Source organism: Paenibacillus sp. CAU 1782, assembly GCF_054551715.1.
Genome location: NZ_JBTOLL010000006.1, coordinates 163,029 through 220,699, shown reverse-complemented (window position 1 = coordinate 220,699; position 57,671 = coordinate 163,029). Strand labels below are relative to the sequence as shown.

Here is a 57,671-nt window from a genome sequence, read left to right as displayed (position 1 = left end):
CAGTCATGATATGGCTGTTCTTGTTGATGAAGCTCATGGCGCGCATATGTCATTCCATGATGATCTGCCGAAAACAGCGATGGAGGCTGGCGCAGATATGAGTGCGGCTAGCATGCACAAAACGGGAGGCTCGTTGACACAAAGCTCTGTGTTGCTGCTGAATGGCGATATGATTTCACCGGAGCGAGTAAAGCAGGTGTTAAGTCTTACCTATACAACAAGCGCATCCTATCTTCTACTCTGTTCACTGGATATTGCAAGAAAGCAATTAGCCATTAACGGTAACGTCCTATTCGAAGAAGCGTTAACTATAGCTCGATGGGCAAGGGATGAAATAAACGCTATAGACGGTTTATACGCTTTTGGTAATGATTTGATTGGCATGCCGGGATGCTACGCTTTTGATGAAACAAAATTAAGCATAAATGTGGCGGGAATTGGATGTACAGGATACCAAATAGAATCCATTTTGCGAAAGCAGTACAATATTCAGGTTGAATTGGCGGATATGCATAATGTTATGGCTCTTGTTAGTTTAGGGGATAGAAAGCAAGACCTTGAAACACTCGTTTATGCCCTCCGAGATATTGCTGGCAAAACAGAGAAGGTTATTCTGCATAAACCAATTGTTATTCCAGCAAGTGCCGAAATGATTGTTTCTCCTAGAAGCGCATTTTATAGCTCGAAAAAAGCGGTGCTGTTGGAAGATTCCGTCGGAGAGATAGCCGGTGAAATGGTCATGGCTTATCCGCCGGGCATTCCGGTCATTTGTATGGGTGAACGCATTTCAAAGGAAATTGTGGCATATATCCAGGCACTGAAAGAGCAAAACTGCGAACTTCAAGGAACAGCAGACCCTTACGTTCATTACCTCAGAGTTTTAGGGTCGGAGTAATAAGAAGGAGATGCCCAGAAAGTCAGTGTAGAATGACTGTTGGATGTCCCCGTTTGTGATGAGTGTTAGAAATAGGAACAAAAAATCGTCTTTTCCTGAAGAATGAATAAGTAGTCTAATATGAACGTAGTTTCGGGAAGTCTCCGTAAGGAGGCTCTCTTGCTGTTTCCATCGAATCCAAATTCTCTCTCTCCAGCGATTTTTCTCTTTTGAGAGAGAATGATTGCAACAATTTATATCTGAATTTACCTATGGTAAGATTAGAAGATTATGGAGGAGTGAAGCTTAAGGCACCTCACTGCTTAACGAAACATACATCAGGAGGAAATAAACATGAAACAATGGATGCATATGAGCCGCTCAAAGGGAAAGCTGTCAATTCCATTACTACAAACCATTGTGGCGATCGTACTTCTCGTTACCTCGTTTTTTACAGTGCCCCAATTAACCTTAGCAGCCGCACAAAGTAAAGATATCGCAATGGGGAGTACGCCTTATTATGTTGCAATAAATCCGATTGCAAACAAAATTTATGTGGTCAATTATGAATTTGTTGATGGCTTGAATATAAGCAGCGTGACCATCATTGATGGCGCCAGCAACAAAACAAAGAAGGTGGAAGTGGGAGAAAGTCCTGGTTATATTGCGGTCAATCCGGTCACGAATAAAATCTACGTACTCGACAGTTCAAATAATAGTGTGACGGTTATTGACGGCGTCAGCAATGAAACAACGAAAGTACCGGTTGGAGAGCATCCGATTACCATTGCAATAAATCCGGTTTCGAACAAAATCTATGTTGTTAATTCAGGCGTCCACAATTCAGAGCTTAACAAGTATGTGGAGGGCACGGGCAGTATCACCGTTATAGACGGAGCTAGCAACAAAACAACGACGATCGCGGCAGCGACCGGAGTAGGAGCTCCTAGTCACATTGCAGTGAATCCGGTCACGAACAAGATTTATGTCACCAATGGGGGGAGAGTCAACGTCGACGGCAGCTTTGACGATGAAGGCAGCGTGAGTGTCATTGATGGGGCAAGCAATAAGACAAAGGCGACGGTGAAAGTTGGAGCTGGTCCGAGGGCTCTTGCCGTTAATCAAGCAACGAACAAGATTTATGTCGCCAATATGCTCAGTGATAATGTAAGTGTTATGGATGGTGCGACCAATAAGGTCATAGCGACAGTGAAGGCGGGGTCTTCTCCAGAAGACGTTGCGGTGAACCCGGTTACGAACAAAATTTATGTGATCAACAATTATGGAAACAATGTGACCGTTATTGATGGGGTTAACCATAAAACGACGACGGTAAAGGCGGGACATAGACCTGTCGACGTTGCGGTGAATCCCGTCACGAACAAGATTTTTGTCGTTAGTCGCGGAGATTATAAAGACAATCTGGGTAAGGTCAACATAACAGTCATTGATGGCTCGACAAATAAAACATCAACGGTAGCGACGGGCAAATACCCGGATGAAGTTGCAATTAACCCGATTACAAACAAAATCTATGTAATCAATTCGCAAAGCAAGAACGTGACAGCTATTAACGATGCAGGGCGAACCGCAAACCCATTAAAGCTCGCGATAACTTCAAAAGCCGGAAAAGAGGGGGCGGATACGACGTTTTCGTTCCGTATAACCAATACGTATTCGCAAAACGCTCCTCTCGTTCAAGGCGTATACTACCAGATCGATCGCACGGACGGTCCATGGAAAAGCGCCAAGAAATCCGGTAAGGATTGGACTGCGACGGTGGGTTCATTAAAAGGCGGCAAGCATACGATCTATGTCTGGGCACTGGATGCGCAAGAAAACGGTATTCCTTCGGGTGAGATTGCCGGCTATTCATTCAGCACTCCTGCTACCAAATAAAGCCCGATAGTTAGCGAAGGGAATAACAGCGACAGTCTACGTTTGATTCTTAGGCTGTCGCTGTGTTTCGTCTATCCAGTGGAAGGGCTGTTTGGTACATGGCCTTTTTGATTGATGTTTTCATTTGTAGATGCGGCTACATTGTTTTCGGCTTCTCTGGATTGTTTGGCAAAGGACTGATTTTTGGCTTGCATCGATTTATTCTTATTGTGAGCCATTCTATCCCCTCCTTCAAGTTGAATTGCCTTAATGAATGAGGCATTATAGGTTGCCCAAATAGGACTAAAATTAATGGAAAAGGCAAGTTCCAACTAGTTGTGAAAGAATCAAGAAATGTTCAATCGCTGACGAACCTTGCTTGGATTTACTCTCACGAGGAGTTCCCCTTGATTTAAGCTAGGATATTGAAGGCGCCATTGCTTCTATACCCGATTGCGCTCCATCCATTTCGTGGCCCAATCCACCAATGGTCGTTGTTCCAGAAAACGGACATCGGCGTTTCCGATTTTATGAATTTTTACGTTTTTTTCGTTATCATAGTCTTGCCCTAATTGGGTAAAATCTTCATCGTTTACAGCTTGGGTCGTGTAAGTCACCCATTCGCGCTTGCCATCTATCAGCATAGCGCTGCTTTCCTTGGCCATCTCCTTGCCGGGGAAGTTCGCCTTCGTTTCCGCCAAGTGCAGCGACGTGTTTTTATCGTACCCGACGCCAACCAGCAGCACGTAACCGTTGAGCCGGTACAGCTTATCCAACGGAGAGCCTTCTCCAAAAATGTTGCTTAAATCATGATGCTCCGTTAGATATGACGCATGCTTTCCTACCGCCGCGATTGAACGCGCAGGATGGTTGGACCTTTTGGCACCAGGCCACTTGCGAAACATTTCCGCTACGATGCCCATGCCGATTGCCGGAGTGACATCCTTATCATATGCGGGCCAGTGCGCTCTAAGGATGGGCCACCACTCAACGGGCTCTTCCCAGTGTACGCCTGTAGAGGGGTCGAGATTTTTCCACGTTTGGGAAGGCATGATCAAAGTGCCTTCGGCTCCGACGATTTCAAGCAGAGAGCGAATAAACGTCTCGGCTCCGCCGACGACAAAACCAAGTTTGCTTAACGAAGTATGAACCATGATGGTTTGCCCTTCCATAAGTCCGCATCCCCTGAACTGAGCCACGAGCTCTTCTTTGGTGAGGATGGCTCGCGTTTCCTTCGAAATCATCATCGGAATCTCCACCTTGTCTTTTTAATAAAAACAAAAAAACAACCCGGCTACAAGTAGCGGGGTTGTCTCTAGCTTGGCTAGCGAAGCAGTGCCCTGAAATTTCATTGCTGACAATAGTCTACCAGTCTTCCTTTTATGGGGCAATAGCTTGTAACAGGATCTTTATACCCTTCTTGGGCCGGACATAACGTGTGAGAAGGGGTTTGGCAAGCATTAAGATATGCGAGCCAATAAAAAACCAAATGAGTCCCGTGCAGACTTGGGCAGAAAGGAACCGTACTTGTATGAATATGGATAAAACCTATAATCAATCGGAGCTTTACTGGAGGCAATACCAGAGGTTTTTTCCTGAAGAAATGCAGCTCGATGAAAACCATTTACCGCTAGAGGAATGGATGACTTGGAACAATATACATATTCACCTGGATCGCATGCTTGTTCCTCATGCAAAGTTAAAAGTTATTTTTATTCATGGTGCGGGCGGCAACGGCAGATTGTTGGCTCCTTACGCACGAATGCTGCAACAATACGGGTATGAAGTCGTGTCGCCGGATTTGCCGCCGTATGGTTTAAGCTATTCAGATTCGGTGAAGCTATTCGATTATCAGCTGTGGATTGATATCCTGCATGAATTGATCGGCCGTGAGTTGAAGAAGGACGGCAAACCAATTATCTTATTGGGCAGCAGTATAGGCGGTATGTTGGCTTATCATGCTGCGGTACAAAGCAAGGTAGTTAAAGGGTTAATTGCAACAACATTTGTGGATACGAGTGATTACAAGGTTCGTGATCAGCTGGCGCCAAACAAACTGATTAGCCGCTTAGGGAAGTTTTTTATGGATAAATTCCCGTATGCATTAGATCCTTTGCACATCTCAGTTAAGCATGTTTCCCGGATGAATTTAATAACGAACAACGTCGATTTGACCAAGCTCATTATGAACGATCCTCGTGCCGCAGGCACAAAAGTTCCCCTACGCTTATTAAGAACATTCTTAAATTCGAAACCGGTACAAAAACCAGAGGACTTTAATCGTTGTCCGATATTGCTCGTCCATCCTGGAGTCGATCCGATGACGCCGGTCATTTTCCAATAGAGCAACCGGGTCTGCCGCAGATGAATGCCGCCGTGCTTTCTTTTTTGAGAGCTATAGAGAAAGAGAGTGAATGATACTGCCAAGACATGAGGTAATAACGTAAAGGCCCATCATTATTGGGGCCTTATTTTTTCATATAGCCCAATACTCAACCCGCCAGAGAGCAGTCGCAGCGGCTTTACAATCGCTTTTTGCTATGAGTTGGGCCGTAAAATTTAACCAGCATGTTTGCCTTTTTGCGCAAGGCTGGGGTACTATGCATCTATATAACGATCGAACATGCAGAGGGAGCGCGCGGGAATGAAAGCTATCCGGTTTGTTATGAATTACCTCCAGCAAGCTACGTTTAAGAAAAGAATCATGTTTATTTTTTCGGCGGGTACGCTGATTCCGTTTATATGCGTTTTTGTGCTTTCGTATCATACGATGTCCTCGATTCTGGCCAACAATTTGGAGAGCAGCGTCAAAAGCAATCTGAAGCTGGTGGAAGCGTCGCTCGAAGGGACGATCAGCAGCCTGAATCACGTTTCGCAGCAGCTTGCTTTTCAAGGCAGCATCGGTAAAAAGGTGGATTTGCTGCTTTCCTCGGACGTGCAGTTTGAACGGGCGATACTGACGGAGGAAATTAATACGGAGCTTAATCTGATCTCTTATACAAACCCCACAATCGGACTGGTTATGTACGTTTCCAAAAGCGAAGGCTCCTACATGTTTAATAATACGATTGTCAAAGAGGATTATGATATTACCGGGCTGCCTCTGCTTGCCGAATATTTCCGCATCTCCTATTTTGGCCCCCATATCAGCAATGAACGCTACAACGATGAATTTGTTATATCCGCGCTTCGGAAGATGGATTTGCCGGGCAATGAGGACGATATTTACGTCTATGTGGAATCCGTGCTCAAAACGACGCAAACGCTGCTGGATAACGAAATTAATGAATACGCTTCCCATTTGATCCTGGACAATGACGGCAGAATCGCATATAGCGAGGTGTCCCAGGAATTTCCCGTTAACTCGTATTTTAACACCGGAGCCTCGGAAGAGTCGGGCATGACGAACGGCTACTATTGGTTCAAAAGCACGAGCAATCAGGGCTGGAGCATCGTGTCTCTCATTCCGGGCAACGAATACAACAACGAAAAAAACCTGTGGGTCATTCAAATGACCTACCTCGCCGTTTTGTTTATTGCGGTCAGCTTGATTATCGCCTGGCTGTTATGGAAAATGGTTTATATTCCGCTGCAGCAATTTAATCTGGAAATCAAATCGATGACCCAGAAAAATACGGTGCCGCCGGAAAATCCGCCAACCAAAATACCGGAATTCGACTTCCTGCTCAAGCAGCTGCACAATATGAAAAACCAAATTTCCGAGCTGATCCAGGAGGTAGAGATCAAGGAGAAGCGGAAAGCCGACCTGGAGGTCGAAAAGCTGCTGTACCAGATCAATCCCCATTTTCTGATGAACACGCTGGATACGGCCCATTGGCTTGCCGCCATGAACGGCCAGAAGGAACTGGACAAGCTGATCTTGTCGCTGAACAAGCTTTTGTATTACAATCTGGGCAAAAGAGGGCAGGATTCCAGTATCCGCGAGGAAATCGACTCCATCAAGCAATATTTGACTCTGCAGCAAATTCGGTACGATTTTGCATTTGATGTCCGCATTCATGTAGACGACAAGGTGCTGGACAATCCGATTCCGCGGTTCGTGCTGCAGCCGCTGCTTGAAAACGCGCTGTATCATGGACTGGACGACGAAGGACATATTCAGGTTCAAGTTGAGCACGACGAGGGCTGGATTATTATTTCCGTTCACGATAACGGCGCCGGCATTTCCGATGAAGAAATGGATTATTTGCTCAATCAGAAGCAGGTGGAGCAGCAGCGGGCCGGTATGGGCATTGGACTGAACTACGTAAAACGCATGATCGAAAATCAATATGGCAATCAAGCAAGCCTTGAGATCACGAGCCAATTGGGCCAAGGGACAAGCATCTATTTGAAAATTCCGAGCAGGGTGGTGCCGCAGCATGATTAAAGTGTTGATCGTTGATGATGACAACCTTGTAAGGAGAGGCCTCATTTCGATTTTGCCTTGGGAGAACTACAGCATGGAGGTTGTGGGAGAGGCCAAAAACGGCGAAAAGGCGCTTGAGTTTCTGGCCAAACATGAAGTGGATTTGCTGCTTACCGATTTGGCGATGCCGATTATGTCGGGAATGGAATTGATGCGTATCGTGCGGAAGGAATATCCCCACATCTTTGTTGTTGTGCTTACGCTGCATCAGGATTTTGAATATATTCAGGAATGCTTGCGACTGGGAGCTATTGATTACATTGCAAAAGTCGAGATGGAGCAGGAGAATTTCGGCGAGGTCATCGGGCGCGTAAAGGCGAGAATTCTGGAGGAGCAGTTTAAACATGGGTCCCGTCATGCTTTTGATGAGGTCAAGGCGGCAAGCCATTCCCGCGGTTATGCGATGTGCCGGGTTCATCGAACAGACGGCGGCGGGACGGTGGCGGTCAAGGAGTGGCTGCCCCATCTCCCCCATGTAGAGCTGGATTCCGATCTGGCTTTATGGCTGCCCAAGCACGCAGAGGAGGAACAAACGGTCGAAAGCGGGCTGCTTCGCATAGCTAACGAACAACGACATTGGGTCCTGCTTAGAATCGACGGATTGGATGGCAGCAATCTTCGCGAAATTCGCCATTCGCTTCAAACGTACCGGGAAACAAGCCTGTTTTATCAGCTGCGCCCTGACCGGGCGGTGTACGACGTTTCCATCGGCCAGTCCATGGAAGTCCCTTCCCCAAGCGAAACCGAGCTTTCCGAATTGAAAAAAAGCGGAACGGACCTGGGCTTCATTCATGCGGCAACGGAGTTTGAAGCGTTTCTGGAGCAGGTGAAGGAGCTGCAATTGCCAAAAGCAAAGCTGATGTCCTTCCTGAACGCCATCTTAATGGATTGGAACCGCGTGTATTATTCGCTGGCAGAGAAGCAGATCGACATGCCGGAATCGTTCCATGCGTGGTTTGAAGTAAAAGAATGGCTTTCAGGCGTGCGAGAAATACTAAACGGAGTCTTTGGAAAGCCGCTTTATTCGGACGAGGTGCGGGATTGCATTGCCAAAGCGGTTCGGGTTATGCACGACGAACTGGCGAGTCCGGTCCACGCATCGGAGATGGCCAAGCGCGTAAATATGAGCCGCAGCTACTTCAGCCAATGCTTTAAAGACATGGTTGGCGTGACGTTTAACGATTATTTGCGGGGCATTCGGATCGACAAAGCCAAGGAGTATCTGAGGTTTACGCAAAAAACGATTCAGTGGATTACCGAAAATACGGGGTATGCCGACCAGAAGTATTTTAGCCGCGTGTTTTATGAAAAAACGGGCATGCTGCCAAGCGAATACCGCCAGTCCGTGCAGGCCGGAAAACAAATGTCCGATGATTAGGGGGATATTTGTCCGATCAACCGGAACGATTCCCCCCATATCTCTACCCCAATTGACAACCGCTTTCAAACTCGAAGGCGGTTGTCATCATGCTATACTCCAAGTACTAATTCTAAATTAGTGAAAGAAGGCAGGTCACATGGACACAAAACGATGGATGTTGCTGTTGATGATCGCCATGCTGCTGTTTGTAAGTGCTTGCAGCGCCTCGAATAAACGAAATCAGGAGACGGTAGACCGGATCTCCGAGGAGCCTGGCCCGCTTGGCAAATATGATGCTCCCGTAGTTGTGAGAATCGGAACCATTGTAGAATCGTCGAAGTCGTTATTGCCAGGAGAAACGCTGCTCGACAATCAATATACCCGGGATATCAAGGAAAAGCTGAATATTGTTGTAGATTACGCCTTCAAAGCTTCCACCCCCAATTATCAGCAAAAGGTGAATCTGGCTATCGCAAGCAATGATTTGCCGGATGCCATGGTGGTTGGTCTGGTGGAGCTGAATGAAATGCATGAAGCGGGTCAATTGGCGGATATGACGGATGCGTTTCACGATTATGCCTCCCCCGTAATCAAGCGGATTATCGAAGGAACAAACGGGGAAGCGTTGAATAGCGTCACGTTTGACGGCAAAATCATGGCGATTCCGAATGTCCAGCTCAGAGCCGACGGCATCCACTTGTTGTGGATTCGCAAGGACTGGCTGGAGAAGCTGAATCTGGAGCCTCCCCAAACGGTCGAAGAGCTGGAAGCTGTCGCCCGCGCTTTTGTGGAGAAGGACCCCGGCGGCAACGGTAAAGGAAAAACGATTGGTCTTGCCGGACCGGGAGCGGGAGGAAAGCTGTATGCCAACTTCCTGAAATCCACCAACGTGTTATACGGCTTCGACGGCATATTCTCCGCCTATAACTCATATCCGGGCTATTGGCTGGAGGTTGACGGGGAGGTTCGATATGGGTCGACTTTGCCGGAAACCAAGGAAGCGCTCGGCAAGCTGCGAGAGCTTTATACGGAAGGATTGATCGATCAGGACATGAGTATTCGCAAGGACCCGGACGATCCTCTTATTGGAGGACAAACCGGCATGTTGTTTGCCCCATGGTGGGCGCCATACGGACCGATCGATGCGGCAATCAAGGAAAATCCGGAGGCCAACTGGCAAGCTTACGCTCTGCCGCTTGACCGGAACGGCGAATACAGCCCCCATATGAGTACGTCGTCCAATCAATTCGTCGTCGTGCGCAAGGGGTACGAGTATCCTGAAGCGATTATCAAAATGATAAACAATCTGGCGCAGGGAGAAAGCGACGGCAGATTTACGACGGAGAGAGGGCCAACGGAATATCCGCTGAGGTTAACCTTTGCCCCCGCCGACGAAACCGAATTTGAAGTGAAGGCTTTAAGAGAGATATTGGCGCAACGCAAAACGGCAGACGATTTCCTGAATAAACCTGAATACAAAATGCTTTATTCCGACGCTCGCAACATTAACCGCGTAAAACTGGAGCCTCACGATCAATACGATATCCAGTATTGGGACATGGACAGCGACAGGGCCATGTGGATCAGGGCTTACGCCTTGATGGTAGGAGGTTCGCCCTTGGTCGACAATGAAATCAACGGGGTGTTCAGCCTAACCTACGCCCAGACAAAAACGATGGAAAGCAGATGGTTCGCGCTTCAGAAGCTGGAGGACGAAGCATTTCTGAAAATCATTATGGGGGCGGCTCCGCTGGACTCCTTCGACACCTTTGTCGAGGAGTGGATGAAGCTGGGCGGGGATCAAATTTTGGAGGAAGTAGCTCAATTAAAAGATCAGAAGATGGATTAGGAGCGGAATAATGGGTGCGCGAATTATCGTGGTTTACCCTTCTATTCATAGAGCATAGCTGCAACGCAGATCATGAGGGGGAGAAAAATGAGTATAAAAAATAAAGACAAGTATTATTTGTTTTTGATGGCATTGCCGTTTTTGGGGCTAGCCTTTCTGTTTTCCTATTTGCCGCTGTACGGATGGCTTTACGCCTTTTTTGATTACCGGCCCGGCATCCCCCTTTCGAAATCCGAGTTTCTGGGATTTGAATGGTTTACGTCGATGGTGTCCAACGAAATACAGCGGCAAGAGGTTTTGCGGGTATTGCGAAATACCTTCGCTATAAGTTCACTGAATATTGCGACATCTATTCTGCCCGTTATCTTTGCCGTATTCCTGAGCGAGCTGAGAAACGCCCGTTTCAAAAAGCTCGTGCAAACGTTAACAACGCTGCCTAACTTCATCAGTTGGGTGCTGGTGTATTCCTTTGCCTTCATGCTGTTTTCCGTCAACAACGGATTCCTTAACAACTTCCTGATGGATTTGGGGTGGATATCCGAGCCGCTAAACATTCTTGCCTCTGACAAAAATACATGGCTGTCGATGACGCTATGGAGCGTTTGGAAAGGTCTTGGATGGGGAGCGATTATGTACATCGCCGCCATTACGGGCATCGATCAAGAAATTTACGAAGCCGCCAGAGTAGACGGAGCAGGACGTTTCCGCTTGATGTGGCATGTCACGGTTCCCGGCATTATGCCAACGTTCTTCGTTTTGCTGCTGCTTGCGATCGGCAACTTCATCAACAACGGCATGGAGCAGTTCTACGTTTTCCAAAATGCGATGAACACGAGCAAGATCGAGGTGCTGGATCTGTATGTGTACAACATCGGCATGACCGACTCCAACTTTGGTTTCGCCACGGCCGTCAGCTTGCTGAAGTCGCTTGTCAGCTTGTTCCTGCTATTCGTTGCCAACACCATGTCAAAAGTGATTCGTGGAGAAAGCATTGTTTAAGTGCGGGTGCCCCCCCTTTAAACAAGAACAAGACAAAGGAGAACGAGCCAATATGCCAGTCAAAGAGAAGTTTTCGCTGTTCCATCTCATCAACTATACCGTCTTTGCCATGATAACGATCATTTGCGTATTTCCGTTTTACTACCTGTTTATCAACACGATTAGCAACAACGACTTGAGCAGCAGAGGGCTTGTCATGTTTTACCCGATGGGCATTCATTGGAGCAACTATGTGGATGTCTTCAAAATTCCGGGTCTTGGCCAAGCGGCGTTTATTTCCGTCGTCCGTACAGTAGCCGGCACCGTATTGACGGTTGCCGCCTCCGCTTTTCTGGGTTATCTGTTTACGAAGAAGATGTGGGGACGGAAGTTCTGGTACCGGTTTTTGGTCATCACAATGTATTTCAACGCAGGTCTGATTCCTTGGTATCTAACCATGCTTAATCTGGGCTTGACCAATAACATCATGGCCTATATTCTGCCCGCCATCGTACAGCCGTTTTTTATCATTTTGGTCAAAACGTTTGTGGAGTCAACGCCGGTTGCGCTGCAGGAATCCGCTCAAATCGACGGCGCCGGCTATTTCAAAATTTTCACGAGCATCGTATTTCCGTTAATTACGCCGATTCTTGCTACGATCGCGATTTTTTCGGCGGTGACGCAATGGAACAGCTTTACGGATACGTTGTTCCTCGTGACGGATCAAAACTTGTTTACACTGCAATTCATTCTGTATCGCTACATGAACGAGGCGACCTCCATTGCCCAGCTCATGAGGCAATCGTCGGGCGCCATGGACTTGAATCTGGCCAACATGGCTACGCCAACGTCGATCCGCACCACCGTCTCCATGGTCGTTGTGCTGCCGATCCTGATGGTGTATCCGTTCTTCCAGCGTTATTTTGTTAAAGGGATCATGATCGGAGCGGTAAAAGGGTAATTCAGGAAAAGGCTGCTAGATGAATGAATGCTGTTAAAGGCCGGAGCAGTTCGAGGTTAATTGAGCTATGAGAGGAGGTGAGGACTGCACCGGTCTTCGACTTACAGGCTTTACGGGTTGATGCAAACCAATGAACCAACAAAGTGCAAATACAGGGGAGGATTTTCTAAACATGAAAAAGAGAGTTTTAAGTTCCTTGCTTCTCGTCCTTATGTGTACCATCCTCGTGTTTACGGCTGCTTGCAGCAATAGCGGCAGCAAAGGCTCCGATTCGCAAGGAAGCGGCGGCACCGATGCCGAAGGCAGACCGGAAATTACCGTCACCGTATTCTCCATGCTGGCTAACTATGCCGGAGAGCAGCCGGGATGGTTTGCGAAATTGCTTAAAGACAAATTCAACATCAAATTAAACATCATCGCTTCCAACCTGGCAGGCGGACAACAAAAAATTGCCACGATGATGGCGTCCGGCGACCTGGGCGATCTGGTCGTGTTTGGCTCGAATGGCGAAGATTATCAAGATGCCATTACAGCTGGATTGCTGCTGGACTGGACAAAGGATGGCATTCTGGAGCAGCACGGCAAAGATATTTTGGCCAGCGCGCCGGAAGCGATTGAAGCGAACAAGCAGCAATTCGGCCGCGGCTCCGCGGTTTACGGCATCGGCTTCGATGTTGGCACCGGCGAAGGTCCTTCCGAAGGCGCAACCATGACATTTGGTCCAAATCTCCGTTGGGATTTGTATCAGAAGCTGGGAAGCCCTGAAGTAAAAACGTTAAACGACTACTTGCCTTTGTTGAAGCAAATGCAGGAATTGGAGCCAAAAAGCGAGTCCGGCCGTCCGACTTACGGCATTTCGCTCTGGTCCGATTGGGACGGTACGTACATGACGCTGGCCAAAGTCGTAGCCCAGTTCTACGGCTACAATGAAGGCGACGGTTTGAACCCGGCCGGGCTGCTGCTGACGCACCAGAACAAGAATGAATACCAAGGCGTGCTTGATGAAGGCGGCCATTATCTGGAAGGCTTGAAGTTCTACTTCGATGCCAATCAAATGGGCTTGCTGGATCCCGATTCATTGACCCAAAAGTTCTCGGACGTCTCCAACAAGTTCCAGGACGGTCAAGTTTTGTTCTCCCATTTCCCTTGGGTTGACAACGTTTACAATACGCCGGAGCGGACCGCTCAAGGCAAGGGCTTGGCGCTTGTACCGTTCTCGGAAGAGAAGATTTCGTCTTATGGACAAAATCCTTATGGCGGCAACCGCGTTTGGGCGATCGGTTCGAAAGCCAAGGATCCAAGCCGTATCATGGAATTCCTGAACTGGCTGTATACGCCGGAAGGCATTATGGAATCCAACTACGGACCTAAAGGCTTGGCGTGGGATATCGACGAAAGCGGCAAGCCGTTCGTAACAGAGTATGGCTGGAAAGCGCTCCCTGCCAATGCGGAGCCTGTGCCTGCTGAATATGGCGGCGGCACGTTTAAAGACGGAACGAACCAGATCAACAATACAACGCTGAAGCTGACGAACATTCACCCGGAAACGGGCGAGCCGTATGACTACAACCTGTGGACGTCGACGCTCAACCATGATCCGGATCCTGTGACACAAAGCTGGAGAGACGCGATGGGCGCTATGACGGCGACGGAATATTTTGTGAAAAACGACATGATCGAGGTTTCGAAGCCGTTCTTTACGACGACGACTCCTGCGACGCCTTCCGCGCAAATGCAGCAAAAAATCAGCGGTATCGGCAAAATCGTCAAGGAATATTCCTGGAAAATGATTTTTGCCAAAACGGAGGACGAATACAACAATCTCAAGAACGAAATGATTTCCAAATCGAAGGGTCTAGGCTATGACGAAGTATTGGCTTACGAAGTAGACCTTGCCGAAAAAACAGTATTCCCTAACCGTAAATAAAGCTCGCGTTCCCGTATCGGCTGCTTTAGCCCGTACGGGAATTTGCGCGTACCAGGCAGGATTGCCACAGGGTAACGCTTAAGAGCTAAATGACAAAATGAGGAAATGAAAAGGAGTTGAAGCTATGCTGGAATCTTGCAAAAAAGGCGATCAGGGGGACGGTACGTATATCAACCCGATCCTGGCCGGAGATTATGCCGATCCCACCCTGGTTAGAGTCGGCAACGACTACTATATGACCCATTCCTGTTTCGAATTTGCGCCGGGATTTTTAATCTGGCATTCAACTGATTTGGTCAATTGGGTGCCCGTCGCTCGGGCGGCGGCCGAATATACGGGAAATGTATGGGCGCCCGATTTAACCTATTACAACGGCCAGTTTTACATCTATGCCCCGATTAACGAAGAAATTATGGTGTTGACGGCCCCGGCCGCCACCGGACCATGGAGCGCTCCCGCTAAAGTTGGTATTAAAGGGATTGACCCTGGGCATGTCGCCGATGAAAACGGCAACCGTTATTTGTTCTATAGCTCCGGCTATGTTGTAGAGCTTACGGAGGATGGGTTTTCCGCAAAAGGAGAACCACGCAAGGCGTACGAAGGATGGCGCTTTCCGGAGGAGTGGGTGGTGGAAGGACGATTTCTGGAATCGCCCAAGCTGACGTATCGGAACGGCTACTACTATTTGACGGTTGCGCAGGGCGGATCGTCGGGTCCCGGAACAAGCCATATGGTTGCCTCCGCAAGATCCAGAAGTCCATGGGGACCTTATGAGGATTCCCCGCATAATCCCATTATCCGAACGGCAAGCCGAAACGAAAGATGGCTTTCGAAAGGGCATGGCTCGATCGTCGACACGCCGGACGGTGAATGGTGGCTGGTCTACCATGCCTTTGAAAAGGGTTATTACACGCTGGGTAGACAGACGCTGTTAGAACCTCTGGAATGGACGGAAGGCGGCTGGTTCCGCGTGCCGGACGGAGTGAAAGCGGATCAAGCCATCGCGAAACCGAAGGGGACGGCCTTGCCTCTAGCCAACCTGAGGTCACAGGGGACTGCGCTGCTTCATGGTATCGTGAAGCCAACGGGAGCGGCACTGCCACGAGCCATAGCGAATCCAACGGGAGCGGTATTGCCGCAAGCCATCGAGAATCCAGCGGGAGCGGCCTTGCCGCAAGCCGAGCATTTTTACACGTTCCAAGCCGAAAGCGGGGAGCTTGGTTACGCATGGAGTTGGTATAAACCGACGGGGGAAATTCATTGCGCATTAGGAGCCGAATCCATTGCCATAACGCCTGACAAAAACAGCTATCCGCTCGTTTTTATGCCGGATGACCATGCTTACGAAGCCCGAATCGAAATTGAGATTTCGGGAAATGCTTCGGGAAGGTTTGTACTCTTTTATAATGAATCGACGTACAGCGGGATTGAGCTTTCAAACGAGGGTATACACGGCATTATCCGCGGCTGGCGGACGCCGGCGAAGCCTTGGGATTCCCGGCGCCTGATTGTGCGCCTTCAGTACAGGGATCACGAAGCGATTTTCTATTGCAGCCATAACGGGACCGACTGGATCAAATTCGAGCATTCGTTCGAGACGTCGGGCTGGCATCATAACGCGTTGGGCGGTTTCCTGGCGTTGCGTTTGGCCCTTTGGGCGCAGGGAGAAGGCGGGGTAACGTACAGTCATTTTGATTATGGTCCTTTGGAGCAAGATAACTAGGACATGCCTGAAAACGAAGGGGCAGACATATAAATGCTAGGGCTACAGCCATGCTGCAAGGCATCGAACGTGTAGAGGTTCGATGTTTTGCGGTGTGGCTGTAGTTATTTTTGAACACAGATGAAATGGGAGTAAGCAGAAGGATGAAAACCAGAATTGATAAAAGCAGAAAGCGAGTATAGGCGTAGGGGAATTGTGTCGCAAGGTGGTATGGCGTAGGTGGAAATGCGGTGCAGGGTAAATGTGGCTAGATGAATCTACTGCAGGGGGAAGTGTGGTGTGTGATAAACTCAGCGTGGGGGTAACGTGTGGTGTGTGGATAAACGAGCACAGGGGGAACTTTTGATGTGCGGATAAACGTAGCGTAGGGGAGTGTTTGGTGTACGAATAAACGTAGCGTAGGGTAACGTTTGGTGTGCGAATAAACGTAGCACAGGGTAACGTTTGGTGTGCGAATAAACGTAGCACAGGGGGAACATGTGGCGTACGGATAAAGGTTGAGCAGGGCTAACGGTCATTTATGGCCGTTAGCCCTGCTTTCCATGGCTTTTGCCTGCTGTAACGGACGTTCATGTCCATTACAGCCAAAAAACAGGGGTAATCTGCCCTTTTTTTCGCTCTAACGGACAAAATTGACCGTTAGAATTGGAAATAGGTGCGTTTTGACTGTCTAGCGGACATAAATGTCCGCTAGAATTTTCACTATCATAGCTCATAGTAACAACCACGGCCACCAGTCAAAGTAACCGTTCATAGTAGCTACCAAGGCTATCAGTCAAAGTAACGGTTCATAGTAACTGCCACGGTCACCAGTCAAAGTAACCGTTCATAGTAGCTACCAAGGCTATCAGTCAAAGTAACGGTTCATAGTAACTGCCACGGCCACCAGTCGAAGTAACGGTCCATATTAGCTACCAAGGCTATCGGTCAAAGTAACGGTCCATAGTAACTGCCACGGCCACCAGTCAAAGTAACCGTTCATAGTAGCTACCAAGGCTATCAGTCAAAGTAACGGTCCATAGTAACTGCCACGGTCACCAGTCGAAGTAACGGTCCATAGTAACTGCCACGGTCACCAGTCGAAGTAACGGTCCATAGTAGCTACTACGCCCACTAGTCTAAGTAACGGTCCATAGTAGCTACTACGCCCACTAGTCTAAGTAACGGTTCATAGTAACTACCAAGGCTACCAGTCGAAGTAACGGTCCATATTAGCTACCAAGGCTATCATTGGAAGTAACGGTCCATAGTAACTGTCACGGCCACCAGTCAAAAAATAGTCCATAGTTACAATTATGGTCAATTACACTCCACTCTACAAGTGCTGCTGGCTTATTGTCGGGGGCTTAATGGAAAAGCCAGCCCCTTTTAATTAGTTAGGTTCAGCCCAGCCCCGTCCCGTTGACCAACCAAAGGGATTCGGTAATAATCTCTAGTTATGAAAATAAGCAATTCCCAAATCATGAGTAACCGGATTGCGGTAAATTTCGCATTCCACCTCGAATACCTCGCGAATAAGCTCCTTGCTTAACACCTCTTCAGGCTTGCCGCTGGCAAATACCTGTCCCTTCTTCATGACGTACAAATAATCGCAATATTTGGCCGCAAGCGTTAAATCGTGCAATGCCGCCAACAATCCGATATTTAGCTGCTTTACGATCTGCAGGATTTGCAGCTGATATTTGATGTCGAGATGATTGGTGGGTTCGTCCAAAATCATAAACTGCGGCTGCTGCGCCAAGGCGCGGGCCAAGATCACGCGTTGCTTTTCGCCGCCGGATAAGGAGTTGTAGCTGCGCTCGGCGTAGCTTTCCAAATTAACCTTCCGCAATGCCTCACGCACAATCTCGTGATCCTTGGAATGATCGGCTTCAAGCAAGCCTTTGTGAGGGGTTCTTCCCATCATGACCATTTCGGCGGCGGTGAAATCAAAGCTCAGTTCATTGAATTGTCCCACAACGCCAAGCTGCTTCGATACAACCTTTGGAGGGGAGCGCAGCACATCAAGCCCGGAGAGAAATACTTCTCCTTGCGTAGGTTTGATGATTTTATAAATGCTCTTAAGCAATGTGGATTTGCCGCAGCCGTTTGGCCCGATCAAGCCGACAAATTGCTTGTTCGTTACTTTTAAAGCGACATCGTGCACGATAGCGTGATTGCCGATCGAGACGGACAAGTCGTTTACCGTAAGCTCCATTGCTATTTACCCCCGAATGAATAACCTTTTTTGACAAGCATGTACATAAACATCGGCGCGCCGATCATCGCCGTAATAATGCCGATGGGCAGCTCCACCGACGGAACGACGGTACGAGCCAGAACATCCGTCCAGACAAGAAAGATGGCGCCAACCAATACGGTGATCGGCAATAACCTGCGGTGGTCGGAGCCCACCATCCCCCGCACGATATGAGGAATGATTAAACCGACAAAACCAATCATCCCGCAGCTTGCAACAATTACGCCCGTGATGAGCGCGGTGGCAAGCAAATAAAATTTTCGGAAGGAGCTTAGGTTTATGCCTAATGTTACGGCAGCCTCGTCACCCACAAGCATAGTATTCAAGATGCGAGTTTGGATAAGGAAAAACAGGATGGCGAGCACCACAATAATGGAAATCAGCGGCAGCTTGTTCCAGGTAGCCGTTGCCAGACTGCCCATCGTCCAAAAGGTAACCGTGCGGATACCCTCGGCGTTATTGGCAAAATAAACGATAAAGTTGGAAAACGCCAAGCATAACGCATTGATGACCATGCCGGACAATACGAGTTTGACGGAGGTCATTTTTCCTCCAAGGCCTGCTAATGCCAAGACGAGCAACGAAGCTCCAAAGGCTCCAACAAAGGCGCCAAATGCCAAGCTGTATTGCGCCAACATGCCGACCGCGCCAAAGCCCACCAAAATCGCAAAGGTGGCGCCAAGCGACGCGCCGGAGGAAATCCCTAGAATGTAGGGATCGGCCAGTGGATTTTGGACAGTGGCCTGCATCACCATGCCGCATAGGGATAGACCTGCTCCAACTAACAACGCAAGAAGCACGCGAGGAAAACGAATGCTCCAAATAATATCCGTATAAGATCCCGATACAACCCCGCTTGGGTCGCCGATGACAAACCCCGTAATTTTATAGAGCAAAATACGATAGGTCTGTCCAAGCGGAATGTCGACTTGTCCCAACGAAACGGAAACCCCTATAGAAAACAGAGCCAGAATCAGCAAAAGGAAAACGAAAGAGTAGAAACCCGCTTTGGAATGAATGAGCGCAGCCAGCTTGGAACCTTGCTGCGAGGATGAAACGTGCATCGGAATGTACCCCTCTATGATTTGAATTTGCGAACTATACTACTGTAAAACATCTGAGAATAATTTTCAATATAATGATACTGATTCTCATTTACAACATTGAACAATTCATGTATACTGATCAATGACGATTTGAGGCAATGGCAAAAAGAACAACTACGAAGGAAAAAAGGGGATGTTTTTACGTGTCAAGATTGGTTAAAAAGGGTACGTTTCTTTGTTTGATCGCTGCGATTGTTTTTGTGCTCGCGGCTTGCTCCAGTACGAATGATGGCAGCAACGCTGCCAACAATAACACGCAGCAGCCTGCGGACAATAGCGCCGCGAATGCGCCAACGGATGAGGAAAATACGGATGAAGCTGCTCAAGGCGCGGCTCAAACGACTTACCCTGTGACCGTTTCAAACTATACAATGGAGAACGGCGCTTGGACTGCAAAGGAACAAACCTTCAACCAGGCCCCCGAAAAAGTGGTTGCTAACACACAAGGCGCTGCCGAGCTATTAATCCGTCTTGGCTTGACTGACAAAATAGTTGGCGTTGCCGCGGTGTATGGTCATGTGCCTGAAGATATTGCAGATGAATTTAGTAAAATCCCCGTTTTGGCCGAAGGATATGTGGGCAAAGAATTAACAATTGGCGCTTCGCCAGAGCTTGTTGTGGGGCGTGGCGATTTGTTCCAGGATGCCGATTGGGGTGTTGGCACAGTAGACAGCCTGAATGAGCTGGGGGTTAAAACGTATGTGCAAGGAACGAGCGTCGCAGGCGCATCGTTAAATAATCTATACCAGGATATTACCGAGCTGGGCGAAATCTTCAACGTTCAGGCTAATGCCGCGGCTTATATTGAGCAACTCAAGACGCGTGAAGCTGCGCTGGCGGCTCGTGCAAGCGCTGAAACGGTCAACTATGCTTCTATTTTTGACAATGGCGACGGCACTGTCGGTATTTATAACGGAAATACCGACACCTTTATTGAAAGCGCAGTGTCATTGATCAACATGCACAATATGCTTATTGATGAAACAGGTACAATCAGTCTGGAGCAGCTTGTCGAGCTTAACCCGGAGGCGTTGGTCATTTCCAAATACGCCGGCGGCATCGATCCGGAACAAACGATTGCAATGCTGCTGGCTAACGAGCAGGTGCAAAGCATTAACGCCATTAAAAACAAAAAAATCTTTGTGATCGACTTCAACAACTTCTGGGGCTACGGCGATTCCATCTTTACGGGCGTTGAAGCGCTCGCCGACGACCTAGGCCTGTAATAACCGGCCCATATCATAAGTTTATGAACCTACATCTCTTGAAATTCACATTGGACGCGCTGCTTATTCGTTTGATGTGATTTCAGGAGGTGTATTTTTATAGGTGCGACATACTAGCTAGATAAGTTCAGCTAAAAAACCGGCAGTAGCAGGCCAAACTGAGGATTGCTCTGGAGAAAAGCATAGGCTTACGATGCGACGTTCTTCCAGATACGGCTATTCGCCCGAAGGGAGAGCGAGATGAACGACAACCATAAAAGACCATTCTCCATTGCTGGAACGAAGGAGTGGTCGATGTATTGCGAAGCTCAAAGTGAATATCGCATTTACCTCTATATACCGAATGCTCCTGCGCCGGAGGAAGGGTATTCGGTTCTTTATTTGCTTGATGCAAATGCTATTTTTGGTTCTGCAGTCGAGGGCGTCCGAATGGAACAATATACGTATGACAATTACGAAGCTGCCGTAGTTGTCGGTATCGGTTATCCGACTGCTGAACCCTTTGATTTCAAAAGAAGGTTTTGGGACTATACGATTCACGCAACAAACGACGAATCGCCGGAGGGAATGGAGCTGCCCGAGGTAGGGGGCGCCTCTCAATTTCTGAGGTTTATAGAGGAGCGGCTAAAGCCGGAGATTGCTCGAACTGTTCCCGTTAACCCTGCTAAACAAGCCATATTCGGCCATTCTCTTGGCGGTTTTTTTGTTCTCCATACCTTGTTTAACCATCCGAAGTGCTTTCAAACCTATATGGCGGGAAGCCCTTCGATATGGTGGAAAAATCGCTGCCTGATGCAAAATGTAGAAGACTTCTGCAACGGGCAAATTCAATTGGGCGGGCAAAAGGCATTATATCTGGCGGTTGGTTCGGAAGAAATTCCTTACATGGTCGAGGACGCGGCGGCTATGTTTAAACGCCTTGCAACCCGTAATTCACCCCTCTTAAAGGTGGACTTCAAGCTTTTTGAAGGAGAAGGGCATTTATCCATTCTCCAGCCCATGATCGGCAAAGCGTTGGATTTCTTTTTGCGAAAAAGGGACGGTTCAGATAGCGATTAAATCAAGATCATGAACAAGCGGAGCTGGTTTGCTTAGAAAAGTGGGATGTATTCAGGAAGGAGTCCGGCGACAGGTCTATTACCTGAACGGGAGGCATCATGATTCTATCCTGTTTGGACTGACAAAGGATGAATATGTCGGGCTGTTCCATAAGGAACTTGCCATTCCTTCATGAGCAACCTTTGGGTTGAAATTTACGTCTGATTAAAGGGCCGAGCATGAAGAGAACAGCAGGTTTCCTCATACGATTAATGAAAAGAGCGGCTCATTGCAGGGCTGCTTTTTTACGGCTTGAAGAGCCTAAACATACTGGAAAATCAAAAAGGAGGGAATCATTTGCGCCATAAAATAGTAAAGACATTTTTGATGACGATTGCCGTGTTTTTTGCCTGGTTCGCTATTCACACGATTTTTATCGTGATTGACGGATTAAAGGATGAACGGAAGCAGGTGGATGTAGCTGTGGTGCTGGGCAATAAAGTAGAGCTAAACGGTGAACCCTCCGAACGGCTGAAGTCCAGATTGGATAAGGCTGCGGAGCTTTACGACGAGGGGTATTTTCGCCATATCATCGTGAGCGGCGGAATCGGCAAGGAAGGCTTCGATGAAGCCGAAGTCATGAAGAGTTACCTGGTCCAAAAAGGAATACCGGAAGGGAACATCACGGAGGACAATGAAGGGATAAATTCGTATTGGACCGCCGTGAATGCCGCCCGGATTATGCAGCAATCGGATTGGGACACTGCCATGGTCATTTCGCAATACTTTCATATATCCAGAACGAAATTAGCTTTTAAAAAGATGGATATTAAAGAGGTATACGGCGCTCATGCCGATTATTTCGAGCTGCGGGATGCGTATTCCATCCTGCGAGAGTTTCCGGCCTACTATAAATATCTCCTAAGATAAGAAGAACAACCGCGATCGGAAGAACTTTTCACACGGCGGCCTACACCGCTGAAGCTTTTTTATTCAACTTATATAGTAGTAAACGCTTACAGTTAGATGTAAAATATAGGCATGAATGTGACCACGAAACAAGGATGGAAATGTCATGCCGATCAAATTCACCATCTTTCAGAAAATGCTGCTGCCGCTGCTGATTTTACTCCTGTCAATTGTGTCACTGTTCTATTATTCGACCTCCAGAAGCATTACGGTCATCCAAGAGGAGCTCATCAAAGCGAGTTTGAACCGGATGGAGCTGTTTGTGGCGCAGCTAAATGCCGATATCGAAAAATTCGATTTGGTTTCCGCTCCCATGCTCGTCGACACCAACGTGCTGGAGTATTTGTACAACATCGACATGAGCGATTATTCCCTGATGAAAAACCGCATGCTGATTCAGGAGAAGCTGTCGCTGGCCAGCGCGTCTGGCAATTGGCGCAATGACATCACCGTCTATTTCCCGCAACGAGACGAAAGCATATCTTCTTCCCCTTCCTCTTTGTATATTCCCGAACAATTCGACAGCCGCTTTTCGTTGGGGTGGAGCTTCCGCGAAGATTTGGAGAGCGGCCCCGGCTTTACCCGAACCTATGTCAAAACAGGCTACAAACCGGCAAATCCGGATGAACTGGATGTCGCTGTCCGCATCAATATCTACAAGTGGAGCTTTGAAAATTTGCTCGATACCTACAAATCAGGCAACTCCGGTCAATCTTTTTTTTATAAGGAAGGACATGCCATGATTGCCAGCCGGTCATCCGAGGGCCCATCAAAGGAAGAAATCGTGGCAGAGCTGGGCGACAGGGTCAGCGGCCTGGATTCGGGCTTTATGATTCGGACCTTTGAAGGCAAGGTCTATCTGGTCACCTATTATTACACCAGCCTTCTGGAATGGCATCTTGTCGACTCCGTCCCGCTGGATCAGATTATCGGACCGATCAAGCAGCAGAGAATGCTGTTTGGCATCTTTTCGGCCATTCTCCTTGTGTTTGGTGTCGCGACAGCGTCCGTTCTGTACTGGAACGTGCAAAAACCAGTCTTCCGCCTCGTGCTTGCGGTCCAGAGAATCAAGCAAGGAGATTACGCCTACCGCCTGCCCAAAAAAAGCAACAACGAGTTTGCGTTCCTGATGCAAAACTTCAACGAGATGGCGACGCAAATTCAGAATCTGATCGAAAATGTGCTGCAGTCGCGCATTCTGGCGCGCGATGCCACGCTAAAGCAGCTGCAAGCGCAAATTCATCCCCATTTCCTGTACAATTGCCTGGGTTTTATCATCAATATGACCAAGATGGGGAAAGACCGGGCCGTCATGGACATGGCTTATCATTTGGCCGACTATTACCGGTACACGACGCGTATGGATAATCAGGGGGTCAGCTTAAGCGAAGAATTGGCATTTGTGCGTACCTATCTGGAAATATTGCGCCTGCGCAATGAAACGTTGACCTACAGCATCCAACTGCCTGACGAATTGGCTGGACTCCGTATTCCCCGTCTTTTGATTCAGCCCATCGTGGAGAATGCGATTGTGCACGGACTCGAAAACGTCGATTATTCCGGGCGTGTAGAAATTCGGGCTTACGCTAAAGAAGGCAGCTTTTATTTGAACGTGGAGGATAACGGCAAAGGGCTGAGTCAGGAGCAGATCAAACGGCTGTATATGGAGCTTGCCGTTCCGGCGGACGAATATGGAGGCTGCGGCTTATGGAATGTGAATCAAAGGCTGCAGGGACATTTTGGACAAAATGCCGGCATTGCGATTGGACCATCGAAGCTGGACGGCTTGAGCGTTGAGCTGACATGGAGTTTGGAGAAAAGCAACCAACCGAGGGAGGACAAGCCATGAAAAGCTTGCTTGTGGTGGACGATGAGAAGCACTATGCGGATAGCTTGGCGGATACGATACCCTGGACGACATTGGGCATTTCCCGTGTTTTGAAGGCGTATAGCGCAAGCGAAGCGCTTGCCCTGATGGAGTCGCTTCCGGTGGATATTCTCATGACGGACATCTCCATGCCGCGCATGAATGGCCTTGAGTTGATCCAACAGGCCAGAGGGCGCATCCCTCAGTTAAAATGTTTGCTGCTCACGGGTTATGCGGATTTTGATTATGCCCGCAAAGCAATCGAGCTTCAAGCGCTGGAATATTTGTTGAAGCCGGCCAAGGATGAGCAATTATTGGAGGCGGTAGGACGAATCGTCAAGCAAATCGAGCGGGAACGGGCGCTTCAGCAAGGGTTTCGCATTTATCGCGATAACAGCGCCGAATTGAAAGCGGCGCTTCTGCTTAAGGCTGTCAGCGGCGCATTGAATGGAAGGGCGCTTGCGGAAAAGCTGAAGCTATTCGACCTTCCTCTTCCGATCCCGGGCCACGTTTTGTTATGCCTTGTTCATTTGGGCGCTCCTTTCGATGGGCAGGATCTTTATTCGCAGTCTCTGATCCGTTTTGCGGTAACCAATATGCTGGAGGAGCTGCTGATGGAAAGGTATGACTGCTGGCCGGCAGCTGACGATGAAGGAAACCTGCTGGTTCTGGTGTATGATCTGTCGGGCGCGCCGCCGGAGCCGGATTGGGTGCAAGAGCGGCTTGTCCTGCTGCGGCAGGAGGTACGCAACCTGTTGAAGGGCGAAATCTCCGTTGGAGCGGCCGGGTGCCTGTTTCCGGAGGAGCTGGGGGCTGGCTGCATGACGGCCAAAGCGAGCCTGGGCAGCGATGCCATGTTTGCGGAGCAAGCGCCGGAGCGGAACGAGGAGGAACTCCGGCTTATGCGCAAGCTTTATGAAGCGCCGCTGTTGACGCATCTGTTGGAAACGGAGCAGTGGAGTGAGGCGGAGGACAAAATTCGGGGATTCATGTCTCCTCTTTTACATTCCGGTTCCCCGGACCTTATGCGGGACGTCTTTTTTTTCCTGTCCAACGCTTTTCAATATATCGCGAACCGCAGCGGAAGGACATTGGCCCAGATGCTGGCTCCGGGGCAATCCGCCTTCGTTAAGGGGAAGGCCATGCTGCATGCGTCCCAATTGGAGAGCTGGGCGATGGATTCCTTGCGCACGCTGCGAGACAAGCTGGGCGAGTCCGCCGAAGACCATAACCTGGCCATCGTACGCAAGACGCAAGCCTATATCCGCAAGGAGCTGGGCAAGGACTTGTCGCTTACGCTGCTTGCCCGGCGCGTGTTCGTGCATCCCAACCATCTGTCCAAGCTTTTTAAACAATGCACGGATACGACAATCTCTCACTATATCTACGAGCAGCGCATGCTCAAGGCTTGCGAGCTCCTTGAACATACAGACCAGAAAATTTACCAGATCGGAGAAAGCATCGGTTACCCCAACACCAACTGGTTTATCCGAAAATTCCGCGACTATTATCAAGTCACGCCTCAGGAGTTTCGCGACAGGTACCGGACGGGCATAGAGGGGTGAAGGCATGATGGCCAAAATAAGAGGGCTGCGTCTCCCGCTGTTTGTGCTGATCGCGGTTCTAATCGCGGTGCTGTCGCTGTCTCTTGGTAGCTGCCTGAATCATGCGGGGGACGCAAGCAGAATAGACACCAGCGAGGTCAAGCCGGCCTGGGATTTTAAATACGAACCGCCGATTACCATCGTTACAGCAATTGTGGACGAAAACAGGCCCAATGCGTTTAAGCCGGGCGAAAGCCTGACGGATAATGTACACACACGATGGATGGAGGACAACTTGGGAATTGTCATCAAGTTTGAATGGATTGTCAGCAAGTTTCAGGACGCGGATACAAAAATCCGTCTGGCGTTAGCCGTGAACGGTAAACTTCCGGACACTTTTATCGCGGACGGGGATATTCTGAATGATCTGCTAAATGCGGGCAAGCTGCTTCCGCTGAATGAAGCGATCCAGCAATATGCTCATCCCAGACTGAAGGAAGCGTTGGCGAACTATGGCGATACCATGAAGGAGGTAACAAGGGACGGCGAAATTTACGGACTGCCCGGCTTTGGTTCAGGAGACGAAGGGACGGTGATGTGGATACGTAGAGATTGGCTGGACAACTTGTCACTTAAGCCTCCGTCGACAATCGGCGAGCTGGAGGCCGTGCTGAAGGCGTTTTCGGAGCAGGACCCCAACGGTAACGGTGTGGACGACGAGGTTGGTTTAGCGATTTCGCTCAAGGAAGGGCCATGGAGCTGGATGGGCCAAAGCGATATCATCGCCGGCGCCTACTCCAACGTAATGATCGGAACGTCCGACATCAGGCATTTCTGGAATGAAAACGATGACGGCAGCTTGGTATACGGCGCCGTTCATCCCGATGCCAAGCGATACCTTGAAACGATGGCAGCCTGGATGGAGAAGGGGTATATCGACCGGGAGGCGGGTATGAAGGAGCCGGGACAAGCTTCCGAGGTGGCGGTCAACGGATCGGCAGGCGTCATGTTTGGCCCATTTTGGATGGGGGCTTGGCCGCTTGGCGACACGGCAAAAAGCGATCCTGAAGCCGATTGGCGAGCTTATCCCCTTCCCGCAGGCCCCGACGGGCTGAAGGGCAAGGCGCAAAAACAGCTGTACGGCGCTTATACGGTGTTTAGCAAAGATTTCGACCATATCGAGGCGTGGTTTGCTTATTACAATAAACTGCTTGCCAAAAATTTCGGCCCGGAGGACCCTTACTTTGATCCTCGCTTCGCGAAGGGATTCCACGAAGGCTACGACTATGTCATTCAGGATGGCAGAATCATCACTGTCGACTTTGAGGCGGAAGGGGTGCCGAGGGAGCAATGGCCGCTAGCTGACGGCTCGTCGCTGGATATGCGCTGGATGCTTTACCCGCTGACCGGAACCTCGCCAACGCTGCCTTATTTGAATGCGGATGCGATTCGGAAATTGTTCCGGAATTCGGACGCCGAGGTCACGACGCCGATCGAGCAGGGGATAAAAGGGCTGAATTCGGCGCAATTGGCCGCGGCTAACCTTGCGCTTTCGGAACAACGATTCGAAATCCCGAACCGGTATCACGGCCCGTTGACAGACGGGATGATGAAGCATGGGGCTTATCTGCAGAAGCTGGCGACGGAGAGCTACTTGAGCATGATATATGGAGAAAAGCCGCTTTCCTACTTTGATGAATTTGCAGCCCTCTTCTATAAAAACGGCGGTGACGTGATAACAAAGGAAGTGAACGAGTGGTATAAAGAGAACAGGTAGCAGGAAAGTGGCTTGTTTTCTTCTATGATCCTAGTTTTCTTCTATATCCCCTCTAACATGGCTGGATTTAAGATGGAAATGAAAGAAAGCGCTTTCTATTAAAAGGAGGGATATGCCCGACACGTTAAATTGAAACTGGGCAAGCAAATGCAAGTCTTTGTCCATGCTGAGGTTGATGTCCAGGTCTACGCGCAAGTCTAACGCACTGGGAGCAAACCGTCTATCATTTTGAAGGAGGAGAGGTAATGAGGAAAAAAATTAGCATGCTTTTGACCGTTGCCATGTTCGTGACCGTCTTTTTTTCAAATCCAATCCAGACTGACGCGGCTACCCCCGAAGCGCCAAATGGTTGGAGAGACTTGCTGGATTACCGCATATTCAGCACGATATCCGATGGTTGGGCGGGAGACGAAGGATTTGGTCTGGAGACGGAGAACAGCAAGCTGCCCGTCGATTGGACCGAAATGCATAATGGTTTGCCTTCCTTGCTGGTTAATACGAAGACGCCTAACTTTCCGTCATGGTTTAACGCCTTGGTTACGGTTGCCGGCTGGAAAGCGTATAATTTCACACCGTATCATGCCAACGGATTCCTCGAATTCAATATCAAGGGGAACGCAGGCGGAGAAACGTTCCTGATTGGTTTCAAAGACCGGGTGTTCGAAAGAGCTGCAGGCGGTGAAATTACAACAAATGTAAATATTAGCGACTATACCGCCATCACGACGAATTGGACTCACGTGAAGATTCCGTTGAAGGACCTGATGAAGGTCTCCCAAGGAATCGACACGGAATCCATTGATACGTTATCCATAAAAAACAACGGTTTTCAGCCCCTAAAAGTTTGGCTTAACGATATCCGGGTGACGTCCCCGGATAAGGAAAGAGATTATGATCCCATTAAGGTCAATCAAGTGGGGTATCCCGCAAACGGAACCAAGCAAGCGCTTGTGACAGGCTTTGAGGATGTGCTTACGGTTGATGCAGGCACTCCGTTTAGCGTTGTTAATGCCGCTAATCATACCGTGGCTTATTCCGGTACGCTTGTTCTGACGAAAAACTACGATGCCATTGATAGCGGGGAGCGGATATTTACAGCCGACTTTACCGGCTTTACGAATCCCGGAACCTATTATGTCGCCGTACAGGGGCTGCAAAATTCGCCTCGCTTCTCGATCGGGGACGCCAGCGAAATCTACGAGCCGTTCCTCTATGATGTAACGAGATATTATTATTTCCAAAGATCCGGCATGGCGGTAACCAGCCCGTACGCGGATAATTACCACCGGATCGATTTTACGCCGGATACGTCGGTGCCGCTTATGTCCAATCCTTCCATCCGCAAGGATATGTCGAAGGGCTGGTATGATGCGGGCGACAAAGGCAAATATGTTAACGCCGGCGCCAAAGCGTTGTCGGATCTCTTCTGGGCTTATGAAATGATGCCGGAGAAATTTACCGACAATCAATTCAATATCCCGGAAAGCGGCAACGGGATTCCTGATATTTTGGACGAAGCCAGATGGGAGCTGGAATGGATCCTGAAAATGCAGGATGAGGCAACCGGCGGTTTCTATGCGCGTCTAACCTTCCAGGATGACGACAATATGGTGGATCGGCAAATCATCGATAAGGACACGGTAAGCTCGCGGACCAATATTAAAACCACTGCGGATACCGCTACGGCCGCAGCCGCATTGGCGCATGCCTATGAGATTTACAAAGATATCGACCCTGTATTTGCCCAAAGCTGCCTGGATGCGGCCATCGAGGCATGGGAGTTCCTGGAGGACCATCCCGAAAATATCCGTACGCCAAACACCGGCAGATGGCCATATGATGTGCTGGATGACGCCGCAAACCGCCTTTGGGCGGCCGGCTCGTTGTACCGCGCAACCGGCGATGCGGAATACAACACTTATTTCCTGGCGAACTACGCCGATATGGAACCAAATTTCTTGAGCCCTCTTGATTTCGCAAGCGGTTGGGAGAATACGTGGAACACTGGTTTCTTCAGTTATCTGAAAGCCGCGAATCCAAACCCGGCTGTCGTTAGCTGGTACGGCACCAACTTCCAGGAGTGGTTCGACGACAAGATGGACAGAATCGACGAAAGTCCGTGGAACAGCGTTGTGCGCGACGGCCATTACTATTGGGGCATTACGATGCAAGTCGTAAATACGCCGATGGAAATGATCATTGGCTCCAAACTGCTGGGAACCTTTGAGACCAACCGTGCGGCCATTGAAGAAATGACGTACAGCCAGATGGACTGGCTTTTGGGCCAAAATCCCGTAGGCACCTCTTTCGTATCGGGGTATGGCGACAACAGCGTGCAATATCCGTTCAGCATTATTTTCCGCACGGATAATTTGCCTGGCGTGCCAAAAGGGTATCTGGTTGGCGGACCTAACCAATACTCCAACGATATTACGGTAGGCAATCAGATTTCGAGATTCGCAGCCAAAAACTATCACGACAACTTCCAGGAGTGGACAACCAACGAGCATACAGTCTACTGGAATTCGGGATTGGTGTTTATGGCGGCTTTTGCGACCGGAAGCAGCAATCATTCAACGATTAGCCCAGCAACGGCCTCCTTTGACAAAAGCACGGCTAACCAAGCCGACATTCCCGTGACGCTGACACTGAATGGCAATACACTAAGCGCAATCAAAAACGGTGCGGCTACACTTGTTGCCGGCACGGATTACGCCGTTGCGGGAAATACGGTAACGCTTTCGAAGAACTATCTGGCTCAGCAGCCGTTAGGCACAACAACCTTGACGTTCCAGTTTAGCGCGGGCGCCTCTGCTGCGCTTGCCGTCAACGTGAGCGACTCGTCCATTGTCAGCTCGACGATTAGCCCAAGCAGCGCCGCTTTTGACAAAAACGCAGCCAATCAGGCCGATGTGCCGGTCAGTCTGACGTTGAATGGCAATACATTCAGCGGCGTCCGGAACGGTGCGGCAGCTCTGGTAGCCGGTACGGATTACACCGTATCGGGCACGACGGTAACGATCAAAAAAGGCTATCTGGCTGCGCGGCCGGTTGGAACGACAACGCTGACGTTTGACTTTAGCGCCGGAGCAAGCGCTGCGCTTGCCGTTGCCGTTAGCGATACAACGCCTATTCCGACGGGCTCAATCAAGGTGCAGCAATTTAATTCAACGACTGCGGCATCAACCAATACGCTTAATCCAAAGATCAAGCTGACGAACACGGGCACCTCCGCCATCAATTTGTCCGATGTGAAGCTGAGGTATTATTACACCATTGACGGAGAAAAAGCTCAGAACGTCTGGTTTGACTGGTCGACTGTCGGCAGCAGCAATGTAACGGGCACGTTCGTTAAGCTTTCGACTCCTGTGACGGGAGCCGATTATTATTTGGAGATTGGCTTCACAAGCGCCGCAGGAACCTTGGCCGGGGGAGCTAGCGTCGAAATTCAGATTCGCGTGAGCAAATCCGACTGGACCAACTACACGCAAACAGGGGATTACTCCTTTAGCCCAACCGGCACGGCTTACGCCGATTGGAACAAAACAACCGGCTACGTCGGCGGCGTCCACCAATGGGGGATAGAGCCTTAGTGGACGAATTCCCTTCCAGCAAACAATAATCAAGCTGTATTCCACGCTTAGGTGATCCCAGGGCCGTTCTGCCATCAGAACGGCTCTTTGCTTTGATGTATCGCGCAAAAAAAAATCTTGAATGAAGTCTGCTGCTCCCTGCGGAATTTGAAGACACCCCCTAGTGGAAATCGGCGTTCGTGTTATAATTTGGATGCAAATACTGCATGCAAAATATTTATTAGTCATCGAAAGGAACGTTTGCGGAATGAAGAAAACAGGCTGGATGATTTTGATTGTAAGCAGTTTATTGATTGTGCTTTCGGGTTGCGGCGACAAAGGCGGAGAGGACATTCAGCCAAGCGCGAATTCCGAAGTGAAGCAAAGCGAGACCTCCACGGCAGATGCTTCAGCGAAGGAACAAACGGAGGAGATCGAAAAAAGGATTCAAGAACGTCTGAACACGCTTGACCAACAGCTCGTGGAAAATAAAGCAAAGCTGGAGCCGGAGTTGCAGAAGCTGCAATCCAAACAAACCTTGATTTTGAATGAGGAAAGCGGTCTTCCCGATCGTTATGCCGGAGATGTCGTCAATAACAAAGCCCATGGCTTTGGCAGTCTTAGTCTGCAAACCAGCAGCAAAAATATATCCTATTATGTTGGCCAATTTGCCGATGGTTTGCCGGGCGGCGTATCCATGGTTTATTACAATGACGATTCCATTTATGTCGGCGAAGTAAAGGATGGGGTTTTGGCCGGTCAGGGCATTTATGTAGAGGCGTTGTTTGACGAAGAGCAGACAACCGAATATGCCGGCGAGTTTATTGTTTTTGATAGCAGTTCCTATTTTGAGGAATATACAGAGGAGCCGGACGCCGTTACCTTCTCTAACGGGGATTTCTATAAAGGCGAATTTACGACGAACGAAAACGATTATGATTATTCCTTCCAAGGAGCGGGCATGTTCTCAAAAGGATTTGGCGACGCCAATCGATTTACGTTCAAGGGTAACTTTGACAATAACAAACCCGTTCCCGGAGATAATGGCTATGCTAAGGTTGTTTTGGACAACGGGGATATTTATGTGGGACAAGTCGTTAACCATGTTCCCAACGGCCGGGGAGCCATTCTAAGCGCAAGCGCCGAAGACGCCCCTCATTCGGGTGTATATTTCGGTGATGTAATCGATGGGAAAGCCGATGGCTACGGGATGCTCGGAAGCTACATCGGACAATTCTCCAATGGGAAAATACAAGGCGCAGGGTATGTGTCGTCAGGGGATACGGAAATCAGAGGGCTATTCGATAGCGAATGGAACGGGATTGGGGTCATCTCAACCACATCTGGCTACGCGTTCACCGGGGAGTTCAAAAAAGGCGAGCCTTACGCAGGCGAGCTTGCTGGCGATCAGTGGCAGTATACGGGCATGTTCGAAGAGGTTAATGGCAGCATAAGCTCTAATGGCATCGGTAGAATTCAATATGACGATAGAGTCTATATAGGGGAAATAGCCGACCGGATGCCGGATGGAGAAGGCGTGATACAGTTTTCGAATGGAGACAAATATGTAGGGCCAATCCAGCAGGGAGCCGCACATGGATTGGGCTATTATGCCAACGCTAGCGGAAATGAATATCGGGGTTATTTTGTTGAAGGCACGCCGCAGGACCCGGTTGAAGAGGATTCCAATAATGTTGTGGCGGACTACCTCATACTCTCCGAAAGCGTACCGTTTCAGGATGTATCGGTGCCGGGAATGGATGGAGCCATGGTCGGCATTATGCCAGGTTTTTAAAAGGACATGTTTACCCCTTTCCTCCATGTATACCATAGAGGCAATGCCACAGCGGCATTGTCTTTTCATTATGTTAAAAAATATATTGTATACAAATTTTGCCGCAGCTGTTAGAATCATTGCTGGGGCATAGGTAACACCATTTGACAGCTATTAACGCTTTTGAACGCTATGGAAGCAGACAACTGGGCGTCGGCTGATTTTTTTTGATGAATTGGATGGATTGCGTTATGAAAAAAAGAATGATGGACATGGCTTGTTTGATTGTAGGCGCGTTTTTTTTCGCGTTGGCGGTCAATTTGTTCGTTATCCCGAATGATCTGGCTGAAGGCGGGGTCACGGGGATTACGATTATTTTGTACTATTTATTCCAGTGGTCGCCAGGTCTGATGAACCTGATTCTAAACGGCATATTGCTCATTGTGGGCTATAAATTTTTGGATAAAACAACAACGGTCTACACGATTATTACGGTTTTGTTCAACTCCTTGTTTCTGCATCTTACGGAAAGCTGGAGCATCAATTCCGATGAGCTTTGGGTAAATACGATTTTTGCTGGAGTTTTTGCGGGGCTTGGCATAGGTTTGATCGTACGCGTAGGCGGAACGACAGCCGGGACGGTCATTCTTGCTCGAATCGCCAACAAATATCTGGATTGGAGCATTAGCTACGCGCTGCTGTTTTTTGATCTGATTGTTGCGTTTTCTTCCTTTTTCATTATTGGGGCAAAAGGCCTTATGTGTACGATCGTATTGTTGTTCGTGGGCACCAAGGTGATGGAGTTTATGATCGAAGGGCTTAATCCCAAAAAGGCGGTTACGATCATATCCGCCAGGCAGGACAACATTGCAAAGCAGGTTGTGGAGAAGATGGATCGCGGAGTAACCGTTCTGTCGGGACATGGCTATTATACGAAAAATCCGAAGGAAATCCTGTACATCGTTATTAGCAAGCAAGAGGTTCCGATGCTGAAAAAAATCGTGCGAGCAGAGGATATGGATGCTTTTATTACGATCCATGATGTGCGCGATGTGTTTGGAGAAGGTTTTATTGAATTGTCGAAGACGTAATGAAGCAGAAAGAAGCAAAAAGAAGCAAAAAGAAGCAATAAGAAGCAAAATTGCCCCATTAAAAGCCGCCTGCATGGCGGCTTTTTGTATGTGCAGCGGCTTGTATGGCGTGACTACTTCTGCAAAGTCGAGTTGCTTCGATTAAGAACAGGCCTTAGTTCAGCGACACAAGAATACGTCCCAATGTGCGGGATTGCAGGATGTCTTGCAGGGCGCTCGGCAGCTCTTGAAGCGTAACCTCGCGATCCAATAAACCTTCCAGATGATCCGGCTTCAGGTCCGTTGCCATGCGATGCCATGTCTGGATTCTCTTTTCTCTGTCGCAAAAAACCGAGTCGATGCCCAGCAGGCTGACGCCGCGAAGAATAAACGGCAATACGGTTGCGGGAAGCGATGTTCCTCCCGTCAAGCCGCTGGCGGCCACCGCTCCGCCGTAGATCAGCTTGCCCAAAATGGCGGCTAAAGTGTCGCCGCCTACAGAGTCAACGGCTGCTTGCCAGAGCTGCTTGTTCAGAGGTTTGTCCCATTGGCTGGCCACTTCCTCCCGCGTGAGAATTTCATGAGCGCCCAAGCCTTTGAGGTAGCCGGCAGCATCGGCATTTCCCGTGCTGGCCGACACCGAATATCCCTTTTTGGCAAGCATGGCGAGAGCTGCGCCGCCTACACCGCCGGTTGCGCCGGTGACCAGAACTTTGCCGCGTTCCGGAGCTACGCCTTGGTCTTCAAGGGCCTGAATGGACAACGCGGCCGTAAATCCCGCCGTTCCATACAGCATCGCCTCCCGTAACGTAAGTCCTACAGGAAGGGGGAGGAGCCAATCGGCCGGAATCCGCGCATATTGGCTGAAGCCCCCAAAATGGGAGACGCCAATGCCGTAGCCGGTCGCAATGACGGGTTGGCCTGCCTCGAAACGGTCATCGCTGGAGGAAACAACGTATCCGGATAGATCGATTCCTGGGATGAAAGGATAGGATCTGACGATTTTTCCATCCGGCGTGCTGGCCAAGCCATCTTTGTAATTGACGCTAGAGTAGGCGGTCCGGATCAGGACTTCTCCCTCCGGCAGATCATTAAGGGTCAAAGCCCGGGCTGCTACTGAAAAGGAGGAGTCGTTTTTGTCAACGACCAGGGCTTGAAAGGAGTCGGGCATGGATTGTTTCATTCGGATGGCCTCCTGTTGGTTAAGTTAAGCTCGTTATACCGTATTTAATTTAGACGGTCAATGGAATTGATCACTCCGGTTTTTTATTTTTTTGTCGAAAAAGGGTTTATTAATGTTTTGTAAATTATTTATAATGGGGGAGGCGATCCTATCATGTTTTGGTACAGGAGGAGAATGAGTGAATTGGCAAGATGTAATTTTTAAGTTTGCAGGAGGACTCGGCATTTTTTTGTTCGGCATTAAATATATGTCGGACGGGCTTCAGAAATCGGCAGGCGACAAAATGAGAGATGTACTGGCCAAGTATACGTCTAATCCTTTTTTGGGTGTGTTGTTTGGTATTGGCGTTACGATTTTGATTCAATCTTCAACGGGTACAACGGTTATGGCGATTGGGCTGATCAACGCCGGCTTGATGACGCTTAGGCAAGCGATCGGCGTCATTATGGGCGCCAACATCGGAACAACGATGACGGCGTTTATTGTCGGGATCAAGATTGAAACCTATTCGCTTCCGATTATCGGCCTGGGAGCAATTTTGCTATTTTTTATTGGCCGCAAAAAAGTTCAATACATAGGTCAGGTCGTATTTGGTTTTGGCATGCTGTTTCTGGGCTTGTCCACGATGGGCAGCGGCCTGAAGCCGCTAAGCAATTTGCCGGCTTTCTCTGAATTTATCGTGAATATGTCGCAGTATCCGGTATTGGGACTTTTAGCAGGAACGATTTTTACCGTTATTATTCAAAGCTCTACCGCAGCTATCGGCATTCTTCAGACGTTGGCGGACGAAGGCATGATCAGCTTCCGCCATTCCTTGCCTATCTTGTTTGGCGATAATCTGGGAACGACGATTACAGCTGTTATTGCTTCGATTGGAGCGACTGTAGCGGCCCGCCGCGCCGCATTGGTGCATGTCATGTTTAACGTGTTTGGCGTTATTATTTTTATGACGGTGCTGCCGCTCGTGTACAATATTATTATGTGGATTGGCCCTGATGTAAACGTTAGGATGCAAATCGCTTATTCGCACGGCTTCTTTAATGTAGCCAATACGATTATTTTCTTCCCGCTTATTCCGTTCCTTGCCTGGGTGGTGACCAAGATGGTTCCGGGCAAAATGAACGAGCTGGAGTTTGCGCCAAAATTTCTGGATGTCAGGCTGCTGGCTACGCCGTCAATGGCATTGGGACAAGCCCAGCATGAAATCATGCGGATGGGAAGGTACGCAAGGGAAGCGCTAGAGGATGCTACAGGTTATTTCTTCCGGCGGGATGCCCAATCGGCCAACCTGGCGCTTCAGAAAGAGCAGCTCGTCAATGAGCTGGAGCGAAAAATAACGGATTATATGGTGAAGATTCACCAGAATGGCTTGCCGGAGGCGGAATCCGAGCGGGCAACCGGCCTTATGCATGCGGTTAACGATATTGAACGGATCGGCGACCATGCGGAAAATATCGTGGAGCTGACGCAATATTGCACGGAAAATAAAGTGGATATTTCCGAGGACGCGGAGCAGCAGCTCAAGGAAATGCTGGAGCTGGCCGACCGCGCCGTGGAACGGGCAATTTATGCATTGGAGCATCATGACCGAAATGCCGCCGACGAAGTGCTTGGGCATGAAGCGGAGCTGGACCGGATGGAGAAGGAATATCGAACGGCGCATATTAACCGCCTGAACCAAAATGCCTGCACAGGCAATAGCGGCGCGATTTTCCTGGATATGATCCACAACCTGGAGCGTGTCGGCGACCACAGCAAAAATATTGCGGAATACGTACTAAAGGTGGAGTAAGGCGATCAATCATATGTGCGAACGAAGTTGCTGTCTTGGAAGCTTCAAACCTGTTTGTCCGTCTAGCGGTCACCGATGACCGCTAGAACCCCAAATCGATGCATTGGCTTCAGCTAACGGTCACCCGTGTCCTTTAGACGTTCAAAAGCCACGTTTTGGGGAGGAATATAAGCTTTTACGGTCATGGATGACCTTTAAAAATGGATATTCTATCAAAACAAGGCTTTAAGGGTCATGGATGTCCGTAGCGTGGGCTAGCTTCCGCCCTGGGAAGTCCCGGCACTCCACAAAGACGCGACTTACCGTTTACAAGCGGAATTCGGCTTGTAAGCGGCAGGTCGCATCGTGTTTGATTTCAATCGAAGCCAAGCGCTGATTTCTGTTTTGATCCTCTTATTTGCTCCAATATTACGTTTGATTTTGCACACCCCCTATTCAAGCCTCTTCAGCCTGTACAATATCGCGGATTTGCTTATCAAAGTTTACATCGGCAGGAGATAGCGGTACGTATACAATCAACGCGTTTTTTAAGGAGTATTCGTATGTATCAGGGCTGAACGATTCCTCCACGTTTAATTCTTCCAGAGCTTCGATCCGTTTTTTCTCCGATTCAAACATATAGATGTATAAGGCATCATCCAGTAACTCATAGACAGCGGGGTTTACGTTCATAATTGTAGGATAATCATCCCCGGCTTGAGGTTTAAGGTGAAGTTCAGCGTCTTCGAATAGTTGGGTAATGCCGGCTAAATCATATTCTTTAGAAGAATTGCTGCAGGCTGCAAGCAGAGTGATCAAGAGAACAAGCGGGAACAGCAACGGTTTAATTTTCATTCAAACGACTCCTTTTATACCAGTTTAAAAAGGACTACAGGGGATTTATATAAATTAAACGTAATGAAGGATGGAAAAGTTGCCCAGAGAATAGCAGATAGCATTTTTGCTTTTCATCTCCGAACTAAATAAATTCAACTAAAAACAGCAGAAAGAGGACAGCGTGAGAATGGTTCTGGAGAACCGGAAAAACCATTCACACGGCGTCCTCGGACTTCTGCAACCAATGATTGAACTTGTATAGCCCAACCAAACTTTTAACCAAATTCAATTATAAACATTTATTCCCATGAACCATGCAAGCCGCCATGATAGGATGGAAGTAAAAGTAAATGCAGGCTAGGCATTTCTGCTAACCATGTAATCGGGGGGATATCCAATGAGTGAAGAACAAATTCATATACCATTGACGCTGGACCCGGAAGAGGCAACTATTCTGGATTTGCAGCAAGCTATGGAAGAGGGAAAGTTAACCTCGCGGGAGCTGGTGTTTTATTACTTGCTCCGAATCGCCCGTTATGACCAAGACGGTCCTTTAATCAACTCTATAATGGAAGTAAATCCAGACGCGATCTTTATCGCGGAGGCTCTTGATCTGGAGCGGCAGCGCAAGGGGAGCCGGGGACTTCTGCACGGCATTCCCATTCTGGTCAAGGACAATATTGAAACCAGGGACAAAATGCCAACGACCGCAGGCGCGCTTGCCTTGTCTCGGCATGTGGCGCAAGAGGATGCTTTTTTAATCAAAAAGCTCCGGGAAGCGGGCGCCGTTCTGCTTGGCAAAACAAATCTGACGGAGTGGGCGAACGGCATGTCCTCCACAATGTGGGCGGGATATAGCGCGACGGGCGGCCAAGTCGCACATCCCTATGGCGATTACTTCGTAGGCGGCTCCAGCACGGGTTCCGCAGCCGCGGCTGCCATGACCTTTGCCGCGGCAACGGTGGGTACAGAAACGACGGGCTCCATTCTGAGTCCGGCAACACACCAGTCTGTCGTTGGCATCAAACCAACCGTCGGGTTAATCAGCCGAACGGGAATTGTTCCCTTCACTTATGGTCAGGATACGGCGGGTCCAATGGCTAGGTCCGTTACGGATGCGGCTGTATTATTGGGAGCGCTGGAAGGCCGGGACGAAGAAGATCCTGCGACATGGCGAAACCAAAGCAATAATATGGATTATACGGCTTTTCTGGATAAGGACGGCTTGCGGGGAGCACGGATCGGGGTGTTCTGGAAAGTGCCGGAGGGCGGGCTTTCATCCTATGATGAAGACTTATTCCTTCAAGCGATCGAAGTTCTTCGCCAGGGAGGAGCCGATGTTATCGAAGGCATCGAAATTCCTTCGTTTAACGGACCATGGAAGTGGAATAAGCTCAACCTGGAGTTTCAGCACAGCATCGAAAATTATTTGCGGAAACTGCCGGCTCATATCCCGGTTCATTCTCTGGATGAACTCATTGCCTGGAATGAGGAGAATAAAGATCAAGCTCTCCGATATGGTCAGGATTCGCTGCAATACCGCGCGGGCTTAAGCGGCTCTCTTAAAAATAAAGATTATATCACGGAGTCCGTGTCTGACCTGATCCAGGCACAAGATAGAGGCATTGATCACGCCTTGAAGCGCGACAAGCTGGATGCTATCCTGTTTCCGTCAGATGTTGGAGCGGATTTGAGCGCCCGGGCCGGGTATCCCACGATTGCCGTGCCTGCAGGATATTTGGACAACGGCTGGCCGTTTGGCGTTACGTTTGCGGGAACCGCTTTTGCCGAACCTACGCTTATACGTATAGCCTATTCCTTTGAGCAAGCCACGAAACATCGCAAGAAGCCGGATGTGAAACCATTCCAGCAAAAATAAAGTAGAATAAGCCAGGCGGAGTCAGGGAAATCCTGAACCTGCTTGGCTTCTCTCTATTTTAAGGCCCCGATTTGCCTATTGACTTGCCTGTCACTTTATAATAAATTACATATACGAATATTAATTTATTATGACTTATATCACTTCCAAAATGACTCCAATGTGCTTAAGGAGTTGTCGAAAGCGAGTACAAGGTCTGTTTTTACACATATTAAAACAACAATAATTTTTCTATATAAGTTCAACTAAAAAGCCTGCTCCTGCCACTATAATGCAGTTGAACTTATATAGCCTAGAAAAGGAGACATAATGATGCCTGCCGTAAAAAGTTTTGATCCTAAAGTGATTTCATTATTGCAAGCGAAAATAAAGCTGATCCAAAAAGACGAGGGAGCCATCTACCTTGTTGGTCCCATTAATCTGCCGGTTAACCTGGACGGCGAAACCTTACAGTTCAAGTGGTACTGCTGGTTGAACTGCAAGGAAGTAACGGAGGATTTCGAGCGTATCATCGCCAAGCTGTCCTCTGTCAATTTGGCCGAGCTGCAGCAGTCCAGTGTGCTGGTCTACGGTGATTTCGAGCATGAGGAAAGCGCACTGATCCGTTTCCACTCCATTTGCCATACCGGCGATATTTTTGGCAGCAAACGTTGCGATTGCGGCTTTCAACTGAAGCAGTCCATGAAGCAGATCGCGGAGCATGGAAGCGGCGCTTTGTTTTATTTGGCCAATCATGAAGGCAGGGGCATCGGGCTTTTCAGCAAAGCTCTTGCTTATATTTTGCAGGAAAACGGTTATGATACCGTGGACGCCAATCTGCAGCTCGGCTTTGCCGATGACGCACGGGATTACAGCGACGCTATCCAGGTGCTGAAGACGCTGCGGACCAAGCCGGTTTCGCTTTTGACAAACAACCCTCGAAAATTGGATGCGTTAGGCAAAGCAGGTCTGGATGTTGTGGACCGTGTACAGCTATGGGGAGACGTATCGGAATATAACGAAAAATATTTAAAAACAAAAATACAGCGCTCCGGCCATCTAAACGAAGGCGAAGGCTTGGGCGAGGATGAAGGTTGCTGCAACAATGACTAACCATGAATTTTACATGGAGCTGGCGCTGCAGAATGCATTAGCGATGAAGGGACAGACCGATCCCAATCCCCTGGTTGGTTCTGTCGTTGTAAATGATAACCGCATCGTAGGCGTTGGCGCTCATATGAAGGCGGGCGAGCCGCATGCCGAAATTCATGCGCTTCGCATGGCCGGCGAACACGCCAAAGGCGCAACAATCTACGTAACGCTTGAGCCTTGCTCGCATCATGGAAGAACGGGTCCGTGCGCGGTAGCTATCGTGGAGGCCGGCATCAAGAAGGTTGTAATCGCCACGCTTGATCCCAATCCTCTCGTTTCGGGAAGAGGGGTAGCGATCCTGCAGGAGGCCGGAATCGAAGTGATCGTTGGCGTTTGCGAGGGGAAATCCCGTAAAATGAATGAAGTGTTCAACAAATTCATCCTTACTCAAACACCGTTTGTGACGTTGAAAACAGCCATTACGATGGACGGCAAAATTGCCAGCCACTCCTTTCACAGCAAATGGATCACCTCGGATGTTGCGCGTGAGGACGTCCATGTTTTGCGTAATCAAAATGCCGCTATTCTGGTTGGCGCCAATACCGTAATCAAGGACGATCCGCAGCTTACGACAAGGCTGCCAAACGGAAGAAACCCCTTTCGGGTCATTATGGATTCCACGCTGCGTCTCCCGCTGGAGGCAAGGGTGGTAACCGACGGCGAAGCCCCAACGTGGGTATTTACGACAACAGGCCATGATCCACAGAAGAAACAGGCGCTTGAGGCAGCGGGAGTCCGCGTTTTTGTTACAGAGCAAGGCGACAAAGTCAATCCGTCCGAAGTGCTTCAGGTGCTTGGCAAGGAGCTGATTTCCTCAGTTCTGATTGAAGGCGGCAGCGAAATCAATGCTTCCTTTTTTGAACATAAGCTCGTCGATAAAGTCATCATTTATATGGCGCCAAAGTTAATTGGAGGCCGCAACGCCCCTTCCTTCCTGGCCGGAGCCGGATTTTCCAAAATGAGCGATGCCGTAGAGCTGGACGAGCTTAACGTTGAGCAGTTGGGCAAAGACTTCAAATTTGTCGGATATCCGAAATATGAATAATAGGCCTTAGCGGGCCTTTCATTGATTGTCCTGGCCTCATGAATCGTATAGACTATAGTTATTCATTCATAGGTTAAGGAGCGGGACATGAGTAATCAACGGTTGCCTAAACAGGTTTACGAGGAGCTGGCTTTGTTTCGATACCGCATTCGCAAGTTTATCCGTTTTAGCGAAGAGGCGGCAAGAGACCAGGGACTAACCCCTCAATATCATCAGCTTATGCTGGCTATCATGGGTTTTTCAGACAGAGAATGCGCGACGCCGAAGGAATTGGCGGAACGACTGCAAATTACGCCTCATGCTTGTCTTGGACTTATAAAACGATGCGAAAGCCTGGATTACGTCCAGCGGTTTCCCAATCCCGGAGATAAACGCAGCGTTTTTATCCGGCTGACGGAACACGGAATGCAGATTCTGGAGGCATTGTCCGAAATTCATGTCGAGGAATTAGAACGGGCTGGATTGATGGATATTTATAAGGAACGGCAAGCGCAAGGCAGCGAATAAACGATTCTGAGAACCAAGCTATAGCTGATCATTGAACCTCTTCCACACGGAAGGGGTTTTTGTATATGAGCTCCTGTCACTATTAAAACATATCAATCTATACGAAAAATGTTGATTTATATCATGAAACGATATATATTGATGAAAGACAGTTTTGTTTTGATATGATTAGTTTATTTTAGTTTTATTTTGTTAAAGAGAGAGTGGAGGGTTTATATGTTTAAAATGGTTAAGAATCAACTGGTCGTTTTGCTGGTTGCTGCGATGGTTCTGGTATTTACAGGCTGCGGCGCCGCTCAAAATGGAAATGGCAATGCCAATACGCCTGCCGCCGCCGCGCAAAGCACAAGTGAGCCAAGCCAGCAGCCGGAAGCTTCTCAGCAGCCTGCTGAAACGGTCGAGCTTACAATCTCTGCTGCCGCAAGCATGACAGATGCTTTGGCAGAAATTCAAAAAACGTATGAAGCTAACAATTCCGGCATCAAACTTAACTTTAACTTTGGCGCTTCCGGCGCGTTGCAGCAACAAATCGAGCAGGGAGCGCCAGCCGATTTGTTCCTGTCCGCCGCTGTCAAAAACATGACGGCGCTTGTTGAAGAAGATCTCATTGATGCCAGCCAGCAAGTAAACCTGCTGAAAAACGAATTGGTGGTTGTTGCCGCAGCTGATTCCTCGGCAGTAATCGAAAAGGTGGATGACCTGACAAAAGCCGAAGTGAAAACAATCGCAATCGGAATTCCGGAGAGCGTTCCGGCCGGAAATTACACGAAGGAAGCATTGACGAATCTGAACCTCTGGGATGCGCTGCAATCCAAATCGGTGCAAGCAAAAGACGTAAGACAGGTTCTGCAATATGTGGAAACCGGAAATGCGGATGCAGGATTTGTTTATAAAACAGATGCGCTGTCATCGAATAAAGTAAAAATCGCATTTGTTGTGGATCAAGCCAATTATAAAGCCATTCAATATCCTATCGGTATCGTAAAAGCAACCAAACATGCAAAAGAAGCCGAAGACTTTTATGCGTATTTGCAGACGCAAGAATCACTGGACGTTTTTGTTAAATACGGATTTTCGATTGCCGAATAATGATGTTTAACTGGCATGATTTTTGGCTACCGATTCGGCTGTCTCTGCAAGTATCTTTGCTTTCAAGCATCATTGTTATTTTGATTGGCGTTGCGGCCGCCCGTTGGATGTCGCGCCGTACGTTTAAAGGCAAAATTTTGGTTGAAACAGCCTTTATGCTGCCGTTGGTGCTTCCGCCAACGGTAGTTGGTTTTTTGCTCCTGGTGCTGCTGGGACGCAGAAGCTGGGTCGGGGAATGGATCGAATGGCTGTTTAAAGCGCCAATTGTATTTTCATGGTGGGCTGCGGTTGTGGCTGCGGTTGTGGTTGCCTTTCCGCTGGTTTATCAAACCATGAAGACGGGATTTGCGTCGATTGACAAAAATCTGGAGGATGCGGGCCGTTCTATCGGGGCAAATGAATGGCAGGTGCTGCGGTATATTACGCTCCCGCTGGCCTTTCGTTCGCTTGTAACGGCGTATATTCTGGGATTTGCCCGCAGTCTTGGAGAATTTGGCGCCACCTTGATGATCGCCGGTAATATCCCCGGAAAAACACAAACCATTCCAACGGCTATTTATGTGGCCGTCGACTCGGGGAATACCGGAATGGCCTGGGCCTGGACGGGCGCTATTATCGTCATCTCCTTTGTGCTGCTGTTGGTCAGCAGGAGGGGTTAAGGGAAAGACTTATGCAATTGAAGAAGCTGGTTGAAGCAAATGAACGCTGCTTGCAGGGTGACGCTTGTTCAAAGTGTCCCCTCTGCGAGGCGCGGTTCATAGTCTTCGGCCGGCTTCTTTTTTGTTTCCGGCCCTCGGTTGCGCATGAATTTGCCCGGCTTGGCGGCATGGAAAAAGCAGCTTTGATCCGGTATGTGCATTTCTACGATTAGGACATGAATTACCCCCCATTTCTCATAGAAATAGCTACACTGAAAGCGCATTAATAATGCTATAGTACAATTATCGGGAGGTGTGGCATGAGACGGCATTTATGGAATCCATTGACGAAAATGAATATGAAGCGTCAGCTTATCCTGCTCTTCTTGATCATGGTGTGCCCAATCGTCCTGCTTCATGCCTACGGCAATTTGCAAGCGGAGAAGCTGCTTAAGGACCATGTCACCAGCGCGTACGTGGAGCTCATTAAGCAAAACCATACGCTTATTAACCGAGATATCGAAACCGTGGACAAAATTACGACCACCATCATTCAAAATCCGCTGACCCAACGTCTGATTCCAAACGGAGATGACGCCGTTATCGACCGGGTTCGCCGATACGACAGCGTCGACAGGCTGCTGGCCAGTTATTCGACTCCCCTGAACGGCGGGGAAGCGGTTTATTATTCGTTGTACATTTACGACCCCAACGATGATTACTTTTTCGCCCCCAAGCGCCAGGTTGTGCAGTCCGGGGTTTATTTTTTCTCCGACGCCAACAAGCCTCCCTGGTTTGACCAGGCCGTATCCATGCGCGGCAAAGGTTATATGGACATCATCGACGCAAACGTAAACTTGTCCCAAATCCGCACGCTTGCCTATCTTCGCGCCGTTAACAGTGTAGTTGGAGGGAGCGGCACGATTGGCGTGTTGGTTGCTACAAAGATGGATATGAAAATCAATGAATCTCTTCGCTCCGTGTCGCTTCCGGAAGGGAAGATTTGGTTTGCCGATAACGGCGGCCGCGTCCTGAGCGCTCTGGAGCCGGGTTTAACCGGCGGATATGTCGAGCTGCCCGAAGAGGGCTTCGGCCATCCGGCAGACAGACGGACCGAGTTGTCCAAAGGCGGCTTAGTCGGTCAGCCTGCGGAGAGTCAGAGCGAGCCGTCCGAGGTGAAACCAGGAGGTCAGTCTGGCGGCGTTCAGGCCGAGCACTCGGACAGGGTCCGCAGTTTGATTGCCAAAGGGACGGAGAGCGGTGACGTATTCACTACGGTCAGCTTTATGACGGAGGAATCTATTTATGTCGTGAATCATGACCGGAGGCAGGAGCAGCGGCTGATCTATCAGATTCCGATGAACTCGCTGCTGAAGCAGCAGAATGAGCTCAAAAGGGTCATTCAGCTCATTACGATCGCTTATATTTTGCTGGGCTGCGTCTTCTTGTTTTACTTTTGGCGCTCTCTGATGACGCCGCTTCAGAAGCTGGCGCAGTTCGTGCGAACCTATGAACCGGGAAAACTGGTGCCGGAGACTCCGGCCAGGAGGCGTCATGATGAGATGGGCGTGCTTATGGGGGCGCTCTACGATATGGCGCGCCGCCTTAATTCGCTGATTCATTACAAATACGAGATGGATTTGAAGCAGAAGGAAATCCAGCTGCAGCTGCTCTATCAGCAGATTAATCCGCATTTGCTCTACAACACGCTGGAGAGCATTTATTGGAAAAGTACGCTGGAGGGGAACTCCGAATCGGCGGAAATGATCAAGGAGCTGTCCAAGCTGATGAAAATAGGATTAAGCCGTGGCCGGGAGCTGATCCGTTTGGAGGAGGAGCTGGAGCATGCCGCGGCGTACATCAATTTGCAGCAAAAGCGCTATTCCTATAAATTTAACGTCGCATGGAACGTGCCGGATGCCGTAAAACCTGTCCGCATTCCCAAAATTACGCTGCAGCCGTTAGTCGAAAACGCGATTATTCATGGCGTTAAGGTTATGGGCGAAGATGGGGAAATCGTCATTTCCGCTATGCTGGAAGGCGAGCGGGTAACCATCAAGGTAGAAGACAACGGCTATAAGCCAGCCGACTTTGCCGCAATCGACAAGCTGCTGTACGAGGAGACGGCCGATCATCGGCTGGGTTACGGCATACGCAACATTCACCAGCGCATCCAGCTTCATTATGGCGCGGCTTACGGCCTTAGCTACCGCAAGCGCGAGGAAGGCGGAACGGCCGCCGTGCTGGTGCTGCCGGCAACCTATGAAGATACGAAAGGGTGAACGGGATGTACAATATTTTGATCGTGGACGACGAACCGTTGATTTGCGAAGGATTGTCCCGGCTGCTGGCGTCTTCGGGCCTTGGCATCGATCATATCTACAGCGCGAATAGCGGTTATGAGGCTTTGGACTATTTGCGGATTGAAAACATCGACTTGCTGGTGACGGATATTCAAATGGGCACGATGAGCGGAATCGAATTAATGCAGCAGGCAAAAATTATGAAGCCTTGGGTGGAAGTCATCGTGATCTCGGCGTACGAAACGTTTCAATATGCCCAGCAGGCCATTCGTCTCGGGGCCAAGGATTATTTGATCAAGCCGCTAAACAGCGAGCAGTTCCTTAGCTCTGTCCGTCATGTGCTGCTGCATATGGACAAATCCCGCCGGGATCAGGAGGAAGTGATGACCGAACTGCTGGAGACCTTCCATATGGCGGAGCCGCATCCCGGACGCACGGCCCTGCTGAAGGAGCTGCTGGGCGAGCGGACAGGCGGCCGGGACATCTTGTTGTCCCAGCTCCAGCAGCGATACAGCACCATTTTGAATGGCCCGTATTACGCGGTAATCAAGCTGAAGCCGGAATTTGGCGCCGGAAACCGCGCGCTCTCGGAAAAGGACGGCTTGCTGCTTCGTTATGCTGTGCTTAATATCGTGAACGAGCTGCTGGACCGGGAGCGGGATCATCAATCCTTTTATGACAGCGACGGGACGATTTGCGCGGTGATTCAATGGGATGAAGAACGGTACGGCAATTCCAGCATGGATGCCATCAACCAATTGGAGATGCTTGCGCGCAGTCTTCAGTTCAACGTACGCAAATTTCTGGGTTTTCCATGTGTCGTTGGCGCAAGCCAGATTTTACTCGGCACGGAGTTCCTTGGCGAAGTTTATGCCCAGGCCAACAAGGCGCTGCTCTGGAGCCGGGAGTTTCAGGATCATTATGTTTTTTATTACGGCGACTTCAAGTGGGGCGTTTTTGAAGGGGATGAGGAGCCGACGGAGGATGAAATTGCCGCGCAAAACAACCGGATTGTGGAGCGGGCGAGAGAGTACATTCATCTTCATTACGCGCAGAAAGGTTTGACCTTGAATGAGGTTGCCTCCAGAAATCACGTTAGCCCCAATTATTTGAGCTATCTGTTCAAAAAAACGACCGGATACAATCTGTGGGAGTATGTCATCAAGCTGCGGATGGAGGAAAGCCGGAGGCTTATTCTGAACACCGATTTGCGACGCTACGAAATATCGGAGCAGGTGGGGTATGAATCGCCGGAACATTTTAGCAAAATCTTCAAAAAATATTACGGGTTGAGTCCCAGCGAAATGAAGAAGTAAAATCGCCTACTATCTCTGTAGATACACACATGTTCATGGCCCCCCTCTTTTTCTACAATGTGGATAGATCACATCCAAGGAATGAGGGACGACGCAATGGAGCAAATAACGGCTGTTCCGGGGAGCGGAATTGCAACTCGGCAATCGTGGACGGGCAGGCTCAAGCGGTATATGTGGGGTTATCTTTTTCTGCTGCCTGCAATGGTATGCTTTACGCTGTTTCTATGGCTTCCCATCGGCAAGGGAGTGCTTAACAGCTTCTACACCATTGATTTCGTGAAGGGCAATAACTTTGTCGGGCTGGAAAACTACAAGACAATATTGACAGATTCCGATGTGCTGATTTCGGTCAAAAACACGGTTTATTACATGGGCCTGGGCATTGCCATCGGCTTTTGGGTGCCCATCCTGATCGCCATTGGTATCTCCGAAATGCGCCGATTTCAAGGCTTTGCCCGGGTCGCCGCCTATCTGCCTTACGTCGTGCCGTTTGTGGTGCTGTATGGCGTGTGGCGCTGGCTGTACGACCCCATCGGTCCAATTAATGCGGTGCTGAAGGGGATCGGCATCGGCCAAATCAATTTTATGGTGGATCGGTCATGGTCGATGATCTCCATCGTTATTATGGAGACATGGCAAAGCTTCGGCTCCGCCATGCTCATTTATTTGGCCGCGGTCCTTAGCGTTCCGCGCGATTGGTACGAGGCCGCCGAAATCGACGGCGCGGGCGTCTGGCAGCGCATCCGGTACATTACGCTGCCCGCTATCCGCAACCAGATCCTGCTGCTGTTCATGCTTCAGCTTATCGCCACCTCGCAGGGCTTCCAGACGCAATACGCGATGCTGGATGGCGGTCCGAACAATGCAACGTTAACGTATGCCCTGCTCATCGTTCGTTATGCATTTGTGCGGCTGGATTACGGTGTAGCTTCGGCGCTTGGCGTGCTTATGTTCCTGGCGTTATCCGTGCTGGCGGTTCTGCAATACCGGATCAACCGGGGAGGTGCGGCGTGATGAAGGCTGGCGAACGAAGCATTATTTCCGACCATGATCTGAAGAAACCGGCGGCCAAGCTGGCTTACATCGGCATGAATCTGATGATTCTCGCCATGATGGCCTGCATGGTGTACCCCATCCTGATTTCCATGTTTAACGGTCTGAAGCTGAATAAAGAGGTTAATTCGTTTCCTCCGACTTTTTTGCCGAAGGAATGGCATTTCGATAACTACGCCAAAGCCTGGAATTATATCGATCTGCCCTTTTATTTTAAAAATACGATGATGCTTTTTTTCGGGAATATGGCGGTTATCGTGCTGGTTCTGGGACTGGCTGCGTATGCGTTGTCCAAAATCAACCTGCCGTTCAAGACGGGCATCAGCTACTATTTCCTGATGACGCTGTTTATTCCCGCGACCACGTATATGATCCCGAACTTCGTCAACCTGAAGGATCTCGGGCTGATGGGTTCGTTCTGGGCCATCTGGCTTCCCGCCGGCGCAAATGCTTTTTTCCTGCTGCTGCTTAAGTCGTTTATGGACGGCATCCATATCGAAACGTTCGAATCGGCGCGTATCGACGGGGCTTCGGAGCTGCGCTGCTTTTTTCAGATCGCTTTTCCGCTGTCAATTCCCATTTTTGCCACGCTTGCGATTTTTGTATTCGCCACGGCCTGGAACGACTGGTTCTGGCCCAGCTTTATCCTTAGCCAGGACAACAAGCCGTTGTCTGCCGCAATCCGAGACTTTGTGCTGAACGCCCGCAGGCTGGATATGAACATCAAATTTGCGATTTTGACCATCGTCATGATTCCGCCCATCCTGATCTTTTTGTTCTTCCAAAAATTCATTCTCCGGGGTCTATACCTTGGCGGCGTCAAAGGGTAAGGGCCGGGAAATGGAACGGCGACAGGTTATAATGTTGGGGGGGCGATTCCTGGTGGATCGCGAAATACGGTGCGTAAATCTGCACACGATGATCATAGGAATACACATCGCCCTGACGATTCCGTCTCCAGTATGATGGCCCTGTAAGTCAAAATCGCAAAGCGACAAGGGGGATTTGTGAATGCGCAAGTTTTCAACGATGATGGCTCTGCTAATGGCGGTTATCCTTGTGCTGTCGGCCTGCTCGAGCGGGAATGGCAATGGTACGGGCAACGGGGGAGAGGCGAGCAGCCAGCCAACCGCGAGTTCGGAGACGGAAAAGCCGGATGACACAGGCGTCAAGGAAGAAGATATCACTCAGCGGAAGGTCTCCATCAGCATTTATTACCCGACGCCGGACCGCGTGGAGGACCGCGCGCTGGAGGATGACAAGATCCGGCGTTTTAATGAAGTGTTTCCGAACGTCGAGGTGATCAAAAGCGATTGGCAATATAGCCCCAACGAAATCGGCATCAAAATGGGAGCGAACGAAGCGCCGACGCTGTTCAACACGTACGCCTCGGAAGGCAAATTCCTGGCCGAAAAAGGCTGGGCGGCGGATATCACCGACTTGTTCAACAGCTACGCTTATAAGGATCAGATGAATCCTGTGCTCCAGGACCTGTTTACGGTTGACGGCAAGGTATACGGCATCGCTCAGCGCGGATATCCAACGGGCGTCGCCGTGAACAAAAAAATGCTGGACGACAAAGGCGTGGCGATCCCGCCCTTTGACTGGACCTGGGACGACATGCTAAGCGCGGCAAGCGCGGTTGCCGATCCCGGCAGCGGCATCTCCGGCATTGCGCCGATGGGCAAAGGCAATGAAGCCGGCTGGAACTGGACCAACTTCCTCTTTACCGCAGGCGGCGACATTCAACAAGCCGTCGATGGCAAAATAACAGCTATATTCAATTCCGACGCGGGAGTTAAGGCGCTGCAGTATTACGACAAGCTCAAATGGGAAGCCAATGCGATTCCGCAGGATTGGGCGCTCGGCTGGGGCGACGCGGTTGGCGCTTTTGCGCAAGGCCGCACGGCGATGGTGATTGCGGGACCGGACGGCCCCGTCGATCAAGGCTTGAACCAAGGCGGCATGGCCCTGGAGGATATTCTCGTTTATCCGATCCCGGCGTATGAAAAAGGCGGCAAGCATTATGGTGTGCTCGGCGGCGACTTCCTGGTCATCAACCCCAATGCGACCAAGGATGAGCAAGAGATCGCGTTCCATTACGCTACATTCGACTACTTCTCCGATAAAGGACTGGACTCGCTGGAGCAGAACATCCAGGCCCGCAAAGCGGATAATAAGTTTTACGTGCCGGCCGTACTGCAATATTTCAAGTCGGATTCCGAATACGGAGCCAAGGTAACGGCGCTGTTCAACAAATACGACAATGTCTACCAATATGGTGAGGAAACGTTGGGGTTAATCGACGGCAAGCCGGAGTCCCAATATAACACCCAGGACTATTATGCCGCGATGACCAACATTATTCAGGAGGTTTTCTCCAAGCAAGGCGCCGATATGAAAGCCCAATTGGATGCGGCGGCGAAGCAAATGCAGGAGAAGTTCTACGACGGAATCCAGCCGTAGGTTCGCCTGCGGATGAGAGGCGGTGGATGAATGCCGCGAGGAACGTTTCGTAATCCCAAAATGCTGATTGCTGCGGTTGGGGCAGCGCTGGCTGTTTTGGCGGTTGGCTGCCTGCTACTGCTCATGGCGCTGCGAGGGATGAGCGGTCGCAGGAGATAGAGGTGTTCGGCAGTATGGACGGCGATGCCTTCGAGTCGCTGCTCCCCGCGGCTTCCTACACGTACAACCCGGAATTCGGCAATGGGGTTGAGCTGTTTTTGGAACGAGCGACGGATATCCGCTATATCCGGGTAACGATCACGTCCAACAGCGCATGGCCTGCCGCTCAGATTTCGGAGCTTGAGGTATACTGAATGAAATAAGCCGACTTAAGGGTGCGCTTAAAGCAGGACGCGCTTCACCTTCAGTCGGCTTTTACTATTTACATGTGATTACACGTTCTTACTTCTTTTCCGTCAACGAAAACGGAAGCTCGTCCGCGCTGTAGTTCCGGTGAGTTGGCGCTAAGCCAAGACGGAAGTCCAGCGTTTTGCCAGCCATGATGTCTTCGTGGGTAATGAACAGCTTGGTGTACTTTTCGCCGTCTACCGCAAGGCTGCTGACAAAATTGGATTGCGGGTTGTTGTTATCTGTGTTCACATGCAGCTGCTTGCCGTTAGCCAGCTCCACCGTTACGCTGTCGAACAATGGAATGCCCAGCACGTATTCATTGCTGCCCGGGCAAACCGGGTAGAAGCCCATGGAGCTGAACACGTACCAGCCGGACATGCTGCCGTTGTCTTCGTCGCCAGGGAAACCGTCATAACCGCTGTTGAACAGATGCGTCATGATTTGTTTGATGACGATTTGCGAAGACGCCGGTTGGCCCACATAGTTGAACAAGTACGGAATATGGAAGCTTGGCTGATTGGAAATCGCCACTTGGCCAAAATCGACAGCAGCCATTTCGCTCATCTCGTGAATTTCAAAGCCGTAGCCTTTGACATCAAAGTCCGGCGCTTTGTTGCACAGCTCCGTGATTTTTTCGAAGAACTTGTCGCTGGAGCCGTATTCGTCGATCAGGCCTTGGAAGTCATGGTATACGGCATAGCCGTTTTGCCAAGAGCTGCCCTCTGCATAATCCAGTCCCCAGCTTGTATCGCTAAAGCCCGGACGGAACTCGCCGTCTTTGCTCTTAGCGCGCATATGGCCCGTTTCCTTGTCAAAAATATTGCGGTAGTTCAAGGAGCTTTGCCTGTATTTCTCCGCCACGTCGGTTTTGTTCAGTACGCTTGCCACCTGGCCGATGCAGAAATCGCTATAGGCGTAGTCCAGCGTATGGTTGACGCTCTCGTGGTAGTCCAGCGGCACGTAGCCGTATTTCAAGTAGTCGATCGTACCTTGGCGGCCGTAGCCGTCCTTCTGGCTTTGCGTCGTTGCCGCTGTCAGCATAGCTTCAAGCAGCTCCGGCATCATTTCCGTACCGATGCCTTTCATGGCGGCATCCGCAATGACGGCGTCGATCAGCGTTCCCGGCATCAAGCCGCGCTCGTCGGGGGAGAGCCATTTTGGCAGGAAACCCGTTTCCCGGTAGGAATTGAGGTAGCCCTGCATCATTTCTTCGTATTCCTTCGGAGCGATCAAGGAATAGAGCGGATAAACGGTTTTGTACGTGTCCCAGAAGCCGTTGTTTGTGTAGAGAATCCCTTTCTGGACCTCTTTGGCAGTCGTATTGTAGTGGATCGCCTCGCCGTTTTCGTCCAGCTCGTAAAACTTTTGCGGGAACAGGAACATGCGGTACAGGCATGTATAGAAGGTTTTCACCTTTTCTTCGTCGCGATCGGTTACCTTGATTTTGTTCAGGTAATGGTTCCATTTGTCCGCCGCTTGAGCCTTCAACTCTTCAAAAGTAAACTCCAGTTCTCGGCTGTAGTTCAGGCGGGCTTGGTCAAATCCGATGTAGGAGGTGGACAGCTTGGCCAGCAACGTGCTTTTTTCGCAATCCAGGAAACGGATAACAAAATGGCGGTCCGTGCCGTCCAGCTCGGTTGCCGGAGTGAAGTTGCCTTCGGAATCGTAATAACCTGTTGTCGATGTGTCGATGTCTTTATCAAAGGTCAACACGGCGTAAATGCCGAAACCTTCGTCGCGGCAGCCGGAGTAGTTGTTGAAGAAGCCGCTTAATGTGCGATTTTCGATGTCCAGCTTCATTTGGCTCTTTTGCTTGGCGTTAATGACAAAGCCGGCTTGCTGTACCGAATTGTATTTAACTTGAATCGCTGCGCCATAGCAGGTCGGCGTCAGCTCGGACACGATGTTGTAGCGCTGCTGCTTCACTTTGACGTAGTTTGGCTTGAACGTAGCTTCCTCCGGACGGTAGGAGCTTTGGCAGGTGAAGACGGTGCCCCGGATTTTGTCATCGGCGATTGGCGTCATCAGGAAATGCGCGAAGTCGCCCATCCACGGGCTTGGCTGATGCGTCAGGCGGTAGCCTTGGAATACGCGATCGTTGGGGTTAAAATACCAGCTGCCTTCGTTTTCGGTCTGCACGGCAAAATGATTCATGCCAAAAGGAACGGCCGTATAAGGCAGCGCGTTGCCGTTGGAGTAGGTGTACTTGTTGTTTGTGCCTTGTCTGGTATCGATATAATGCAGCATGTGAGTTCTCCTTTAGGTTGTTAATGTTGCAGGGTTTTAACGGTCTGGCGTTCCACGAGCGTAACGGGAACAACGATGGACTCCTGCGTTTGCTGCGGATTCCGTATCCGCTGCAGCAGCATTTCAGCCGCCAAATAGCCCATGCGCTCAAAATTTTGCGAAATCGTCGTCAGCTTTGGTTCGATCAAATCCGCGAGCTGAATGTTATCGAAGCCGATAATGGAAAAATCGTCGGGCACCGATAACCCCATTTCCTTGGCCGCCCCGATAAATTCGATGGCGCTGAGATCATTTTCGGCTACTATGGCGGTTACGCCTTGCTCCAGCAGAGAATGGATCAGCTTGACATAACGTTCTTTGCCGAGGTCCACGTCATGGGTCAAATAGTTATCCGTCAAATCGGCGACTCCGCGATCCAGCAATTGATGGTCGAACATCGCCTTCAAATAGCCCAGGTAGCGCTCCCGGATACTATATGAAGTCTCCACCTTCAGCGACGAGATAAAAGCGATTTTTCGATGATTGTTTTGGATCAAATGGGCTGTGGCCTGATATCCGCCCCCAAAGTTGTCGGAAACGACGGACGGAAAGGGAATGCCTTCGATGTTTTTGTCCATAATGACGACGGGAAACTGCTTCAGATGGTACTGATACAGGATGCCGAGATCGGAATGGCTGTCCACCGGATAATAGATCAAACCCTGATTTGGGCTGTGCAAGGCATTTTCCAGCAGCTTGCGTTGGCCGACGATTGAATTGGATTGAATATTCAGCGTGTAGCCGGCACTGGTCAAATAGTCATTGATCCCTTTTTCGTAATCGCCTAATCCGGGATTATGGGCAAAGGGCAAAATCAGGAGCGCGCTGTTTGCAGCACTGCCATAAGGTTCGTTGTGACCATGCACGCCAGCCTTGGCCGTTTGTCCGACATTGCCGGATACCAGACTATCGCCGGAGCCTGCATGCCCGGGTTCGCCGCCTGCATATTCGCCATTCTGCTCGTCTCTGCTGTGAACCTGACCGCGGGGCCCAATATGGCTTTGCTCCCGAACAAAGCTCCCTCGGCCCTGTACCCGGTAAATCAATCCTTCATTCTCAAGCTCGGTCAATGCCCGTTTGGAGGTAATCCGGCTGACGCCATAGCGACTGGACAACTCCGCTTCTGTCGGAACTTGATCTCCGCTTCCCAGCTCTCCGGAAACCATTTTCTCCTTGATGGCATCAACGATTTTTTGATACAACGGTATATTGGTCATTCCAATGCTCCTCTTTCATATTTGGTATATCATATTTAGTTCTATTTTGTCAAAATGGTATATGTATGTTGATGTAAAATGATGTTGGCTGGCTGCCGACACGATCCGCTTTTTTGCAGCGCCATTGCAGAAAATGGCGACTGCATGGGGAAAGAAGGGGCATAACCCTGAATGCCAAGCTGTGTCAGCAAGGGGCCGCGCTTGTCAGAAGCAGGGGAATCGCGTTGGAGAAGGGGCTATTTTGACGGGAATACGGTGTATATTGGTTTATACTATATCGCTTTATGGAAGAATACAAGCTGTCAAGGTTCGTCATTCTGCTGAGGTTGACTCAATGTGATATGTCGTTTTGCGCTTGTGTATGTTAAATTGGTATATCAAATTTATGTAAAGGAAGCGGATGATGAACGTATCGTCTCGTTTAACCCGCAGGGGATTGGAAGATTTAGGGTGATTGGACGATCAGGATTATGTTGACGAAATAACAAATGATGCGTTGACGTGAGGATTTTCACATCCTGACAGGCGTTAAATGGCAGTTCTGTTCATTGTAAAAGGGCATCCAGTTTTCAAAACGCTTCAATGGGTATAAAATAAGGAGGAGAAGTCGTCTGAGTAACCAATCAGATCAAACGTGAAGACAGGAGATGGCACATTATGTATACGCGACTGAAACAGTTAGAGGATCGGTTGAGTGAGCAGCATCACAGAGATTTATTCCTGCAGGCGAAGCATACGCTTGGCGCTTTGGACGATTTGGCGGATCAACATCGTCGTTACAGCTCCATGCAAGCCCTAAGCGGCGTAAAGATCGTGGGTAGCGAGGAAGCTTTGTTCTACAATACGCTTGCGGAAGCGAAGGAGCAAATCGTATTGACGCTTGAAAAAACGTTAAACGATTTGGAGCACAAAGGCGACAAGCATTATGATAAAAATTTCACGGACGGAGTCGAGTAGGATCGGACTCGTTTAAGACGGAATTGCCGGGCGGATGGGGAGCACCCCTTTTAACCGCCCGGCTTTTTGTTGTGAAGAAATAACGTGGAGGCCGCTCGTTTTCGCAAAAGATCATGAGCTGGAACGCAGCGCTTGTCCGCATCTGGCGCAATAGCTCAGTTGGTTGGGCGAAAGCGTTCCGCAGCCCTCGCATTTCAGCGCGGATTGGGACGAAGCGGAAGCCTCCAGCTTTTCCAGGAGGGCCGCTTGCTCAGGATGCTGCGCATCCAACGATGGATTTAACGTATTCAGTGCGGTAATCTCATCCCGCATGCCTTTGTTCAAAAGCCGGAAGAGGATAAACAAGCCGGCAGCCCCAATCACAAGCATGCCTGGAATACGAAGGACTCCCTCCATAAAGCCGTTGTTCCATAAGGCATGCAGCAACAGGCTGGACGCCAGCAAAAGCAGCATGGCAAGGGCGTTTCGGCTAACCGTCTGCCGTGATAGGCTGCTTTTATTTTTAAGCCCGTACCACAAACCGGCGGTAGCTATGGCCGTCCAGGTTCCATGGCCAAAAGGAGATAACAAGGCGCGTACCCACATGACGGCGAGCATGTCGGAAGCCGTGCCTTGCTGCAGGTAATTCCATCCGTACCACAGGCTTTCCGCAGCGGCAAAGCCCATCCCTACAGCAGCGCCGAATACAACGGCATCCATCAGAAACCGATGTTTCCCGCTGCGGAGAATCAGGATGCACAACAGCAGCTTTAAGCCTTCCTCGATAATGCTGACGGCGATTGGCTCCACGACAGGTCCGGAATGGGCCATCCAGGCGTTGCTATTAAATAAAAGCTGCCGCTCAATAAGCCATGCGGCCGGCACAGTGGTAATTGCCGACAAAACAAACACTTGCGCCAACGCAGAAATCCGGTAACCAAGCAATTGCGAACTCCGTATGTACGAGACGAAGGCAACGGGACCCGTGACGCTGCCAAGGAGCAGCGAGGCAAAGGTCCAAACCGGATGCTTGAGCCATATAGCAAGAATCGTCGTAGCAATAAACAACCCGCCTAGCACAAACAACACATTGATCCAGCGGTCGCTTTTTTCGACATTTGGCATCTCCGGGGAATCGGGAGTTTTCGCGGCATATTGAAGTTTGGCGCGCAAAGCGGCATCCCGATGTCGGATGGTGACGAGCTCCTGGAATTGCCGTTGGACCTGTTCGTATTGCTGCAGAATATAGTGGAATTCATCCCTTCCCATAAGCAGAAGCTCTCCGTCTTCCAATGCCGTCACCGTGCCGCTGCAGGCTTCATTCAGCAGAAGGTCTCCCTCCCCGAAACAGTCTCCGCTTCCCAAAGCCGCCCCTTTGCGTCCGGCAACCATAACTTGAAATTTGCCCCGCGCGATCATGTAAAGCTCCTGTGCCGGTCTGCCCTCCGTCAGGATGATTTCGC

43 protein-coding genes (2 of these 43 cut by a window edge) are annotated in these 57,671 nt (G+C 49.6%); 34 read left to right on the top strand and 9 right to left on the bottom strand.

Going from position 1 to position 57,671, the window contains the following annotated elements; genetic code table 11:
• On the top strand, positions 1 to 895 hold the 3' portion of the coding sequence (locus ACX93W_RS15730) for an aminotransferase class I/II-fold pyridoxal phosphate-dependent enzyme (RefSeq protein WP_459393326.1). The gene continues 563 nt to the left of window position 1, outside the view; only the last 895 of its 1,458 coding nucleotides appear in the window; the start codon falls outside the window, past its left edge; the stop codon is at positions 893 to 895.
• A 333-nt stretch (positions 896 to 1,228) separates the two neighbouring features.
• Positions 1,229 to 2,773 carry a YncE family protein gene (locus ACX93W_RS15725; protein WP_459393325.1) on the top strand — a complete coding sequence of 515 codons (1,545 nt, stop codon included), beginning with the start codon at positions 1,229 to 1,231 and terminating at the stop codon, positions 2,771 to 2,773.
• Between the two features lie 71 nt (positions 2,774 to 2,844).
• Here the strand turns inward: ACX93W_RS15725 and ACX93W_RS15720 are convergent, their stop codons facing one another.
• Positions 2,845 to 2,991 carry a hypothetical protein gene (locus ACX93W_RS15720; RefSeq protein WP_459393324.1) on the bottom strand — a complete coding sequence of 49 codons (147 nt, stop codon included), beginning with the start codon at positions 2,989 to 2,991 and terminating at the stop codon, positions 2,845 to 2,847.
• Between the two features lie 204 nt (positions 2,992 to 3,195).
• Positions 3,196 to 3,999 carry an AAC(3) family N-acetyltransferase gene (locus ACX93W_RS15715; RefSeq protein WP_459393323.1) on the bottom strand — a complete coding sequence of 268 codons (804 nt, stop codon included), beginning with the start codon at positions 3,997 to 3,999 and terminating at the stop codon, positions 3,196 to 3,198.
• 284 nt (positions 4,000 to 4,283) lie between these two features.
• On the opposite strand from ACX93W_RS15715, the gene ACX93W_RS15710 reads away from it, so the two are divergent.
• From ACX93W_RS15710 to ACX93W_RS15675, 8 genes are all read left to right on the top strand, one after another.
• The gene (locus ACX93W_RS15710; protein WP_459393322.1) at positions 4,284 to 5,096 is read left to right on the top strand and encodes an alpha/beta fold hydrolase; all 813 of its coding nucleotides are present in this window, start codon (positions 4,284 to 4,286) and stop codon (positions 5,094 to 5,096) included.
• Between the two features lie 300 nt (positions 5,097 to 5,396).
• Positions 5,397 to 7,142, top strand: a complete 1,746-nt coding sequence (locus ACX93W_RS15705) for a sensor histidine kinase (RefSeq protein WP_459393321.1) — start codon at positions 5,397 to 5,399, stop codon at positions 7,140 to 7,142.
• The gene (locus ACX93W_RS15700; RefSeq protein WP_459393320.1) at positions 7,135 to 8,559 is read left to right on the top strand and encodes a response regulator transcription factor; all 1,425 of its coding nucleotides are present in this window, start codon (positions 7,135 to 7,137) and stop codon (positions 8,557 to 8,559) included. The genes ACX93W_RS15705 and ACX93W_RS15700 overlap by 8 nt, the downstream gene beginning before the upstream one ends.
• 139 nt (positions 8,560 to 8,698) lie before the next feature.
• The gene (locus tag ACX93W_RS15695; protein ID WP_459393319.1) at positions 8,699 to 10,390 is read left to right on the top strand and encodes an extracellular solute-binding protein; all 1,692 of its coding nucleotides are present in this window, start codon (positions 8,699 to 8,701) and stop codon (positions 10,388 to 10,390) included.
• An 87-nt stretch (positions 10,391 to 10,477) separates the two neighbouring features.
• Positions 10,478 to 11,389, top strand: a complete 912-nt coding sequence (locus ACX93W_RS15690; RefSeq protein WP_459393318.1) for an ABC transporter permease — start codon at positions 10,478 to 10,480, stop codon at positions 11,387 to 11,389.
• A gap of 52 nt (positions 11,390 to 11,441) precedes the next feature.
• Positions 11,442 to 12,329, top strand: a complete 888-nt coding sequence (locus ACX93W_RS15685) for a carbohydrate ABC transporter permease (RefSeq protein WP_459393317.1) — start codon at positions 11,442 to 11,444, stop codon at positions 12,327 to 12,329.
• A 172-nt stretch (positions 12,330 to 12,501) separates the two neighbouring features.
• Entirely contained in the window at positions 12,502 to 14,256 is a 1,755-nt protein-coding gene (locus ACX93W_RS15680) for an extracellular solute-binding protein (RefSeq protein ID WP_459393316.1), read from the top strand.
• A gap of 124 nt (positions 14,257 to 14,380) precedes the next feature.
• Positions 14,381 to 15,979 (top strand): family 43 glycosylhydrolase, encoded by a 1,599-nt coding sequence (locus ACX93W_RS15675; protein ID WP_459393315.1) that lies wholly within the window; start codon positions 14,381 to 14,383, stop codon positions 15,977 to 15,979.
• A 1,432-nt stretch (positions 15,980 to 17,411) separates the two neighbouring features.
• Here ACX93W_RS15675 and ACX93W_RS15670 read toward each other — a convergent pair.
• Both ACX93W_RS15670 and ACX93W_RS15665 read right to left on the bottom strand, forming a co-directional pair.
• Positions 17,412 to 18,176 (bottom strand): ABC transporter ATP-binding protein, encoded by a 765-nt coding sequence (locus ACX93W_RS15670; protein ID WP_459393314.1) that lies wholly within the window; start codon positions 18,174 to 18,176, stop codon positions 17,412 to 17,414.
• A gap of 2 nt (positions 18,177 to 18,178) precedes the next feature.
• Positions 18,179 to 19,282, bottom strand: a complete 1,104-nt coding sequence (locus ACX93W_RS15665) for a FecCD family ABC transporter permease (RefSeq protein WP_459393313.1) — start codon at positions 19,280 to 19,282, stop codon at positions 18,179 to 18,181.
• A gap of 185 nt (positions 19,283 to 19,467) precedes the next feature.
• Between ACX93W_RS15665 and ACX93W_RS15660 the strand changes: the two genes are divergently transcribed.
• The 9 genes from ACX93W_RS15660 to ACX93W_RS15620 all read left to right on the top strand — a co-directional run bounded on the left by ACX93W_RS15660 (position 19,468) and on the right by ACX93W_RS15620 (position 34,182).
• On the top strand, positions 19,468 to 20,550 hold the full coding sequence (locus ACX93W_RS15660) for an ABC transporter substrate-binding protein (protein WP_459393312.1): 1,083 nt from the start codon (positions 19,468 to 19,470) through the stop codon (positions 20,548 to 20,550).
• 240 nt (positions 20,551 to 20,790) lie between these two features.
• The gene (locus ACX93W_RS15655) at positions 20,791 to 21,609 is read left to right on the top strand and encodes an alpha/beta hydrolase (protein ID WP_459393311.1); all 819 of its coding nucleotides are present in this window, start codon (positions 20,791 to 20,793) and stop codon (positions 21,607 to 21,609) included.
• Positions 21,610 to 21,945: 336 nt separating this feature from the next.
• Entirely contained in the window at positions 21,946 to 22,518 is a 573-nt protein-coding gene (locus tag ACX93W_RS15650) for a YdcF family protein (RefSeq protein WP_459393310.1), read from the top strand.
• Positions 22,519 to 22,663: 145 nt separating this feature from the next.
• Entirely contained in the window at positions 22,664 to 24,406 is a 1,743-nt protein-coding gene (locus ACX93W_RS15645) for a sensor histidine kinase (RefSeq protein ID WP_459393309.1), read from the top strand.
• A complete protein-coding gene (locus tag ACX93W_RS15640) occupies positions 24,403 to 25,989 on the top strand; it encodes a response regulator transcription factor (RefSeq protein ID WP_459393308.1) in 1,587 nt (528 codons plus the stop codon). Before ACX93W_RS15645 ends, ACX93W_RS15640 begins: the two co-directional genes overlap by 4 nt.
• Before the next feature lie 4 nt (positions 25,990 to 25,993).
• Positions 25,994 to 27,745 (top strand): extracellular solute-binding protein, encoded by a 1,752-nt coding sequence (locus tag ACX93W_RS15635; RefSeq protein ID WP_459393307.1) that lies wholly within the window; start codon positions 25,994 to 25,996, stop codon positions 27,743 to 27,745.
• A 245-nt stretch (positions 27,746 to 27,990) separates the two neighbouring features.
• Positions 27,991 to 31,338, top strand: coding sequence for a glycoside hydrolase family 9 protein (locus tag ACX93W_RS15630; RefSeq protein ID WP_459393306.1), 3,348 nt, complete (start codon positions 27,991 to 27,993; stop codon positions 31,336 to 31,338).
• 247 nt (positions 31,339 to 31,585) lie between these two features.
• The gene (locus ACX93W_RS15625; RefSeq protein ID WP_459393305.1) at positions 31,586 to 33,112 is read left to right on the top strand and encodes an MORN repeat-containing protein; all 1,527 of its coding nucleotides are present in this window, start codon (positions 31,586 to 31,588) and stop codon (positions 33,110 to 33,112) included.
• A gap of 230 nt (positions 33,113 to 33,342) precedes the next feature.
• Positions 33,343 to 34,182, top strand: coding sequence for a YitT family protein (locus ACX93W_RS15620; RefSeq protein WP_459393304.1), 840 nt, complete (start codon positions 33,343 to 33,345; stop codon positions 34,180 to 34,182).
• 154 nt (positions 34,183 to 34,336) lie between these two features.
• Here the strand turns inward: ACX93W_RS15620 and ACX93W_RS15615 are convergent, their stop codons facing one another.
• Positions 34,337 to 35,332 (bottom strand): acrylyl-CoA reductase family protein, encoded by a 996-nt coding sequence (locus ACX93W_RS15615; RefSeq protein WP_459393360.1) that lies wholly within the window; start codon positions 35,330 to 35,332, stop codon positions 34,337 to 34,339.
• A gap of 190 nt (positions 35,333 to 35,522) precedes the next feature.
• Here ACX93W_RS15615 and ACX93W_RS15610 point away from each other — a divergent pair, with 190 nt between their 5' ends.
• Complete coding sequence (locus ACX93W_RS15610; RefSeq protein ID WP_459393303.1) at positions 35,523 to 37,136, top strand: Na/Pi cotransporter family protein; 1,614 nt, start codon at positions 35,523 to 35,525, stop codon at positions 37,134 to 37,136.
• A gap of 435 nt (positions 37,137 to 37,571) precedes the next feature.
• Here the strand turns inward: ACX93W_RS15610 and ACX93W_RS15605 are convergent, their stop codons facing one another.
• Positions 37,572 to 37,970 (bottom strand): hypothetical protein, encoded by a 399-nt coding sequence (locus ACX93W_RS15605; protein ID WP_459393302.1) that lies wholly within the window; start codon positions 37,968 to 37,970, stop codon positions 37,572 to 37,574.
• A gap of 379 nt (positions 37,971 to 38,349) precedes the next feature.
• Between ACX93W_RS15605 and ACX93W_RS15600 the strand changes: the two genes are divergently transcribed.
• The 13 genes from ACX93W_RS15600 to ACX93W_RS15540 all read left to right on the top strand — a co-directional run bounded on the left by ACX93W_RS15600 (position 38,350) and on the right by ACX93W_RS15540 (position 51,732).
• Positions 38,350 to 39,831, top strand: coding sequence for an amidase family protein (locus ACX93W_RS15600; protein WP_459393301.1), 1,482 nt, complete (start codon positions 38,350 to 38,352; stop codon positions 39,829 to 39,831).
• A 312-nt stretch (positions 39,832 to 40,143) separates the two neighbouring features.
• Positions 40,144 to 40,923 (top strand): GTP cyclohydrolase II, encoded by a 780-nt coding sequence (locus ACX93W_RS15595; RefSeq protein ID WP_459393359.1) that lies wholly within the window; start codon positions 40,144 to 40,146, stop codon positions 40,921 to 40,923.
• Complete coding sequence (ribD, locus tag ACX93W_RS15590; protein ID WP_459393300.1) at positions 40,916 to 42,007, top strand: bifunctional diaminohydroxyphosphoribosylaminopyrimidine deaminase/5-amino-6-(5-phosphoribosylamino)uracil reductase RibD; 1,092 nt, start codon at positions 40,916 to 40,918, stop codon at positions 42,005 to 42,007. The genes ACX93W_RS15595 and ribD overlap by 8 nt, the downstream gene beginning before the upstream one ends.
• An 87-nt stretch (positions 42,008 to 42,094) precedes the next feature.
• Complete coding sequence (locus tag ACX93W_RS15585) at positions 42,095 to 42,514, top strand: MarR family winged helix-turn-helix transcriptional regulator (RefSeq protein WP_459393299.1); 420 nt, start codon at positions 42,095 to 42,097, stop codon at positions 42,512 to 42,514.
• A 216-nt stretch (positions 42,515 to 42,730) separates the two neighbouring features.
• Positions 42,731 to 43,603 carry a molybdate ABC transporter substrate-binding protein gene (gene modA / locus ACX93W_RS15580; protein ID WP_459393298.1) on the top strand — a complete coding sequence of 291 codons (873 nt, stop codon included), beginning with the start codon at positions 42,731 to 42,733 and terminating at the stop codon, positions 43,601 to 43,603.
• A gap of 2 nt (positions 43,604 to 43,605) precedes the next feature.
• Positions 43,606 to 44,262, top strand: coding sequence for a molybdate ABC transporter permease subunit (gene modB / locus ACX93W_RS15575; RefSeq protein ID WP_459393358.1), 657 nt, complete (start codon positions 43,606 to 43,608; stop codon positions 44,260 to 44,262).
• Between the two features lie 299 nt (positions 44,263 to 44,561).
• Positions 44,562 to 46,523, top strand: a complete 1,962-nt coding sequence (locus ACX93W_RS15570) for a cache domain-containing sensor histidine kinase (protein WP_459393297.1) — start codon at positions 44,562 to 44,564, stop codon at positions 46,521 to 46,523.
• A 5-nt stretch (positions 46,524 to 46,528) separates the two neighbouring features.
• Positions 46,529 to 47,860: a response regulator gene (locus ACX93W_RS15565; RefSeq protein WP_459393296.1), complete on the top strand. Its 1,332-nt coding sequence runs from the start codon at positions 46,529 to 46,531 to the stop codon at positions 47,858 to 47,860.
• 96 nt (positions 47,861 to 47,956) lie between these two features.
• Positions 47,957 to 48,874, top strand: a complete 918-nt coding sequence (locus ACX93W_RS15560; protein ID WP_459393295.1) for a carbohydrate ABC transporter permease — start codon at positions 47,957 to 47,959, stop codon at positions 48,872 to 48,874.
• Positions 48,874 to 49,743: a carbohydrate ABC transporter permease gene (locus ACX93W_RS15555; RefSeq protein WP_459393294.1), complete on the top strand. Its 870-nt coding sequence runs from the start codon at positions 48,874 to 48,876 to the stop codon at positions 49,741 to 49,743. The genes ACX93W_RS15560 and ACX93W_RS15555 overlap by 1 nt, the downstream gene beginning before the upstream one ends.
• A 181-nt stretch (positions 49,744 to 49,924) precedes the next feature.
• Complete coding sequence (locus tag ACX93W_RS15550) at positions 49,925 to 51,379, top strand: ABC transporter substrate-binding protein (RefSeq protein ID WP_459393293.1); 1,455 nt, start codon at positions 49,925 to 49,927, stop codon at positions 51,377 to 51,379.
• Positions 51,380 to 51,409: 30 nt separating this feature from the next.
• Positions 51,410 to 51,538: a hypothetical protein gene (locus ACX93W_RS15545; protein ID WP_459393292.1), complete on the top strand. Its 129-nt coding sequence runs from the start codon at positions 51,410 to 51,412 to the stop codon at positions 51,536 to 51,538.
• Between the two features lie 2 nt (positions 51,539 to 51,540).
• Positions 51,541 to 51,732, top strand: coding sequence for a hypothetical protein (locus tag ACX93W_RS15540; protein WP_459393291.1), 192 nt, complete (start codon positions 51,541 to 51,543; stop codon positions 51,730 to 51,732).
• An 88-nt stretch (positions 51,733 to 51,820) separates the two neighbouring features.
• On the opposite strand, the gene ACX93W_RS15535 is transcribed toward ACX93W_RS15540, so the two are convergent.
• Entirely contained in the window at positions 51,821 to 54,016 is a 2,196-nt protein-coding gene (locus ACX93W_RS15535) for a GH92 family glycosyl hydrolase (RefSeq protein WP_459393290.1), read from the bottom strand.
• A 20-nt stretch (positions 54,017 to 54,036) separates the two neighbouring features.
• The gene (locus tag ACX93W_RS15530) at positions 54,037 to 55,272 is read right to left on the bottom strand and encodes a GntR family transcriptional regulator (RefSeq protein ID WP_459393289.1); all 1,236 of its coding nucleotides are present in this window, start codon (positions 55,270 to 55,272) and stop codon (positions 54,037 to 54,039) included.
• 657 nt (positions 55,273 to 55,929) lie between these two features.
• Here ACX93W_RS15530 and ACX93W_RS15525 point away from each other — a divergent pair.
• Positions 55,930 to 56,229 (top strand): hypothetical protein, encoded by a 300-nt coding sequence (locus ACX93W_RS15525; protein WP_459393288.1) that lies wholly within the window; start codon positions 55,930 to 55,932, stop codon positions 56,227 to 56,229.
• 111 nt (positions 56,230 to 56,340) lie between these two features.
• Here ACX93W_RS15525 and ACX93W_RS15520 read toward each other — a convergent pair whose 3' ends face one another.
• Positions 56,341 to 57,671, bottom strand: partial view of a cyclic nucleotide-binding domain-containing protein gene (locus tag ACX93W_RS15520; protein ID WP_459393287.1) — the 3' portion only. Its footprint extends 502 nt past the window's final position; the window shows 1,331 of its 1,833 coding nt (coding positions 503-1,833); the start codon falls outside the window, past its right edge; it ends in the stop codon at positions 56,341 to 56,343.

What these genes read in the sequence shown, in the direction of transcription:
- ACX93W_RS15725 (WP_459393325.1), top strand. Translation starts at nt 1,229, where the DNA reads ATGAAACAATGGATGCATATGAGCCGCTCAAAGGGAAAGCTGTCAATT.
- ACX93W_RS15720 (WP_459393324.1), bottom strand. Translation starts at nt 2,991, where the DNA reads ATGGCTCACAATAAGAATAAATCGATGCAAGCCAAAAATCAGTCCTTT.
- ACX93W_RS15715 (WP_459393323.1), bottom strand. Translation starts at nt 3,999, where the DNA reads ATGATGATTTCGAAGGAAACGCGAGCCATCCTCACCAAAGAAGAGCTC.
- ACX93W_RS15710 (WP_459393322.1), top strand. Translation starts at nt 4,284, where the DNA reads ATGAATATGGATAAAACCTATAATCAATCGGAGCTTTACTGGAGGCAA.
- ACX93W_RS15705 (WP_459393321.1), top strand. Translation starts at nt 5,397, where the DNA reads ATGAAAGCTATCCGGTTTGTTATGAATTACCTCCAGCAAGCTACGTTT.
- ACX93W_RS15700 (WP_459393320.1), top strand. Translation starts at nt 7,135, where the DNA reads ATGATTAAAGTGTTGATCGTTGATGATGACAACCTTGTAAGGAGAGGC.
- ACX93W_RS15695 (WP_459393319.1), top strand. Translation starts at nt 8,699, where the DNA reads ATGGACACAAAACGATGGATGTTGCTGTTGATGATCGCCATGCTGCTG.
- ACX93W_RS15690 (WP_459393318.1), top strand. Translation starts at nt 10,478, where the DNA reads ATGAGTATAAAAAATAAAGACAAGTATTATTTGTTTTTGATGGCATTG.
- ACX93W_RS15685 (WP_459393317.1), top strand. Translation starts at nt 11,442, where the DNA reads ATGCCAGTCAAAGAGAAGTTTTCGCTGTTCCATCTCATCAACTATACC.
- ACX93W_RS15680 (WP_459393316.1), top strand. Translation starts at nt 12,502, where the DNA reads ATGAAAAAGAGAGTTTTAAGTTCCTTGCTTCTCGTCCTTATGTGTACC.
- ACX93W_RS15675 (WP_459393315.1), top strand. Translation starts at nt 14,381, where the DNA reads ATGCTGGAATCTTGCAAAAAAGGCGATCAGGGGGACGGTACGTATATC.
- ACX93W_RS15670 (WP_459393314.1), bottom strand. Translation starts at nt 18,176, where the DNA reads ATGGAGCTTACGGTAAACGACTTGTCCGTCTCGATCGGCAATCACGCT.
- ACX93W_RS15665 (WP_459393313.1), bottom strand. Translation starts at nt 19,282, where the DNA reads ATGCACGTTTCATCCTCGCAGCAAGGTTCCAAGCTGGCTGCGCTCATT.
- ACX93W_RS15655 (WP_459393311.1), top strand. Translation starts at nt 20,791, where the DNA reads ATGAACGACAACCATAAAAGACCATTCTCCATTGCTGGAACGAAGGAG.
- ACX93W_RS15645 (WP_459393309.1), top strand. Translation starts at nt 22,664, where the DNA reads ATGCCGATCAAATTCACCATCTTTCAGAAAATGCTGCTGCCGCTGCTG.
- ACX93W_RS15640 (WP_459393308.1), top strand. Translation starts at nt 24,403, where the DNA reads ATGAAAAGCTTGCTTGTGGTGGACGATGAGAAGCACTATGCGGATAGC.
- ACX93W_RS15635 (WP_459393307.1), top strand. Translation starts at nt 25,994, where the DNA reads ATGATGGCCAAAATAAGAGGGCTGCGTCTCCCGCTGTTTGTGCTGATC.
- ACX93W_RS15630 (WP_459393306.1), top strand. Translation starts at nt 27,991, where the DNA reads ATGAGGAAAAAAATTAGCATGCTTTTGACCGTTGCCATGTTCGTGACC.
- ACX93W_RS15625 (WP_459393305.1), top strand. Translation starts at nt 31,586, where the DNA reads ATGAAGAAAACAGGCTGGATGATTTTGATTGTAAGCAGTTTATTGATT.
- ACX93W_RS15620 (WP_459393304.1), top strand. Translation starts at nt 33,343, where the DNA reads ATGAAAAAAAGAATGATGGACATGGCTTGTTTGATTGTAGGCGCGTTT.
- ACX93W_RS15615 (WP_459393360.1), bottom strand. Translation starts at nt 35,332, where the DNA reads ATGCCCGACTCCTTTCAAGCCCTGGTCGTTGACAAAAACGACTCCTCC.
- ACX93W_RS15605 (WP_459393302.1), bottom strand. Translation starts at nt 37,970, where the DNA reads ATGAAAATTAAACCGTTGCTGTTCCCGCTTGTTCTCTTGATCACTCTG.
- ACX93W_RS15600 (WP_459393301.1), top strand. Translation starts at nt 38,350, where the DNA reads ATGAGTGAAGAACAAATTCATATACCATTGACGCTGGACCCGGAAGAG.
- ACX93W_RS15595 (WP_459393359.1), top strand. Translation starts at nt 40,144, where the DNA reads ATGCCTGCCGTAAAAAGTTTTGATCCTAAAGTGATTTCATTATTGCAA.
- ribD (WP_459393300.1), top strand. Translation starts at nt 40,916, where the DNA reads ATGACTAACCATGAATTTTACATGGAGCTGGCGCTGCAGAATGCATTA.
- ACX93W_RS15585 (WP_459393299.1), top strand. Translation starts at nt 42,095, where the DNA reads ATGAGTAATCAACGGTTGCCTAAACAGGTTTACGAGGAGCTGGCTTTG.
- modA (WP_459393298.1), top strand. Translation starts at nt 42,731, where the DNA reads ATGTTTAAAATGGTTAAGAATCAACTGGTCGTTTTGCTGGTTGCTGCG.
- modB (WP_459393358.1), top strand. Translation starts at nt 43,606, where the DNA reads ATGTTTAACTGGCATGATTTTTGGCTACCGATTCGGCTGTCTCTGCAA.
- ACX93W_RS15570 (WP_459393297.1), top strand. Translation starts at nt 44,562, where the DNA reads ATGAGACGGCATTTATGGAATCCATTGACGAAAATGAATATGAAGCGT.
- ACX93W_RS15565 (WP_459393296.1), top strand. Translation starts at nt 46,529, where the DNA reads ATGTACAATATTTTGATCGTGGACGACGAACCGTTGATTTGCGAAGGA.
- ACX93W_RS15560 (WP_459393295.1), top strand. Translation starts at nt 47,957, where the DNA reads ATGGAGCAAATAACGGCTGTTCCGGGGAGCGGAATTGCAACTCGGCAA.
- ACX93W_RS15555 (WP_459393294.1), top strand. Translation starts at nt 48,874, where the DNA reads ATGAAGGCTGGCGAACGAAGCATTATTTCCGACCATGATCTGAAGAAA.
- ACX93W_RS15550 (WP_459393293.1), top strand. Translation starts at nt 49,925, where the DNA reads ATGCGCAAGTTTTCAACGATGATGGCTCTGCTAATGGCGGTTATCCTT.
- ACX93W_RS15545 (WP_459393292.1), top strand. Translation starts at nt 51,410, where the DNA reads ATGCCGCGAGGAACGTTTCGTAATCCCAAAATGCTGATTGCTGCGGTT.
- ACX93W_RS15535 (WP_459393290.1), bottom strand. Translation starts at nt 54,016, where the DNA reads ATGCTGCATTATATCGATACCAGACAAGGCACAAACAACAAGTACACC.
- ACX93W_RS15530 (WP_459393289.1), bottom strand. Translation starts at nt 55,272, where the DNA reads ATGACCAATATACCGTTGTATCAAAAAATCGTTGATGCCATCAAGGAG.
- ACX93W_RS15525 (WP_459393288.1), top strand. Translation starts at nt 55,930, where the DNA reads ATGTATACGCGACTGAAACAGTTAGAGGATCGGTTGAGTGAGCAGCAT.